The organism is Psychrobacter sp. HII-4, from assembly GCF_904846595.1.
GTDB classification, from domain to species: Bacteria; Pseudomonadota; Gammaproteobacteria; order Pseudomonadales; family Moraxellaceae; genus Psychrobacter; species Psychrobacter celer.
Map to the genome: position 1 here is coordinate 1 of NZ_CAJHBJ010000016.1, position 57671 is coordinate 57671.

Consider the following 57671-nt stretch of genomic DNA (forward strand, 5'->3'; position numbering starts at 1 on the left):
CTCGCCGTATCGTTGAAACAGTCATTGGTCAGCTATCAGAACGATTTAATATACAAAGAGTGCGAGCAAGAGATTTATGGCATTTGTCTCATCGATTGATTCGTAAGATTCTGTCGCATAATCTGTGCTTTGTACTCAATAAAAAACTTGGTAACCCGCCTCTTCAGTTTGATTTGCTTATTTCAAGTTGAGAGTGGGGTAAATACACTATAATTTACAGTAAATAAATGTCGACTTATGGATTTTAAACAAAATATATGTCTACTGTCAAAAAATGTTTCAATTGGTGAATGCTGGGTTTTAACAATAGAGAAAAATTACTAACTGTATTAAAATACGCTCAGACAGTAGGTATTGTTAAGTGAACTATCTATTGCGAACTGACATACAAAAGATAAAAAGCGTAAGGTGTGTTAGTTCTAGGTAACTTATGCTGGTTATTGTGTTTTAGTTACGACATTATCGTGTAATAATGTGTAGCTCGTTAACGAAAAAAGTTGTAAACTGAATTGATAATCGCTAAGCTACTCCTTAATTGGTTTTGCTTTGTAACTTAAAATTCGTAAAAGATGTCTATTTTAGAGCGTCTTGAGAAGCGGTTTTGCTTAACGCATCACTAAAATTATCCTTTGGAGGAAGTCCATGAAATTGAATAAAATTGCTCTAGCTCTGGTTGCTGTAGCAGCTGCGCCTTTAGCAGCAAATGCTGGCGTAACAATCAGCCCGCTATTACTTGGTTATCACATGACTGAAGAGTTCAGCGATACTAGTGATAAGCAACGTGAAGTCCTTCGTACTGGTAAAAACTTGTACGCTGATGCTAATGGTACTGAGTGGTTAAATGAGCCACGCGGTAATAATAACGGTGGCGTAGCGCAAGAAAGCGGTCTTTATACTGGTGCAGCATTAGGTATCGAATTGACACCTTCTACGCAGTTCCAGGTGGAGTATGGTGTTACTAATACCAATGGCGAAGCGTCAGAAGACTCAGCGGTTTCAGGTGTCAACCGTTTTGACGTAGAACAAACCATGCTTTCTGGTAACTTCTTGATCGGTACTGAAGAGTTCACGGGTTACACTGACAGCGCATTCAAACCATATGTATTGGTTGGTGCTGGTCAATCTAAAATTGAAGTAGAAAACCAAGAGCAATATGTAGCAACAGCTGATGCTCAAGGTACTACTGCTGGTGGAAATGTAGAAGCTGGTACTGAAGTAGCAAACTCTAAAGACACTATCGGTAACCTAGGTCTAGGTGCTATGTATCGTATCAACGATGCACTAAGCCTACGTGGTGAAGCTCGTGCGATTCACAACTTTGACAACAACTGGTGGGAAGGCATGGCATTGGCCGGTCTAGAAGTTGTACTTGGTGGCCATTTAGCACCTACAGTAGCAGTACCACCTATGCAAGAGCCAGTAGTTGACAACACGCCAGTCGTGGTTGTTGATGACCTTGATTCTGATGGTGATGGTGTACCTGATAGCATCGACGCTTGCCCAGACACTCCAATGAACGTTGTCGTTGATGAGCGCGGTTGCCCAGTTCCAGTAGATATTACTGATGAGCTAAAAATGGAACTACGCGTATTCTTTGACAACGACAAGTCAACGATCAAAAACCAGTACAAGCCAGAAATCGCTAAAGTTGCTGAGAAGATGCGTGAGTATCCTAACTCTACCGCTCGCGTAGAAGGTCATGCTTCTAAGACTGGTCCTTCAGCACGTTATAACCAACGTCTATCTGAAGCTCGTGCTGTTGCGGTTAAATCTATGCTAACTAACGAATTTGGTATCGAGCCAAACCGTCTAACCACTGTTGGCTATGGTTATAACAACCCAATCGCGCCAAACGACACTGAAGAAGGTCGTGCTATGAACCGTCGTGTTTATGCCATCATCACTGGTGACAAAACAATGACTGTTGAGCAAACTAAAGACATGGTTGTTCAGTAAATAACAACTGATAGACTCAAGTCTTGAGTGAAAAACACTCATATATAGTTACAAAAAAAGCTGCCCATAGGGTGGCTTTTTTTTATTTATGTATTGAGAAAAGCAAGTAATTACATAAATTTATCGGGCAATAATGTTATACTAGCAGCCCAAACATTCTGTAAATTGACAGAGTGTACATTAGCATAGCTATCTGTATGATGAATTTATCAGTGTAGATATTTGATTCTCTTGAAATAATTAGAAAGTCGATACTTATTGGACGACTTTTTAAATCAGTATTAAATACCTGTCTGATTGATGATAAAATTTTATCCAGCGGCGCTTATTGCTACTGCATTTTTTTAAGACGAAACGAGCATTTTATATGGCGAACGATATCAAACACCTGCGTAACATTGCAATTATTGCCCACGTTGACCACGGTAAAACCACTTTGGTTGATAAGTTATTACATCAGTCTGGTACTTTTGGCGACCGTGCAAACATTGCTGAGCGTGCGATGGACTCAGGTGATATTGAGCAAGAACGTGGTATTACTATTTTGGCTAAAAACACAGCCATCCGCTGGACAGATCAGACTGATGGTACCGAATACCGTATCAACATTGTAGACACCCCAGGTCACGCCGATTTTGGCGGTGAAGTCGAGCGTGTTATGTCAATGGTTGATTGCGTCTTGTTGGTAGTGGACGCGGTTGATGGCCCAATGCCACAAACTCGTTTTGTGACGCAAAAAGCATTTGAACAAGGTCTAAAGCCGATCGTGGTTATCAATAAAATCGACCGTCCAGGCGCGCGTCCTGACTGGGTCATGGATCAAATCTTTGATCTATTTGATAATTTGGGCGCAACCGATGAGCAGCTTGATTTCCCAGTAGTATATGCTTCAGCGCTAAACGGTATTGCAGGTTTAGATGCTGATGATTTGGCAGAAGACATGACGCCGCTATTTAAAACCATCGTTGATGTGGTACAGCCACCTCAAGTAGATGCAGATGCGCCATTCCGTATGCAAATCTCAAGCCTTGATTACAACAGCTTTGTTGGTGTTATCGGGGTTGGTCGTATCCAGCGCGGTAAAGTAAAGACCAACACACAGGTCACGATTATTGATAAAAACGGTAAAACACGTAACGGCCGTATTTTAAAAATCATGGGTTACCACGGTCTTGAGCGTATCGATGTAGAAGATGCGCAAGCAGGTGATATTGTTTGTATCACGGGTATCGATGCACTAAATATCTCAGACACCATCTGTGATCCAAACCATGTAGAAGCACTGCCAGCGTTGACGGTTGATGAGCCAACGGTATCTATGAACTTCCAAGTAAACAATTCACCGTTTGCTGGTCGTGATGGTAAGTTTGTGACGTCACGTAATATTCGTGAGCGTCTAGAGCGCGAACTGATTCACAACGTCGCCCTGCGCGTAGAAGATACAGAATCTCCTGATAAATTTAAAGTATCAGGTCGCGGTGAGCTACACCTTTCTGTATTGATCGAAAACATGCGCCGTGAAGGTTTTGAGCTTGGGGTATCAGGTCCTGAAGTTATCGTAAAAGAAGTCGATGGTAAGCTACAAGAACCGTATGAAAACGTGGTTTTTGATATCGAAGAAGAGCATCAAGGCCCTATCATGGAGCAAGTTGGTCTACGTAAAGGCGAGATGACCAATATGGAGCTTGATGGTAAAGGTCGTATGCGTATTGAGGCAACGATGCCTGCGCGCGGTTTGATTGGTTTCCGTTCTGAGTTTTTAACGCTAACCTCAGGCACGGGCATCATGACATCAAGCTTTTCCCATTATGGTCCGCAAAAAATTGGTGATGTCGGTGGCCGCGCTAATGGTGTGTTGGTGTCTATGGCCAATGGCGTATGTCTAGGTTTTGCACTATTTAACCTACAAAAACGCGGTAAGCTATTTGCTGAGCCACAGCTAGAAGTCTACGAAGGCATGATCGTCGGTCTAAACTCACGTAGTGATGATATGACCGTTAACCCAACGACGGCAAAACAGCTAACCAACGTTCGTGCTAGTGGTACTGATGAAGCGTTGACATTGACGCCAGCTGTGAAGTTCACCCTTGAGCAAGCGCTTGAATTTATTCAAGATGATGAGTTGGTAGAGGTGACACCAAAAGCTATCCGTATCCGTAAGCGTTATTTGACGGAAAGTGAGCGTAAGCGTCACAGCCGTAGCAAAAAAGCGTAAGACAAACCAGAGCTTAAACACTCAGTGCTAAAATATAGTACGAAAGTTTATTTAAGCTAAAAGTTCAGTAATAAAAACGGCTAACCCTAGGGTTAGCCGTTTTTTTTGCATATGCGTTAGGACAAAGATAATAAGATTTAGAGCAAAGACTAAGGTAAGGAGTGTAGAGTAAAGCAGCAAAGACTAAGGGGTTACGACCACATAATCATTGGTATTGATTAAGATCTCTGATGGCTGGTCTACGACGATACGTACGACATTATCATTGACGGCTTGCGCTTTATAATAGTTATCCTCGGCGACGGTACAGCCTAAGCAGCGACCCATGGCACTCCACGGCTCAACGAACAGCTTTTGCTGAGCTTGATCTGGGTTACCCCCGATGATAGAAAACGGCAAACTGACGATATAAGCGGCGGTGCCAGCAACTGCATTGACCAGTTGCAAAGGCTTGCCCACAACGGTATCCACGACCATGGTTTCATAAGAGGGGCCAAAGTCGCTTTCATCAATCTCTATCGCTGCCAACGCAGGCTGCATGCTAGCCGCCATCAAACCTAAGCTTGCGACTGCTGTAAAAAGTTTCTGCTTAACGGCGCGTTGGTTGTTGGCTCTAACAGTCATAATGATATCCTAAAACTCATGATTAATATAGTTTGCTGGTGCTTTTAAAGCAACTAGGAAACCGCGTCTCTATAAAGTTATCGCAATAATAGACAGCTTGAATATTACAGATAGATGAATGATTTGCACAACTTATGTAAGTGCTAGCACTATTAAAGCAAGATGTGCGTCAATAAGCAACAAAAATGCGTACAATCGCGCGGCGGAAATATGAACGGCGATGGTATTATCGATAAATAAATAGTAGAGCGTTATGAGTGGTTGTTTAAAGCCAATGAGATAACAGTCAGCCGAGCTGCTAACAGGTGAGCACCACTTAAGGATTTAGAGGCTGACAGTTGGCACAATAGACACTTGCGCGGCCATTAAGTTTGATGTTTTTGAGGAGTGTATCGCAGTGTGGACAAGCTTCCCCTTGTCTGCCATAAACATTGAGTGTTTGCTGAAAATAACCCGTGGTGCCGCTTGCCACCGTAAAGTCGCGTAGGGTCGAGCCGCCCAGCTCTATGGCTTTTAATAAAATATCTTTGATATGAGCGACCAAAACCAATAGCTGCTCATAGGAGAGCTGATGGGCTGGGGTGGCGGGATGAATACCTGATAAATATAGGCTTTCTGTCGCATAGATATTGCCCACACCAACGACGACCTGCTGCTCCATAATCACTGATTTAATTGCGCGGGCGATCGGCTGTTTCTTTGATTTGGTGGTGCTGGCAGCCGCTGTACCATTCTTGTCGTTAGGTGCAGTTGTCCGCTGAATCAGATGGTACAGATAGTCAGCGGTGAACGCCTCTGACAAAGGCTCAGGGCCTAAGTGATCAAGCAGCTTGGTGCGATAGTCTCGATACCAGAGCACCGAGCCAAACCGTCTAGGGTCATAGTAGTGCAGCTGGGTTTTGTTGTTGTCAGTATCGCGAAATGTGATCAGCAGATGATCGTGTTTGCGTTTTTCGGTCGCATGCTCGTGTTGTTGCAGGCTGCCTGACATACCCAAATGCACCAATAGCTTTTTTGGCTCCTTTATATGAGCGTGCTGAGAGCCATCATCAGAAGTAGAGGGTGAGAAGTTTAGGATCAAGTATTTGGCGCGGCGCTCCACACTGACTAAGGTATGATGAATCAAACTTCCCAAATCATCTGGCATAGCCCAGCGCAGTTTTGGCTGAAACACTTGTATGTCAACAACTTGCTGACCATGTAAGGGGCTTAGGCTGGTCTTGGTGGTTTCTACTTCAGGCAATTCCGGCATGATGTTTTATGATAACTCTATGATTAAGGTAAGTTTGTAGGCTCAGGTCAAGGGACAGGCTATAAAAATACGCGCCTTATGCGACGGCACGTCTGGCATGCAAGATACCGTGCTGCTGCTCGAGCTTGGCCAGTAGTTTAGACAAGTGCGCCAGTCCTGATACTTCGATATGGAACTTCAAAAAAGCGATATTGTCGTCATTACTTAACGTCTCAACTTGGCGAATATTGACGTTTTCTTTGTCAATAATCTGTGTCAAATCGCGTAATAACCCTCGTCTGTCATAGGCCTCTATATGTATAGCGACTGGTTGATAGCGGCCAGGTTGGACGCGCCAGCTGGCCTCTACCTCGCGCTCAGGATCACGCTCGATGAGACGCAGATATTCTGGACAGCCACGATTGTGGACACTGACACCGCGTGACAAGGTGATATAGCCGGCGATGGGTTCGCCATGGATAGGGTGACAGCAGCCCGCCAAGCTAATCTCTATATTATCCAGTCCATCGATTCGTATCTTATAGGCATCGAGCTTGCTTGTGTCTTTGGTATCGATGCTGGGTACAAAATCCTCTGGCGGTCGCTCCGGCTCTAGCTGTAGCTGACGCGAGATATGACTGGTGAGCTGGTTTAAGCCGATGTCACCGGTGACCAACCCGACGATGATATCATCGGTATTATTGACATTAAAATGCTGGGTATAGTCATTGAGATCAATGCTGTTGGGATGTACGGACAAGCGCTCAAGCTCTTTGCTGAGCATTTGCCGCCCAATCTCGATGTTTTTGTCACGGTCTTGCTTGTTAAACCATTGGCGTAGTTTTGAGCGTGCACGGTTGGTATGGATATAACCAAGCGAGGCCACCAGCCAATCACGATTAGGCTCACGTGAGGCTTTGGTGATAATCTCTACTTGCTCGCCCGTTTTGAGCTGGTAGGTCAGCGGCACATAGCGCTGATTGACTCGCGCTGCCTGTGCGCGGTTGCCCACCTGCGTATGGACATAATAGGCAAAATCAAGGACGGTCGCGCCTTTTGGCAGCTCGGTGATATCGCCATCACGACTAAAGATATAAATGCGCTCCAGCTCATCGAAATCGACTAACTGTTCTTCTTCATCAAGCTCCAGCTCTTCTATTTCTTCGCCTGCTAAAACTGCCGAGCGCGGCTGATTGCGGGTTTCGTTATTAATGGACAAAAGCTGCCGCAGCGAGCTGATTCTTTGATTGAGGTAATTGTCTTTTTTGTTTTTTAAGCCTTCTTTATAATTGACATGCGCGCACATGCCAAGCTCGGCCTCAAAGTGCATCTCGCGCGTTCGAATCTGTACTTCCAGCGATTTGTTTTCGGCAATGACGGCAGTATGCAGCGAGCGATAGCCATTGGACTTCGGGTTGGTGATATAGTCGTCAAACTGCTCTGGAATATAACGCCATAAGCCATGCACGAGCCCAAGTACGTGATAGCAATCTGAGGGGCTGGTGACCAAAACCCGTAGCGCCCGAATATCATAAAGCTGATCAAACGATAAGCCTTTGAGCTTCATTTTTCGATAAATCGAGTAGATGTGTTTGACGCGTCCCGACACTTCTCCTTCGATACCGGCGTCTGCCAGCGCCTCATTGAGCTTGTCTTGCACGCGCTGGATATAAGACTCGCGCTCACTGCGTTTTTCTGACAGCAGCTTAGCGATTTCTTTGTAGCGCTCAGGTGCCAGATAGCGAAAAGCCAAGTCTTCTAGCTCCCACTTTAATTGGGCGATACCCAATCGGTGCGCTAATGGGGCATAGATGGTCATGACTTCTCGCGCCACGCGATTTTGCCGCTCCTTACTAGAAAAAGTCAGCTCACGCATGGCAAAGGTACGCTCGGCAAGCTTTATCAGTACAACACGGACATCGTTGGTGACCGAGATGAGCATGCTGTAGATGTTAGAGAGCTGGTCGCGCTGGTTGTTGACAAAGTGGTCTTCTAAACGCTTGTTGCTCTCGATGATCTCCGACAGCTTACCCATCGCTAGGGTATCTTTGACCAAGGTGGCGATGTCTGCTCCGAAGTTTTTTTCGATATCTGTCAGGCTAATGATAGACTTGCGCGCGCTACGATAAAGCATCGCTGCCACCAAGGCATCTTCGTCTTGATACAGGTACGTCAAAATATCGGTCATGCCAATACCTGTGACATAAGCACCTGAGCGCTCGGACTCACTGGTATTCATATGGCTGCGAATAAACTCACAAGCCGCGCTGAGATTAGGCACCGCATCTTGGCCGATACGTTTGGCGACATTGTCCAGCCACGTTGGGACGTCGATGTTGACTTGATCTAGATTAATCGCCTCCAGCTCTTTTTTGGTTAAATTGTTGTTTTTGTCCAAAAGCGGATTGTTTGCATAATCATTGGCAAGTTTTGGGTCATGTGTATGCAGCGCATGATCGGCGGAGCGATCAAAGGTGGTGTGCAGCTTATGAGTGGCCAGTTGGTATTTGATATCGAGAGGAATTTGGGCATAGCTATTGGCAGATTGGTGAGAGCGCTGGCTCGCAACCAGTTGCGCCGCTAGTGTGGCACTGTCAGCTTGAGTGGTTTGTCCATCCACCAACGGCAATCCTTCACGAATTTTGACCATAGCCGACTCCTCTTAGCTATCTTGAATTGATTATAACTTCATCTACTCTGCACGCACTTTGGATGAGATCACAAAGTGTCAGCTATAAACCAATACAACTGCTAAAAAATCCTTTTTTAGCAGCTATAAAATGCAAATAAAATATATAAAGCTATGAGTGCACGTCTTCGCCATGTGCTGATAGAGTAGACATAGGAAGATTGTTTATTATTATCTCATTTTGAGGCGACAAATCAAGCGAGGCTATGTAATGTCTGTTGTTGATAGGTTGAACTAGCGGGTTTGCCTCGCGACATTATCTATAGTTTTAATAAAGACAGCGTGTTCTTTTTTGATAAGGACACGCCGGTAATATCAAACCGCAACCTTCTCAAAACGGGCAATGGACTCTACATGACCGGTATGACAAAACATATCCATCACCCCAGCATGCGTCAGGCGATAGCCTTGCTCTAATAAAGCCTTGGTGTCGCGCGCGAGCGTCGCTGGGTTACAAGAGACATAAACGATGCGCTCAGCGTTGAACTTAGGCAGATACTGCATAATTTCCCACGCGCCAGAGCGTGGTGGGTCGATCAAGAGCGCATCAAAGCCTTGGTTGGCCCACGGCTGATCTGAGCAATCATGCGTCAAATCCTGACTATAAAATTCTGTGTTGTTAAGGCCATTACGGCGGGCGTTGTCTGCGGCGCGCGCGGTCATTGCGTCACTGCCTTCTACGCCGACCACCGAGCCTGTCTCTCCGACAAGCCGCGCTAAGGGCAGACTAAAATTGCCCAGTCCACTAAACAAATCCAGTACCCGTTCGCCTGCTTTTAAATCCAACAAGTCGCAAGCAAGCTTGGTCATTTGACGGTTGACGGATAAGTTCACTTGCGTAAAGTCAGTTGGAATAAATTCATACGTCAGGTCAAACTCGGGTAGCTGATAATACAAACGTCCAAACTGCTGACTCATATCATCATCAGCGCTCAAGGCGATACGCTGAATGCTATCAGCACCTTTGGGCTGTAGATACAACTGCCAGCTGCGCGCTGCAAAAAACGCCTTTAGTTTTTCTACATCCGCCTCTGACAACGGCGCTAAATTGCGTACGATCAAAGCAACGGGCTGATTGCCGTCTGGTAGTCCGTCTATTTGTTCACCCATCGCCAGCTCAAGCTGGGCAATCTTGTCACGGCTCTCTAAAGTACTAATCAGCGCTTTTAGGTTTTCAATCTCAAAACCGATACGCGGGTCTAGAATATGACACTCATTTAGCTCCGCCAAAAAGTTACTAGAGCGCTCTCGAAATCCGACCAACGCTGTTTCTTTTTTGGCGACATAGCGTACGCCCAAGCGCGCTTTGGTGCGATAGCCGAGGCGATCACCGACCACAGGCGCCAGCCAAGTATCAGGCTCGGCATTGGCCTGATGGATGAGCATCTCTGCCAGTACAGACTGTTTAAAATTGATTTGCCCATCTGGCTGCCAATGCTGCAAGCTACAGCCGCCGCAGACGCCGAAATGCGGGCAGGGCGGAACCGCGCGCTCAGGATTTGGATTGGCCGTAATACTCACAGCGTCGCCTTCTTCAAAGCTGGCACGACTGTTGGTCAACTTCACTAAAGCGCTCTCACCTGGTAAAGCAAAGCTGACAAAAACTTTTTTGCCGTGCTTGTCTTCGATATGGCCGTCATCTACGCCAAAGCCATTACCATATATCGCCACGCCGCGACCATCATGTGATAGACCATCAATCGAAAAAGGCAGCGGCTCGGCTTCTTTTAACCGTCGACGTGTCTTTGAAGAGGGTTTGGATTTTTTTTTGTTGGGCGGAATGGTGATTGTTTGGCGAGCGCTCTCAGGCGTCGTCGCCTCGGGTGCCGTAGAAGTCTTTGAATCGGTGGGCTGCATAAACCTGCCTTAATAATAAACGAAAAATAAGATAAGGGTGAGTGCTACTGTGTATAGCTTTGCTCATAGCACTGCGGTAATATTGGATGGTCAATCACAGGGTTTAAGCGTCGGGTGCCGACGACCAATCAGCGATAAACTCATGATGACGTGGGCGACCATCTGCTTGGGTATATTGTCTTAAATAAGTCAGGCTCTGCTGCTGCCATATATCAAAATCCTGCAAAGACAGCTGTCCGGTTAGTCGTAACCAGCGCAAATAAATCAGCCACGTATTCATGACATCAGACTCGCAATATATCGACAGTGTCTGCCAATCTGCCTCATTAACCAGATCGCCCACCATGCTACCATCGACACTGGTCTTGCCAGGCAGGCCGTAGAGGCTTGCGACCACATCCATGGCTTCGCGGCGACTGGCACCGTATTGGCTAAATCTATCCATCAAGTCTAAATGGCGAGTATGAAAGCGATTGACATAATTATCAAAACGCATGTTTTTGATGCGCTCGCCTTCTTCAAATAGCCACGGCGCTGCCAAGTCATACTGCATGGCGCGATAAATAAGCACCGGAATATCAAAGCCAGAGCCGTTCCAGCTGATCAGTTGCGGCAGTTTTTCAAGATCATTAAACGCCCGAAAAAACTTAGCAAGAATGTCTTTTTCGCTAAATTTGTCCGCCGTCAAAGAAAACAAAGAAAACTGACCGTCCTTGATATACAGCGCTGATATACAGACGATACGCTGCAGTGGCAGACGCATAAAATCATGACCCGCTTCTTGAGTGCGTATTGCTGTCAGTGCGCTGAGGGCATCGGCATCGTTAAGCTCAGTCAACTGTGGATAGATACGGCGCGCCGCATCGGTATCGGCGACGGTCTCGATATCGAAGACCAGTATCGGGTCGGATGGTAAGGCTTGTGACATAGGTAAACCTAATTAATTGTTAGCTTATTGTGCGGCGTTTTCTGTACCGTTAACAACATTGTTGTCATTAACCTTGTCGTCATCTACATTGTATAAACCAGTCGATAAATAACGATCACCGCGGTCGCAGACGATAAAGGCGATGACGGCGTCTGGATTGGCTTTGGCGACTTGTAGCGCCGCCCATGCAGCGGCACCAGATGATACGCCAGCGAAGATGCCTTCGGTTTTGGCCAGTTTGCGCATATAGACTTCGGCGATACGTTGATCGACATCCATTACCTCATCGACCAAATCAGCATCAAAGATACCCGGCATATACTCAGCAGGCCAGCGGCGGATGCCTGCAATAGAGGCGTCTTCATCAGGCTGTAGACCAATCACCTTAATATCTGGATTTTGCTCTTTTAGATAGCGAGACACCCCAGTGATCGTGCCTGTGGTCCCCATAGAGCTGATAAAGTGAGTGATTTTACCGTCTGTTTGTGTCCAAAGCTCAGGGCCTGTGGTGAGATAATGCGCTTGGCTATTGTCAGGGTTGTTGAACTGGTCCAGCACAATCCCTTTGCCATCGGCTTGCATCTGCAAAGCCAAGTCGCGCGCCGCTTCCATGCCTTCATCGACCTCGATGAGGGTGGCACCATAAGCCGTCATGGCGTCTTTGCGCTCTTGGGTTGAGTTGGTCGGCATGAGTAGCGTCATCGGATAGCCGCGCATGGCGGCAACCATGGCGAGCGCAATACCAGTATTGCCGCTGGTGGCCTCAATCAGCATATCACCTGGCTTGATATCACCGCGCAGCTCTGCTTGATAAATCATGTTAAATGCTGGGCGATCTTTTACCGAACCTGCTGGGTTATTACCTTCTAGCTTGGCCAAGACCGCTGTGCCACCAGCAATCTGCTCTTGCTCAGGCAAGCGCTGCAATTTCACCAAGGGTGTCTGCCCGACGCAATCGGCAAGGGCGGTAACTTGAGAGATGAAGGTGGCGTTTGACGTGGCCGTAGCTGACATAAGATACCCTTATTGTTAATATGAATGTTCAAACCTGATTTATGCACTTGCAAAGCGTGACCGTGTTGACCTTGATTGTCTAAAATCAACGACAGTTTTTTATCGTTGTCGCCGTGCATGCAAGCGCTCGTCTACCGATGCATACGATGAGACTGTCGCCAAACGGGCATGACAGCGCGCAAAAATAGCGGCAAGTAAAAAGCTGCGCCATTATATCATTTTGTTTTTGCCTACGCTGAATGCATGCAGAGATTTTGGTAAATGAATGATGCTTATAAATGGTAGTTCAGACAAATACTGTTAAAATACTTTTATGATTCAGAGGCGTTATGATGCAGCCACCGCACTTATCGCTACGACTGATACCCAACGACTGATAGCTATAGCCAAGTGATAACGATAGCGCTATAGTACAGGACGCGATGGCGCAAAGTCGCTGTGATAAACCTAGCGTATGTCCTCCATTCAATTGATAGTCATCTTATCTTGTTTTTATCATCGTTTTAAAATGAGGACACGCCCTAGCAAAACATTGAGATGAGAGCGAGCTTGCATGGCACACAAAAAACGTTTTGATACCAGTAGCGCCTATGGTCAGCTGATCATATTGGTGTTTTTGCCGATATGTATATTGGCCGCTGTCGGCGGTATTTTGGTGTTTCATGAGACCATGCGTGCCAGCGACTCTGAGCAAGAAGTGTTGGCCGAGGCGGTGCTGATTCGTTATACCCCAGAGATTGCAGATCTGATTCCTGAGCTGTTAGAGCAAGAGCGCCAGCAGGCGGGCAGTGCCTCCAAGGCTGCCGTCTCGACGCTAGAGGGCATTCGTGACAGGCTAGGCCGCATGCAGTCCGAGCAGCACGTGCAGCGCATCGCGATTGTCAATGAAGACAATAAGGTGCTGGCCACGGTCGGTTATGGGCTCAATGAGCCTTGGCCATCGATTGATGCTTCAGCGCAATTTATCTCGCAAAAACCCACGCCGATTGGCACCGCTTATGGCAGTGTGCTTGGTGAATTTGAAGGGCAGCGGCTGTGGTTGCTTGTCGATATGGATAACGAGCCGCTGTATATCGCGCGTTATCGCATCGCCATGGCGCTAGTGATTACGGGGTTGTTTACCATCCTGATTTTGCTGTTGAGTTTAAATATTTACTCAAAACGCTGGATCGCACCGATTTATGAGCTGCGCTTGCAACTGCAGCGCACTCACGTAGACAATTTATATCAGCCGATTCCGGTGGAGTCGGATGGCGAGCTAAATTTATTGCAGCAAGATTTGGTCAATACCTTGCGCCGCTTGCACAGAAGCTTTCAAGAACTCAAAGACCATGCCGAGCAAACTGAGGATGACTTGCGTTTGGCGTTTGATGAGATGGAAATGCAAAACATCTCGATCAGAAACGCGCGTGATGCCGCCATCTCAACCAGCCAAGCCAAATCGGCGTTTTTGGCCAATATCAGTCATGAGCTACGCACCCCGCTCAACAGTATTGATGGTTTTATCAATCTACTAGCGCGTCACGGCGAGCTAAATCCTGAGCAAGACTTGTACGTACAGACCATTCGTAAATCCTCAGCGCATCTGCTGGCGCTGGTCAACGATGTCTTAGATTTTTCTAAAATCGAGGCGGGCAAGCTGGTGCTTGATCGTCATGAGTTCGATCTTTATGACACCATTTATGATGTGGTCGATATGCTCTCGCCAGTCGCCGCCGAAAAAGGCCTGCGCATGGCAGTGCTGTTTTATAATGATGTGCCGATGCGTATCAATGGCGATGCCTTACGCCTCAAGCAAGTACTGACCAATATCGTTGGCAATGCGATTAAGTTTACCGACAGTGGTGATGTGGTGGTGCGGGTCAGCCTTGATGATCACCGTGATAATTATCTGATGATAAGTGTGCAAGACAGCGGTAAGGGCATCTCGCTTGCTGATCAAAAAATGCTGTTTCAAAGCTTTAGTCAAGGCGATCCTTCTATCACGCGTCAGTATGGCGGGACTGGGCTGGGTTTGGTCATATCCAAGCAGCTGACGCGATTGATGGGCGGTGATATTGGATTTTATGACAATGCGCAAGAAAACATTGCCAATCAAGGCGCGACGTTTTGGTTTCGCATGCCAGCGCACGTCGATGTGCTCGAGGCGGCGACAGGGCAGACCATTGAGCTGCCTGTGCTCGCGCCGCTTGCTAGCGAGACTGATGAGTTTAATGTGCTGGTGTGGATCAACCATCCAGCCTCGATACAAGTGCTCAAAGCCAGTCTGCAGTATCTACCAATTCAGCTGACCCAAGCCAACTCATTGCCAGGTGTGCTTGAATCGTTAAAAGAGCGTGGTAACTACTGGGACTGGGTCATCGTCGATGATGATACCCAAGACGATATGATGGCACTATTAAGACAAATTCGTCTGCACTATCAGGGCAAGCTCGCTGTCTTTGGCTATCAAGTGGCCGCCGATCAGGCTCTGCTCAACCGTTATCATGCCAATATCTTATATGAGCCTTTGGATAAAAGGCAGCTGTATGCCATGCTCGATACACAAAATCGCCGCCAGCCAACGAGTCTGCAAGAGCCGCGCTGGAAAGGGGTGACGGTGTTGGCAGTGGATGATCATCTGCCCAATCTCTTGGTACTCGATGCGCTGCTTAGCGAGCTGGGTATTCATGTCGTCACCGCCAGTAGCGGCTTTGATGCGATAGAGATTATCAGTAAGCAGCAAACCAAAAACCTGAAAACTGCCAAAAACCAAAAGCAAAGCCTGTCAAACAAAACCCAGCTCTCTAAAGCCGAAGCGCGAGATGACATGAGCAAAAAGTCAAATTCTGTGCTGTATGCAGAGGAGACAGCCAATGAAGATAAAGGCAGCAACCAAGACAATTATAAAGACACCCACAAAGACAGCATCGACTTGATATTTATGGATATCCAAATGCCGCGTATGTCTGGGCATGAAGCGGCCAAGCAAATCCGCAGTATCGAAAGCGATGACAGTCACATTCCTATCATTGCCTTGACAGCGCATGGGCTAGCTGATGAGCGTGACAAGCTGATAGCCAGTGGTATCAACGACTATGTCGGCAAACCCATTAGTCAGCCGCAGCTGCTGCAAGTGCTGCAAAAATGGCTGGGCCGCACCTCGACCACGCCGCAACTAACGGCGCTGTCTGAGGCCAATCTACATGGACTGGGCTTGCAAGACACGGATGCGGCCTCTAGTCACACCGACGTATCAACAGACACCGACGCGCAAACCTTCTCTGAATGGCCGCTGGGCGCGACGACCAGCACGTATCCTGTCAGTAAAAGCGCGCGCACCACAGATGCCAGCGAGCCGCCAAAAATAACGCGACCATTATCACTCAAAAAAATTCGTGATGACTATTTGCGTGACAGTCAGCCGCGCGAAGACTATAGACGAGAGACACCGCGAGAGACTCAGCCGCGCTACGACAGCTTACGCTTACAAAAGCAAGGACAGGCGCCGTTGCTGAGTCCGCCGTCAGGGTCGATGGATCATGCCAGCGAACCAAATACGGATCTAGCCGCGCGGCCGCAGGAGCAAAAGGATACAGCGATGGACAGCCCGCATTCAGAGATTTTGGACTGGCAAGATGCGCTGACTCGCTCAGCCAACAAGCCTGATCTGGCAGCCAAGCTGATCATCATGATGCTCGACACCATCAATGATGAAAAGCAAGCGTTGACTCAAGCATGGGAGGCGCGTGACCGTAGTATGCTGGCGCAGATTGCCCATCGTATATTGGGCGGTAGCCGTTATACTGGCGTGCCGCAGCTGCGTCAGGCTAGCCAAGATTTAGAAGATAAGTGTTTATTAAATATCCAGCATACCACGCCTGCGCAGTTTGCCATGCTCCAGCCTTATTACGAAGCGCTACTGACCGCATTAAATAATTTGCAAACGCTGGATTTGTCCGCTTATCCGCAGCTCAATTACCATCGTCTCAGCGAAAACGACATGACGTGGAAAATGATTTAGGAGTAGTGGTTTAGGAGCAGTGATGGAGTAATAGTGATTGAGAAACAGTAAAAAGCGCGACTTCATGTTGCCATGCTCGTATGGTCGATCCACCATAAAATAAATACCGTGCGACTGGGGGTGATTTTGCGCAGCATCTGTCTGCATCGCACAGCAAGCAAAGTTGATACCAGTCGCGCGCAAAAAATCACGTACTTCTTTTATGTAGGATTGACAATACAGTCTCGCTATAAAGTATCGTGGCAGTCAGTTATTGCTAAGGTAGGATATGGATAAGCCTGCTAACATTATCGCTATCAGTCTATCTTTTACCCATTCATAAATAAGGATCGTTATGAACGCCATTGCAACTTACCAATACGAAACGCTACAAGTGAGTGTCACTGATAATATACTCACTGTGACGCTAAATCGTCCGCACAAAAAAAACGCCATGAGTTTTCAAGTCATCGATGAGCTGATCGCTGTGGCAGGCCGAGTGAGCAAAGATAAGACGATACGAGCGGTCATCTTAAACGGTGCAGAAGGGACGTTTTGTGCCGGTATCGACTTGGGCGATTTAAACCATCCCAAAAACCAAGCCTTTGCCATTTGGGAGCTGATTAAGCCATGGCAAAGCTCGTTTCAACGTGTCTGCTTAATATGGCGTGATGTGCCAGTACCGGTCATCGCCGTCTTAGAGGGCTACTGTATTGGTGCTGGGTTACAGCTGGCATTGGCCTGTGATGTGCGTATTAGCCATCCAGATTGTCAGCTGTCTATTATGGAAGCCAAATGGGGGCTGGTACCAGATATGGGATTGACGCAATCCGCATTTGGCGTGGTACGAGAAGACGTTCTCAAAGAGCTGGCGATGACGGCGCGTATCATCAATGCTACTGACGGCAAAGAATTAGGATTAATCAGTCATTGTAGTGAGACGCCACTTGAGCAAGCACAGCAGCTGGCGGCTGAATTTGCCGAGCGCTCTCCTGACGCTGTGCTCGCCAGCAAACGCGTAATTAATGCCATGCATCATCAGCCTGCAACCACGCTCTATAAAGAAAAGATCTGGCAGATTAAGATGATGCTGGGCCGCAATCGCAAGCTGGCCCTTAGAAAAGCCAAGCAAGCAAGCACCACCTTTGCCAAGCGACAGTTTCGCTAGTCTTTTATAATGAGTCATAAATCATAAGGGTTTACATCAGAGGTAGAAAAATTTAGACAGAGTCTTATGCTTTATATTGATTGTTTTTAGTTGTTAAGTCGCGTGTTATGGCTATTGAAATACGAGTGGACAGCACGATATAACACTGTCCGCTTGCACAGATTTAGATAAAAATGCATTATTGTCGTTAAAAATATCTATTTCATGCATCTTACAAGCGCTTAAGTAATTATCAATATATAAACGGTCTAACTATGTCTGCCCCAAAATCCTCTCTTTCAAAGAAACCTATCACCGCTGAACGAGTACGTTCTGCTGATCTGCCTGTTGCGTGGATTATGATGCTGGGGTTGATAGTTGCGGTAGGACCGTTATCCATTGATATGTATCTGCCTGCGTTACCGTCAATGGCAGATGATTTTGGCGTATCTACCGCATTTATGGCCAACTCTGTGCCAGCGTATTTTGTGGGTTTGGTATTTGGTCAGTTGTTTTACGGCCCCTTTAGCGATCGCGTTGGTCGAGTCAAGCCGCTGTATATGGGCATGACGCTTTATGTGATTGCCTCTGTTATCTGCGCGACCACGGATAATGAGTATGTGTTGTTTGTCGGCCGTACCATGCAGGCTCTTGGTGCCTGCGTTGGGGCAGTGGTAACTCGAGCTGCGATTCGTGATCGGCTAACGGCTAAACAAACCGCAAAAGCTTTTTCGATTATGATTTTGGTGATGGGTCTGGCACCGATACTCGCGCCGTCTTTGGGCGCACTGTTTTTACAGTTTTTTAATTGGCACTCTATCTTTTGGTTTTTGGCCGCCTTTGGTGCTCTCAATCTATTACTGACGAAGTTTTTCTTTTTCGAGACATTGACCGAAGAAAATCGTAACGTACGCCCTGCCAGAGAAGTGCTGAGCCAGTATTGGGACTTGTTAAAAGATCCCAGCTTTAACTACCCTGCGATCGGTGGCGGACTGTTGATGGGTGCGATGTTTGTCTATATCAGCTCAGCTTCTGAATTAATCATGGACACTTATGGCGTCTCGGCCACGCATTTTGGCTGGTTGTTTGGGATGAATGCGGCAGGGTTTGTGGGTTTGACTCAGCTGAATCAGTGGTTGACCAATCGCTTTCGTATCTTGAGCATATTACGTTTCGGGGCGATGATGCAGGTGCTCTCTGCAGGCACGTTATTTTTTGTCGGTATATTTTTGGGGACCGATGCTTGGTTGCCACTGGTGCTGGCGTGTATTTTCTTTTGTATTGCAGGCTTGGGATTGACCCAGCCAAACGCCTCGGCGATTGCGCTGGCTTTTCAAAAGCAGCGTGCGGGTATGGCAAGCGCGCTGCAAGGCTCGCTGATGTTTTCAGTGGGTATTTTTGGTGGTTTATTATTAAATTTATTCCCTCTTAATCCAGTGTTAAAAATGGGTATTGCACTTTTTGTCCTGATGAGTTTGGGTGCGTTTTTAATCTGGCAGATAGATCGTAATTTAGACCTCGATGACGCAGAGTAGCGGCTGCAAGTTTTTGAGACACCCAATATTGGGTGTTTTTTTTGTCTTAATAAAAGGGTTCTGTTACATGAGCGCTACGCGTGGTTAATGCAGAGCCTGATGCTTTTATAAGACACGCCTTATAATGACTGAGGTGTCATGTTTAATCGTAGTTGATTGAAAATAAATAGTTTGTTGTTACCAAACAAATTTGTCAGAAATATTTCAATTAGAAAAAAATTAGTGTAGATTGTAACTTTATGTTTACAATGTAAGGTTTTTTGAAACTGACAGTTACCATACAGTGATGTTAAGACAACAAGCGTTGCAACTTTAAGGACAAAACATGATGCAGTTATATCGAGTATTACCAGTTATATTAAGCGTCGGTTTATTTGGATGTGGTAATTCTTCTACCACAGAAAATACCAACGCAGCTGGCACACCAGTGACAAAAAATGAAGACAGTTTTGTAAGTAACTTACCAGATACAGCACCAACACTAAAAGTAGCGACAACAGGTACGATGCCCCCTTTTTCATTGCAAGATGATTATGGAAACATGCAGGGTATTGATATTGACTCAATTCGTGCTATCGGTGAAGAGCAAGGGTTTAAAGTCGAGTTTTATAAAGAAACGTGGCAAAACATGTTTGATAGCGTGGAGTCAGGGAGGCGTGATTTGGCAATCTCTGGCATCTCCTATAAAGACGATCGAGCGGCAAGATACGGTTTATCAACGCCATACTTCTTTAATCCATCCTCTATTATGTATACCAAAAGTGATGTAGAAATTAATGACATACAGGATTTGCAGGGGATGCACGTGGCCGCTATGGAAGGCTCAAAGCAAGATGATCAGCTCCGAGCAATGGGTAAGTATAGTCAGATGTCTACTAGAGCAACGGCTTTTTTATTGTATGAAGATCTGATACAAGGCAACGTTGATGTAATTCTGCATGACTTGCCTATTTTGCAGTACACAGCGAAAAATCATCCAGAATACGACGTCACTATCGTTCCCTACGAGAGTGAAGACAACCCATCGGCGCAACAAGTCATACTGATGGCCAAAGGTAATAACGAGCTTATTAAAAATGTCAATGAAGGTATTACTAAGCTAAAAGAAAAAGGGACGTTTAAAGAGATTGAAGAAAAGTGGTTGGGTTCAACGGAGCCAGGCACCAACAGTGAACCGACTGCTACTCAAGCGAATTAAGGATTTTCAAACATGGCAACCACACCAAATATCGACAATAAGCGCTATCAAGGTCTGATCATCTCTATTGCACTGTTTTTATCACTCATCGGTGCCTTGCTAGCCTTTACCTTTTATACCTCCAGCCTGTTAGAAAGAAACACCGCTTTGATCGACCAGACCAACCAAGTCGCCAACAGTGCGCAGTCGGTCATCAAAGATCTTTTTGACTTAGATAACAGTTATGGTGAAGACACGAGCTCGCCGCATATTCAGCGGGTATTGAGCCGGTTAGAAGAAAACACAGCACTGATTACCAACTCTCTTTCTGCTATTGAGCAAGGCGGTAGAATTACTGACAGTACAGGCGAAAGCTATGATCTGCCAAAGGTTGATGATAGCGCCCAAGCCAATGTTGCAGCTGCCAAAGAACAATGGCAGGCGCTAGAGCCCAAGATTCAGACCTATCTAAAAGACGCTGATAATATCATGGTGCCGTCGGCAGATGACTTGACTCGAGCGGTTGAGCAAGCCAAAACCTCCAGTTTGCTGATCAACGACTCGCTAGATAATCTGACACGCGACGTATTTAGTAATGCAGAGCGCCAAGCCACCACCATTCGTCTGATTCAGGTGTTGGGTGTTGCGGCGATTTTTGCTTACTTTTTGATTTTCGTATTCTTCTTTGTGCGCCGCTTACGTGAGACCGATGCCGAAGCTGCTGCTGCGCGCCGCGAAACACAAGAAATCATGGAAACGGTCAATACTGGTCTATTCTTGCTAGATAAAGACTTAAAGATTGGTCAACAGCACTCTCGTGCCCTCAATGGCATCATCGGTGCTGACAATTTGGCAGGTGAGAACTTTACCAGTGTCTTACGTGGTCGTATCTCTGATAAAGACCTAAACACCACCAAGCAGTTTATCGAGCAGTTATACAACCCGCGCGTCAAAGAAAAGCTGGTGGATTCACTAAACCCTTTACATAAGGTCATGCTACACAACGCCGGTGAAAATAAAGGCGCTGATAGCCGCTTCTTGGATTTTAAATTCTCACGCGTTTATGACAAAAAAGACATCGCCCGTATTTTGGTCAACGTCAATGATGTCTCTGATGCCGTCTACCTAGAGCAGCGCTTAGAAAAAGAGCGCTCGCAAAACGACATGCAAATCGAGATGCTCACCACCATCTTAAATGTAAATCCTAAGATCATTAATGAGTTTATCGCCAACACTGATGCGCATATCAATAAGATGAACAACATCTTAAAAAATCCTGGTAGCTCACAATACGAGCTCGAAACCAAACTAAAAGCCATTTATCGCGAAATGCATAGTCTAAAAGGCGAAGCATCAGCGCTAAAACTGCACAGCTTTACCAAGATTGCCTCAGATGCCGAAGACAAGTTGCATGCCTTACAAAACCAAGGTCAGCTATCAGGTAATGACTTCTTGCCATTGGCGGTTCATCTAGATGACTTACTCAGCCTATCGAACACCATTGCTACGCTAGGTGAGCGGATCAATCGCTCGGAGCCTGCCGCTAGTAAACCCGCTACTACCTCTACCACCGCATTAAGTGATGCCGTGGCACAGCAAAGCAGGCCGCTTGCTGAGAGCACTGCACCCAAAAGCCAGCCAACCAGCTTATCGATTGGTAACATCAGTTTGGATGGCGGTCAAGATATCGATTTGAGTGATGATGCAGGTGAAGACCAGCTGTCTTTTTATCGAGATTTTGCCAAAGATATCGCTGCAAGACAGGGCAAGCAAGTACAGCTCAACAGCCATACATTGACCCAAGTCAATATCCCAGAGCATCTGGCCAAGCCCATCAAAGAGATTGGTATCCAGCTGCTACGAAATGCCGTGGTGCACGGTGTCGAGGCACCCAGCGTCCGTCATTCGCTCGGTAAAGAAACAGCAGGCAAGATTGATCTAGAAGTACAAGACAACGGTCAAGAGGTCATGCTCATCGTGCAGGACGACGGTCAAGGCATCGATTACGACAGTATCCGTCATAAATTGGTGGCAGAAAACCACGTCGATAATGAAGCAGCAAGTCAGCTGACGCATAGCGACCTGCTCAAGCAGCTGTTTTCTTCAGGTTTTTCTACCAAAGAAGACACTGATGAAGACGGTGGCCGCGGCGTGGGTTTGGATATCATCAAATCACTGGTCAAGGACTACGACGGCAAGCTGAATGTAAATAGTGAACGGGGCAAAATGACAAGATTTGTCATTACACTACCAAAAGCTTAATAAGAGAGGTTAGGCATATTGTGCACCACAACAATGTGCCTCATTACAGGTAATAGGTTATGCATAAATTAATGATTGTTGATGATTCTAATATCATTAGAAACCGTATTCAGCGTGCTTATGACTCAGGTGAGTTTATGCTGGTCGCTACTGCGACCAGTGGTGTGCAGGCGCTAGAGAAGTTTAATATCCATCGTCCTGATGTGATCACCATGGATCTGACCATGCCGCAAATGGATGGTCTGGAGTGTATCGAAAAAATCATCGCCACTGATCCTGATGTCCGTATTTTAGTCGTATCTGCCTTGTCTGATAAGGCCACGGGGATTGAGGCGCTATCGCTTGGTGCCAGTGGGTTTTTGTGCAAGCCGTTTTCAGAAGAAGAGCTTGTAGAGTCTTTGCACGAGCTGGTGCAAGATTAATACCATTCAACGACTTGAGTAATGTCTATATGAAAGAACAAAAGCTACAGATTTTTTTAAACATCATTAGCAATTATTTTGATCAGTTTGGTGGAGAAGAGCTCGTCGCTGACACGCCGTATTTGCTAGAAAACAAACAGCCCAAAGTACATGACTACACTGGTGTGATTGGTATCTCTGGTGGTCAAAAAGGCGTGGTGTATTTTTCGGCGACTCACAAGTTGTTGTCCTCGCTACTAGATAGCATGGGCGAGACTGATAAAAGTGATGCCAATTATATTGATCTAGCAGGCGAGGTTGCCAATACCATCGCAGGCAACGCCCGTACTGAGTTTGGCTCAGAGTTTCATATCTCGGTACCGTTTGTGTTTAAAGGAGCGCCCAAAAGTATCGTCCTACCAAACGATGAGCGTTCTTTTATTATCCCGATTACTTGGCATTCGCAAGTCGGTGAGATTGTGGTCTGTTTGCAGGACTGATGATCTCGCTATTACGTTTTAATACGGATGTTCGTTATTATGATTAAAGTAGAAAAATTGGGCGTATTTTTAAGTTCGATTAATGCGTTTTTTACGCAGATTGATGGGACAGAAGTAGACATCGATACGCCTTATTTAAATAACAATAAGACAGCGGTAGGCTATGACTACAGCGGCGTTATCAAAATCTCAGGTCCGCTACAAGGCTGCGTCTATGTCAGTGCGCCAAGCGCGATGCTGCGTGCGGTGGTTCAGGCGATGGGCGAGACCGATTCCTCTATTACGATGTTGAAGGACTTGCTCGGAGAGATGGCCAACACCATCTCTGGTAACGCTCGGACGGAGTTTGGGTCAGAGTTTATTATCTCGCCGCCGCATATCGTCGAGAGCGCGCCTGACGTGTCGTATCTACCCAAAGATCGGCAAAGCTATATCACGCCCTTTACCTGGCGTGGTCACAAGGCCGTCATCGGTATCTGCATCACTTAATGACAATTAACTGATCAACGACAATCAACTGATAGCGTCTCGTTTATCACTTTGCCTCAACGAAAAGCGACAAAAAAGCGATACAATGGTATCGCTTTTTTGTTGATACGACGATTTGAGGCGTGAGGCTCACGAGTTGTTAAATTGCGGTTTGTCCTCATAAAGCGCTGGAGGTTGTGAGGCGTTATATGATAGAATACGGCGCAGCTATTTCTATAATTTGCTTTATAGGAGGGGTTTGAGTTTTTTGCTAAAACCCGACATGGCTTCTTTTTTACACCAACCAATGACACACACATCATGGCAAAAAATTGCTGGGTGTTTGGCGACTTGATTAATTTGCAAGTTAGGTCAGTGCCATGATTATAGGCATGACCCACAGGCAGATGCGTGTTGCTAGATAGGCAGTTTTTGTGATGTGGAGGCATAACCCAACCAACAGGATATTTCACATGGCTACAAACAACCCAACCAAAATCGAAATGCGCGACTTACTACAAGCCGGCGCTCACTTTGGTCACCAAACACGTTTTTGGAACCCAAAAATGGGTCCTTATATCTTTGGTGCACGTAACAAAATTCATATCATCAACCTAGAGCACACCGTAAAAGCGTTCAACGAAGCGTTGACTTACGTAAACGGCCTAGCTGCCAAGAAAAACAAAGTATTGTTTGTTGGTACCAAACGTGCCGCTAGCGGTATTATCCGTGAGCAAGCCCAGCGCGCTGGCATGCCATACGTCGACCATCGCTGGTTGGGTGGTATGTTGACCAACTGGAAAACGCTACGTCAGTCAATCAGCCGTCTAAAAGAGCTTGAGAAGCAATCAGAAGACGGTACTTTTGCTAAGTTGACCAAGCGTGAAGCGCTTGAGCGTACTCGCGATATGGAAAAACTTGAGCGTTCACTAGGCGGTATCAAAGACATGGGCGGCCTACCTGACGCTATCTTTGTGGTAGACGTAGATCACGAAGCAATCGCTATCAAAGAAGCCAAAAACCTTGGTATCCCAGTAATCGGTATCGTTGATACCAACTCTAGCCCAGACAACGTTGACTACATCATTCCAGCTAACGATGATGCTATCCGTGCTGTGACTCTATACGTCACGTCTATGGCTGATGCGATCATCGCTGGTAAAGAATACGCACAGACTCAAGCGGGCGGCAAAGCTGAGCAAGCACCTGCCGAAGAAGCCAATGCAGAAGAAGCAGCAACGCCAGCTGAATAATTCGCTGCATTAAAAGTGTTACTTTGTAAGGATGTCTTGATAGCACCGCTAGCAGCGTCCATATAAAGTCATTAATGATAAGCTCGTAGTAGGCATGATGCAGTTTTACTCGTCATGCCTTGTTGTTAAATAATAGCGCTGAAACCATGGCTATTACATAACGTGATGAAATGATGGCTGTCAAACGCCCTCAATCAGTAACTGCTATTACATAAAGTATATTAAATACATGCTGATGACATGATCGTCATCTATCATAAACTGGCCAAACGAGTATTATCGTTTACTCCAGTGGGTAGAGTTGCTGGATGTCATGATTTGTTTTTATTAATAAGCAGATAATACGAGCGTTTTTCTTAAGTCATCAGCAGCCTTGAGAAAAATAGACATTAAGCCCTCCTATACATAACTATACTAAGGTGACTCTTATGACAGAAGTAAAAGTATCTGCCAAAATGGTAAAAGAATTGCGCGACCGTACTGGTCTTGGCATGATGGAATGTAAAAAAGCCCTACAAGAAGCCAATGGTGATGTTGAAGTTGCCATTGATAACTTGCGTAAGTCTGGTCAAGCAAAAGCGGCCAAAAAAGCAGGTAACATCGCAGCTGACGGCGCTATCATCATCGCTCAAGGCGACAATAAAGCGTTTTTATTAGAAGTAAACTGCCAAACTGACTTTGTGGCAAAAGACGCCAACTTTACTGCTTTTGCAGAGAAAGTAGCCAACATCGCGCTAGAAAATAACGTCACAGACGTTGCTGCTATTTCTGAGCTACCATATGGCGATGGCCAAACCGTTGAAGAAGCACGCGTGGCTTTGGTACAAAAAATCGGCGAAAACATTCAGGTGCGCCGTGTAGAAACCCTAGAAGGTGCCAACCTAGCATCATATCGCCACGGTCTACGTATCGGTGTTGTGGTATCGTATGAAGGCGGCAGCGAAGAGACTGGCAAAAACCTAGCGATGCATATCGCAGCGTTCAACCCTGTAGCGGTCGACGACGAAAGCGTTGATGCTGATGTATTGGCTCGCGAAAAAGACATCATCGAAGCCAAAGCCAAAGAGTCTGGCAAGCCTGACAACATCATTGAAAAAATGATCGAAGGTGGCCTACGTAAGTACCTAGACGAAGTCACTCTACTACGTCAGCCATACGTCATGGACAACGACAAAAAAGTTGGCGATGTCCTAAAAGCGGAAGGCGTAAAAGTACTAAGCTTCAAACGTCTAGAAGTGGGTGAAGGTATCGAGAAAAAGCAAGAAGACTTCGCAGCTGAAGTTGCAGCGGCTCAAGCGGCTAGCAAGTAATATCCAAGTAACATCTCTGTGCACTTGCACTGATGAGGACGGTTAAGCCCTTGGTTTTGCCGTCAGACACAAAAAAGCCCGTTACTCGATAACGGGCTTTTTTGTGTCTGAGTTTGACCAACTTTATGGACTTACTAGCGTAAGGCTTCGTAGGCAGATTTGATATAACTTGGGCTGTTGCTATTACTGCTCGTGCCATAGCTAACGTTTTGTAGCCCATTGTTTGTACTGTTCATATTGACTTGGTTGCTGGCATTGATACTGGCGCCAGACAGACCAGCGTCATTTTTGTATAAGCTATGATAACGGCTCATCACTCTTTTGACATAGTTACGCGTCTCTTTAAAAGGCGGGATGCCGCCGTATTTATCGACATTGCCCTCGCCTGCGTTATAGCCTGCCACAGCGTGCTCGACGTTGTTATTAAAACGGCGCATCAGCCAGGCGATGTATTTGGCTGAGCCTTCGATGTTGTCGGCAGGGTTCCAAGGATTGCCCACATTAAATCGCCGTGCGGTAGCAGGCATCAGCTGCATCAGCCCTTGAGCGCCGACTGGTGAGCGAGCATTTGGATTAAAAGCTGACTCAGTATGCATCATGGCTTTCATCAAGGCAGGATCGACGCCATGACGTGCTGCGGATGCGCGAATATAGCTATCATAGGCGTTGCGACTGGCACTACTACTCGCCGGACTGCTGCCATAGCCATTGCTGCTGCCGTCATACATCTTAGAGTCTTTATAGTAAGTGACTTTGACTTTTTTGGTGAACTTATCAAAGTTGCCACTGGGGCTAACGTTGGTCAAGAGCACCTGACCGCCTTGGTCTTTGTAGATATACATATTGCCTGCATAAGCACTCACGCTCAGGCTTGAGATAGCAAGGACACTGGCAATACCAGCGATGGCATTTAATAAAAACGGAGACAAACAGCGAGTCTTGATGGTAGTCGTATTTATCATAGAGATATCACTTTTTATCGAGTAGTCGCAAATGACTGTCGCTGATGAGTCGGCCAGCTTATAAAGGCAAGTGCTTGTTTTATCTGCCGTGTTTTGTCGCCAGCTACCTAGCAACAACCCTGACGTCTTCATGTTTTGTTAAAATCATTTGCAATAGATACAAAAAATAATAGTTGTTTACTATAACATATAATAACTTTTTGACGCATGGGATTGTCAAAATAATAAGAAAAAGTGAGCATTATTTTGTAAATAATACGAAATAAATCAATAAGCTATCATTTGCAGTGTACGCATGTCAGTGCCAGCTCAGCTGCCGCAAGGGCTGATGATGATAGTAAGTGGCTATGATAAGTGAGTAGGACCGGTGGGATAAGAGCAAGAAGATAAGAGCGGCCAATGCTTTGAGCTTGTCTTTAATTGATAAGAGGTCAGGGAGTTGCTATAACGCAACGGCACTAATGAATATCGGTACCCAAATCGCGGTCACCAGCCCATTGACTGCTAGTCCAAAGGCTGCATAGCGTCCGGCGGTATGACTGATCTGCCACGCTTCGACTGTACCAAAAGCGTGAGCGGCCAAGCCAAGTGCTAAGCCTTTGGCACGGTCATCATCGACACGGCCAAATAAAAAGCGCGCCAAACTACCCCCAAAGATACCTGAGACAATGATGATAAGGTTGGCCATCGCCAGCGGCGCTTTGATCAAATCCGCCACACTAAGACCGATAGGGGTGGTCACTGAGCGGGTGGCAAATGCCAGTACCGTCTCGTGACTGAGTGACAGCAGATAGGCGAGCGACATTGGCAGCAAAGCACCGACCACGCTTGCAATCATGACGATAAGGGTAAGTTTTTTGACAGGTAAGCCTTTAAAGTTCATGGCGGCGAGTGGCACTGCCAATAAAACCGTGACGTATCCTAAGAGATGGTCAAACACAGGCTTTGCGACGCTATAGTAGTGATTGTAGTCCCACTGCAGCACAAACAAAAACAGCAAAACCAGCGCTAAGGCCGTGATGACCATCGGTAGCCACGATAGCTTACGCGCTAAGATACGGGCAATGACATGGGCAACCAAGGTCAATAATATCGCCGCAAGGGTTGCTGTCAATACGCTATCAAAAGTCATAAGTCTGCCTTGTTCATTCAGCTGAGCGCTGCTTTTATTACTTGCTAGTGCTGCCGGTGTTGCCAGCTTGCGAGTCACTATCAGTGTCTTGATTGAGCCAGCGGTTAGCCAGCAATGCTAATCCCCAAAGCGGTATCAAGGTGCTGATCAGAATCGTCAGCATCACGCCCCACAGCTCGTCTCCTAAGGCAAATAACAATAAACCTGCACCAGCAGAAACGGGCAAAAAAGCAAAACCGCTATCAACCAATAACGTATTGCTGGCTTGAGTGAGCCAGATAGGTAGGCCTTTTAGCAAACGCCACGCCATCAATACCACAAACATCGCCACCAAACCGACGATATTGGCCGCTTTTTCGATACCCGCCCATTGACAGACCAGCACCGCTGTTTCACGGACAAAAATAACCATCGCTAATGTTAATATCAGCGCCAGCCATAGCGGTAGGTTGGAGGGGTGAGTGGACTTCATAAGCAGTTTTGGCCAAATCGGAGATGGGTAGGCGCAGCGATAACGGTTGGCGCATGGCTATGGCAGCTGCACCCTTATAAGTACATTGTGTCGTTATGGTATTTTGTATATGGCATATCGTATAGGCGATTATATAGAGAATCACGTAACTAATAAAGCCTATCGTCGTGACTAAATAAAAGAGAGGTAAGATAAAGAGATACACTGCATACATTCGCTAGACTGGTACAAACTTTTTTGCGTGCTGTGCTTGCGCCGACAGATGCTACGAAAAATTTACTTCAGTCTCGCTATATCCTTTTTTTATTGACCTGACTATAGGTATAACCGCCCTAGTATCATCGCGCTATTTTGTCTTATGGTATTAGGGAAGGTGGCTTTGAGAGAGACGGCTTTAAGCGAGGCGATAAAAAACAGACGATATCAGCGATACCGTCTGTGTGTAGGGCGTTGTCTGTAGGTATATCAAAGCGGTTTGCAAATAAAAGCTGAGCCGCCCGCCCGCCGTCTGCTCTTATAAGTTAAGAGTCAGGTAGGCTGCTTTTTTGAGGCGAGGACGCTGCTGTGTTTGTCTCAAACTCATCAAAGGCTTTTTCTTCGGCCGCAGTCAAGGTAGGCTCTACGTTCTCATCTGGCTTTTCAAACTCCTCAAGCGTCGGCATCAGTAGCGTCGCTTGCGCCAGCGGTAGGACATCTACAGGATCGAGATTGGCTTGTCCAAGCAGCTGTTTGAGCCGATCGCTTGGCAAGCGAATGGTTAGGCACTCGTGGCCTGTGTCATCGTAGCTTTCTTCTAAGATGACGCCTAGCTCATACAAGGTGTTTTTAAATTGACCTGCACCATAAGGCAATGTCAAATCAAAGGTGGTCAGTGCGCCAGTAAGCAGCTGCTGTACAGCAAGCGACAGCGCTTCTATTCCGAGGTTTTCTTTTGATGAGACGTAGACGCGGTTTGGCTGGCCTTCGCTGGCATAACCAATATGAGCAGGCTCGCCTGTGATATCAATTTTGTTATACACATTGAGCACGGGTACGTCGTTATCAATTTCGGCCAACACATTTTTTACCGCTTCGATTTGCTCGTGCATGTCTGCGCTAGAGGAGTCGATGACGTGTAGTAGTAAGTCCGCCTCTAGCGTCTCTTCTAGTGTCGCGTGAAACGACTCGACTAGCTCGTGCGGCAAATGACGCACAAAACCGACAGTATCGACCAGTACCACACGTCCCACGCCTTGCCAGTCAAGGCGACGTAGCGTCGGGTCGAGGGTAGCAAACAGCTGGTCGGCGGCATAGATGTTTTCGTCGACCAAGCGGTTAAATAAGGTAGATTTACCAGCGTTGGTATAGCCGACTAGCGAGATGGTCGGTACGTCAGATTTTTGTCGACGGGCGCGGCCTTGTGCGCGGGTTTGCCGGACTTTTTCAAGCTTAGATTTGAGCTGGTTGACTCGCGTTTGTAGTAAGCGGCGATCGGTCTCAAGCTGGGTCTCACCCGGCCCGCGCAGACCGATACCGCCTTTTTGCCGCTCCAAATGCGTCCAACCACGTACCAGCCGTGTCGATAAATGGTTGAGCTGCGCCAGCTCCACTTGTAGCTTGCCCTCATAAGTACGGGCGCGCTGAGCAAAAATATCCAAAATCAGTCCGGTGCGATCTAGCACGCGGCATTTGACCACCGACTCGATATTACGCTCCTGCGAGGGCGATAAGCTGTGATTAAAAAGAACGATGTCGGCGTCGTGCTCACGCACTAGCTCTGCAATCTCCTCTGCTTTGCCGCTACCCACAAAAAACTTGGCATCTGGCTTTAAACGTGAGCCTGTCACCAATGCCAAACGATCAGCACCTGCTGAGTCTGCCAATAGCTCAAACTCGCTAAGATCGTCAGGGTCTTGGATTTGACGAATGTCTAAATGTACAATGATGGCACGCTCGCCACCTTCATGTCTTTCAAAATAATCCAAAGAATATCACCTATTTAATAAAGTAAATAAATCGCTACCATTTGTCTGTCAACTATTGAGGCGGCGTTCATATGACCTTTTATATGTGGTCTTATCTGTTGATATTAAAGCGTAACGGCACAATTAGCGATAGATTTATGTTACACAGGTTTTTGTTTCCTAGCGCGGAGGACGGCTGGTAAGTTAGCGCGTTTATAAGCGGCTTTATTGCGCGTTTGTATAAAACTTTGTATAAAACTTTGTATAAAACTTTGTATAAAACTTTGTATAAAACTCGGCACTGACTCAGTGAACAGGCTATCACTGAGGCGCATAACTTTGCTATACTTAGCTCGTTTTTTTGTTGATATAAACAGCAGTTATTTAATCATGAGGGCGAAAATGAGCCAAGCTAAGTCAAAATTTTCACTCAGACAACAGCTAGGACGCGGCAAGCAAATCGCTGGTATGACCACAACGATGGTCGGTGGACTGCGAGCCGCTCAGCGTCTTGGTGCCTTTAAGCAGCCGCCACGCGAAAAGCTACCCCGTTATATTCAGGCGTTTTGTCGTAAGATGGCAGGCTCTTTTGGTGTCAAAGTCATCGAGGTCGAGCCAGTACAGCAGCATCATGGTCTGTGGGTGTCCAATCATGTGTCATGGATGGATATCCCTGTCGTGGGAACGGTAAGCCCCGCTTTTTTCTTATCCAAGGCGGAGATTGGTGAGTGGCCTGTGTTTGGTAAATTAGCGCATGCTGCCGGCACGCTCTTTATTGAGCGCGGCTCCGGTGATGCAGGCTCAGTGGCCACGCAGATTGCTGAGTTTTTGACCAAAGGGTTTTCGGTTATCTTCTTCCCTGAAGCGACTACTACTGATGGCAAAAAGGTCAAGCGTATCCATGGTACCCTGCTACAAGCTGCGATAGACGCAGATGTCCCTATACGACCGATCCTTATCGCTTATGTTGACAAAGACGGAGCGCTCAGTGAGGCATTGCCGTATTATGGCAAGATTACCATGAAAGAGAGCTTAAAAAAGGTGCTAGATAGTAAGGATGTGACGGCCTATGTGCTACCATTAGAGCCGATAGACCCTAAAGGCTATAGCAAAAGCGAACTGACTGACTTGCTGCAAAGAAAAATGCAAGAAGGATTGGCCGATCTGCATGCGCGGGTACTGAGTGTGCCGCCTAGTCAATAATCAGCTGAGCTATACAGTCAAATGAAAAGTCGCTGAATAAAAAAGGCGCCAATCGTAGCAATATTTACCGCGATTGGCGTCTTTTTTCGTGTTTTGTCAGTGACACATTGGGCGCCGCTTATTAAGGTGACGGATTGGGCTGGCGCGTGTGCACTGCTTCAATGGCCTCCAATACATCGTCAGTGAGTGTCAGATCAATGCTATCGATATTGGATTTTAACTGCGTAAGTGTGGTCGCGCCAATGATGTTGCTTGTGACAAAGGGGCGCGAATTGACAAAGGCCAGCGCCATCTGCGCCATATCTAGTCCGGCATCGCTGGCAATCTTAGCGTATTGCTCAGTGGCTGCTAGCGCTTGCTCATTAATATATCTTTGGAATCTATCATACATGGTCAGGCGCGCGCCAGCTGGGCGTTTGCCGTCCAAGTACTTACCTGATAGTACGCCAAACCCAAGCGGCGAGTAAGCAAGCAAGCCGACGTTTTCACGATGGGCAATCTCCGCCATGCCGACTTCATAGAGGCGGTTTAGGAGGCTATACGGGTTTTGCACCGTCAGCGGCGCGATTAGACCGTTTTTGTCCGCCTCCCACAGATAGCGCATCAGTCCCCACGCGGTATCATTCGACAGCCCATAAGCACGAATACGGCCTTTTTTAATCTCATCATTCAGCGCTTGGATGGTCTCCAAAAATGGCGTTAAGTCATCAAGCGATTGCGCTGACATCTCGCTGTCATAGCCGCGCTGCCCAAAGAAGTTGGCTTGTCGCTCGGGCCAATGCAGCTGATAAATATCGATATAATCGGTTTGTAGACGCTCAAGGTTACTATCGATAGCGCTGCTAATTTGCTCAGCATTAAAGCGCGTTTTACCGTCACGCAAAAAGCTCAGGGGTGACATTTTACTGGCCAAAATGACCTTGTCACGCTGCTGGGTCTTGGCAAACCAAGTACCGATATAACGCTCGGTATCGCCTTGCTTGTCTTTATCTGGTGGTGATGGGTACATCTCTGCTGTATCCCAAAAGTTGACGCCTTCGCTCAGTGCCATATCCATCTGGGAGTGTGCCTCAGCCTCGGTGTTTTGCTGCGCCCATGTCATAGTGCCCAGACAGATTTTAGAAACCTGCTCATCGAGTTGCGGCAACGTTGTATATTGCATGTCAGTCTCCTTGTGGACTTTGATTTTAGGGTTGAGCATTGAGTATTGAGCGTGGTCAGGGCATTACATGATTTGGATGCCAGTCACCCCAGGCGGGGTTACTTTAAAGACTTTGACCTTAAACAATACCGATTGGCCGGCCAGCGGATGGTTAAAATCGACCTCAATCTCATCCTCATTAATCGCGCTAATAATACCGGGTAAGGTATTTTTGCCTTTATCCTCAAACTCAACCATCATGCCGACTTCTGGATGATCGGCGATAAGAGCAAACTGCGGGCGGCTAAAGTGCTGAACGTTGTCAGGGTTCCACTCACCAAATGCCTGCTCTGGCTCAAGGTGAGCTGTGCGCGTGTCGCCTGCGCGTAGATTCATAAGTACTTGCTCAAACCCTGGCAACAAGCTTTCATCGCCGACAGTCAGCGTCACTGGTGCCTCACGGCCAAAGGTGGAGTCAATCACCGTGCCGTTTTCTAATGAAACTTCAAAGTGTAGGCTAACAAGGCTACCAAAGGCGATGCGCGTGTCTTCGTTGGGGTTGATAAATTGTGATTCAGTCATAATCAAAAGCCAGTTGTCGTAAATATAATAGAGAAATGATAAGTCATTTTGCTGGGTGTGTAAGCGCAAATAGTGTAACGCAAATGGTGTAATATATCTGCCATATCTTAAATAGGGCAGAATTATGGCAAGTCAAGCACCCAGCAAACAACAGGGACACGTGCATAAATGGCAAGACGACAAAGGTTTTGGTTTTATTGAAACATCAAGCGGGGCGTCGCTGTTTTTTCACATTAGTGAGTTTAGAGCGCAGCGCCGTCCTGAGGTTGGTGAAGCGGTGGTCTTTGATGTCGGACAAGATAGCCAAGGTCGCCTGCAAGCCAGAAAAGTCCAAGAGCTGAGCTTTGTCCAACAAAAAATGGCAGAAAAAAACCGCCAAATCCGTCAGCGTAATCGCAAACGTAATGCCCAAGCAGAATTTGCAGCAGGGCAAAAGAAACGCTTGTTTATTGGTATTGGTTTTTATGGGGTTTTAATTTTATTGACGGCAACTCAAAAGCTCAGTTGGCTGGTGGTGGCTTGGTACGCTGTGCTAGGCATCGTCACTTATATTACTTATGCCAAAGACAAAGCCGCTGCCCAAAATGGCGATTGGCGCACGCCTGAGTCCACACTGCACGTGCTGAGCGCACTTGGCGGCTGGGTAGGGGCGTTATTGGCTCAGACGTATCTGCGTCATAAGTCGCAAAAGGCAGAATTTCGCATGACCTATTATATGACCGTTGTCATTAATATGGCAGGGTTGTTGTTTTTATTGGTGGATGGTGGGTTAGAGACTTTGACTGATTTATTATCAGAGTTGCTATAAATGAGAACTAAGACACACATATGGATAACGTGATTATGAATACGTCAGGCTTCGTTGGTGGCACACTGGTACATACTGAAAAAGGATTAGTACCGATCAAAGATATTAAAGTCGGCGATATGGTTTTATCTAAAGATCAACATAACGTGGAAGGTGAGCTAGTCTATAAGCCCGTACTTCGTACTATAATTACTGAAGATGTACCTGTGTTTTTTGCTACCTTTACACCTGAGTCTGTAGACGACTTACCATTCGAACAACTAACTGATCATAACCTTTATGTGGATTTGTTATGTACCGCAAACCATCCGTTTTGGGTGAGAGATATAGGATGGAAAACTGCTGCAGAGTTGAGTAGAGGTAACATTACTGTTTTAAAAAATAACGAATCTGCATTCTTTGAAGGAGGTAGTGAAGAAGGGGGAATTGAAGTTGTATTCAAAACTGATAAAAATGCGGTTGGTTTTATTCCTAATTTTTATGATCAATCAAACAACGGACGATTTGTTGACTTAGAAACAGGGCGTACTTTATATTTTGGAAGTTATGCCCCAGTATTTGAAAAGCTTTTCGTGGAAGATTCGGGATGGAAACAACGCTTATTAGAGCAAACCCCAGTAGAGTTAAGAGACAATGCCGAGTTTTATAACTTCCGTACAGGCTTTTGGCAGGATGATGCAGGTATCGACTGGGCAGAGGGGGAAGGGCCAGTTACCACTATGGTATATAACATTGAGGTAGCAGATACTCATACTTACTTTGTCGGTGAGCAGGGGTTGTGGGTGAATGGCGATAATCCTGACAAGACATAATTTTGGCGAATGAATAATATGAATAAAGATTTTTCAGGTTTCACTGCTGGCACTTTAGTACATACAGAAACAGGACTAGTACCAATAGAGCAACTAAAAATTGGCGATAAAGTACTTTCAAAAGCAGCTAATGGTTTAGGTGAACTGATATATAAAGCAGTAACGAATACTATGGTTACTGAAAGTGTATTGGTGAAGCTATTAGAATTATCGATTGCAATTGATTCTTCATTACCCATGAAAAAACAAATTGAACTTCAGAGGTTAGTCGATGATCAACCTTCAACTCGATTATTGATAACAGAGAATCATCCATTATGGGTATATGACAAGCAATGGATAAATGCTAAAGAGGTAAAATCTCAAGATATTTTAATTAACAAAGACTTGATTAAATATTCGGCTGAGTCTGGCAATAATTCCTATGACACTACATCATTAAGACAAATTTATAGAACGGATAGATCGAATATTGGTTTCGTACCAAAATTCGATGAAGACATTCCTGCTCAATATGGCAGTCTAATTGATTTAACAACAGGCGAGGAGCTTCAGAATAGCGTCACTTATCAAGCAGTGACAGACAAGTTATATGAGCATGATGAGGAGTGGAAACAACGTCTATTAGAACAAACACCTAAAGATAAACGTGAACATGCTGAGTTCTTTGGTTTTCGTCAAGGTGAATGGAAAGATCCTGATACTATAGATTGGGTAGAGGGCGAAGGTCCTCTTACTATGACGGTATATAACATTGAGGTAGCAGATACTCATACTTATTTTGTCGGTGAGCAGGGGTTGTGGGTGCATGAATAGAGATTGTGCAGATAGGTCAAATTAACATACATATTCAATCGTCAAAAATAGACAAAAAAAGGTGGGTTATGACTGCGTAACCCACCTTTTTAATTTATCAATTAAATTAATATCTCTAACTATAGACGGTTATGACCGTGGCATTTCACGCTTCCTTTCCAAAAACAGCATATCGATGACAATCAGTACAACACCGAGAGAAATCCCAATATCTGCAATATTAAAAATGGGATAATGCCAAACATCAGCATAGTGCACATGGATAAAGTCAATCACATGACCATGTAGTAAGCGGTCGATTAAATTACCAAGCGCACCGCCTAGTACCATGGCAAGTCCAAGCGAGAGTAACGTGGCTTTGCGAGGTGCTTTGAGTAAATAGATGATCAGAAACAGTGACATGAGTAATGCCAGTCCTGAAAAAAACCACTTCTGCCAACCGCCAGCATCTGCCAAAAAGCTAAATGCTGCGCCGTAATTATAAGCAAGTGTCCAGTTGAGAAATGGCTCGATCACTGGCACAGGCTCAAGAAAATTGAGCGTGGTCTCAGCCAGCCATTTGCTCCACTGGTCGATGATGATCACCACCAGCGATAACGCATACCACATAAAGGCGCGACTGCCATTGGCGACCATCTTAGGGGCCTTAGTTAGGCGACCTCTAGGCGTCGATGAGCTGCCAGTGGTTGCATGTGCAGGCTTGGGGGAGCCGTCGGCCTCAACCTGCGGCGACTTGTGAGGTGAGTCTGACGGGTTAGGCGCAGAATTAGGCATAGTGGCGCACCTCGCCTGTACCGCTCACGTTGGTCACGCAGCGCGCGCATAGCTCAGGATGGGCGCTATCGACGCCGATGTCATCACGGATATGCCAGCAGCGTACGCACTTGGTACCTGTGGCTGCACTCACTTTGACCTGCAAGTCGCTTGACTCATCGGCATGGCTCTCTGCTGATACTGAGCCAGTATCCGCGCTCTGAGTAGGGGCTTCACTCATCGGCTGCAGGGTCGCGCTACTGGTAATCAAGACAAAACGTAGCTCTTCGCCAAGCTTGGCCAAGCTCTCTTGCATCGCGCCGCTGGCATACAGATCGACGCCCGCTGATAAGTTGGCATTGATGATTTTTTCGCCGCGCGCTGTTTCGATATGTTTGTTGACGATGTCTTTGGCCTGCATGATGCGTTGCCAGTCGTCGCTTGTGATGGCGCTCAGCTCAAATGCTGGGAAGGTGTACCACGCTTGGGTAAACACATAACCTGCGTCTTGTCCGTTTTTGCCTTCTAGTACTTCCCACGCTTCTTGGGCCGTAAAGGACAAGATAGGCGTGATCCAGCGAATCAGCGCATGAGCGATATGATAAATCGCCGTCTGGGCAGAGCGGCGCGGCTGTCCATCAGTCTGAGTGGTGTACTGGCGATCTTTAATGATATCTAAATAAAAGCTGCCCAAGTCTTGCGAGCAAAACGCGGTGACGTGCTGGGTGACTTGGTGAAAGTCCATCACATCATAAGCGCTGATGATTTGTGCTTGCACGGTTTGCGCGCGCTCAATGATGAATTTATCAAGGCTGACCAGCTCATCCATCGGTACGCTGTTGGTCGCTGGATCAAAGTCATCAGTATTGGCAAGCAAAAAGCGCAAGGTGTTACGGATACGGCGGTACATGTCGATCGCGCCCTTAAACACAGTCTTACCCGCGCTCATCTCATAACGATAATCACTTGAGGCAATCCATAAGCGCAGCATGTCCGCGCCCGTTTTGTTGATCTCGTCTTGCGGGGTGATGATGTTGCCAAGCGACTTACTCATCTTGCGGCCGTTTTCATCTACCACAAAACCATGGGTCAATACTTGCTTAAATGGTGGACGCTCGTACATCGCCTCTGAGGTCAGCAAGGAAGTCTGGAACCAGCCGCGATGCTGATCTGAGCCTTCTAAATACATATCCGCTGGATTGGTCAGCTCATCGCGCTGACCAAGTACAGCAAAATGCGTGGTCCCTGAGTCAAACCACACGTCTAGCGTGTCGGTCGCTTTGTCATAGTCAGCAGCCTCATCACCCAAAAAGTCCTCACAGCTGGCATCAAACCACGCTTCCACGCCGCCATCAGCGATTTTTTGTGCCGCCGCTTCCATCAGCTCCAGCGTGTTTGGATGCAGCTCACCGGTTTCTTTATGCGTAAAGAAAGTGATTGGCACGCCCCAAGTACGCTGGCGTGAGATACACCAGTCAGGACGGTCAGTCATCATCGCCTCGATGCGGTTTTGTCCCCAAGCGGGCGTCCATTTGACCGTTGGAATATCAGCAAGCGCTCGCTCGCGTAAGCCTTTGGCTTCCATATTGATAAACCACTGCGGGGTGGCGCGGAAGATAATCGGCGACTTGTGACGCCAGCAATGCGGGTAACTGTGCTCGATTTTGGTATGGCTGACGAGGTGGCCGTTTTCGTGCAAGGCGGCGATGATTTTTGGGTTGGCTTTATAGATATGCTCTCCGGCAAATACCGCAGCGCTGTCTAAATACACACCCGTACCGCCCACAGGGTTTTCTACAGGTAGGTTGTATTTTAGGCCGACGATATAATCGTCAAGACCATGACCCGGCGCGGTATGGACGAGGCCTGTACCGCTATCGGTGGTGACGTGATCGCCTAGGATAAGCGGCACTTGACGCCCTTCAATCAATGGATGCTGGGCGTGCAGACCTTCAAGCTCCTTACCTGAAACGGTCGCCAAGATACCTTTGTGGTCAAGCTTTAGCTCGGTCAGCGCGGTTTCGATCAAGTCTGTCGCCAATAAAAAATGGCCTTTGTCTGTTGCCACCACGCTATAGTCGTGCTCAGGATGCACGGCAATGGCTTGGTTGGCAGGCAGCGTCCATGGCGTCGTCGTCCAAATGATGGCAGCAATACTGCCGTCGATGCCATTTAGCGCCTCTACCTTGTCGGTATCCACTATATCAAAGCTGACGTAGATGGCGTCAGAGACTTTGTCTTGGTATTCTACTTCGGCTTCGGCGAGGGCAGAGCTACAGTCCAAGCACCAGTTCACAGGCTTCATACCGCGAGTTACGTGACCATTGTCATAGATTTTTGCAAGTGCACGGACGATATTGGCTTCCTGCGCAAAGTTCATGGTGAGATAGGGGTTGTCCCAATCACCAAACACGCCCAGACGTTTAAAGTCGGCTTTTTGTAGCTCGATCTGGGTGCGGGCATACTCGCGGCACAGACCACGAAACTCAGTGGCCGAGACTTTTTGACCGACTTTGCCGACCTTTGCTTCGACTTTTTGTTCGATAGGTAGGCCATGACAATCCCAACCAGGAACATAAGGCGCATCAAACCCCGACAGCGTTTTTGACTTAACGATGATATCTTTTAAAACCTTATTGACCGCATGACCTAAGTGAATCTGACCGTTGGCATAAGGAGGGCCATCATGCAAAATATACTTTGGCGCACCTGTGCGCGCCTGACGAATTTTGCCATAGACATCATCGGCTTCCCACGCCGCTAGCCAGTCAGGCTCGCGTTTGGCGAGGTTTGCACGCATGGCAAACGGGGTGTCGGCGAGGTTTAGTGTATCTTTATAATCGTGGCTTGGGGTGTCGGTGCTTTTGTCAGTCATAAAAGGTATCTTATAAAATGATGGTTAGAAGTGGGAGAAAGAGCCGAGTACATGCTGATCTAAAATAGCGTGCGGATGTTACGTGAACGCTACGCTTACTGTGTCACTATTAATACTGGTATTTGGCTGCGGCGCTAGTTAGTAATATAGCGGCTTCCAACTACAATCACTTTATGTCGTCACAAGCAGATAAAAGCGTCTGCCTACATCATAAATACTAATGAGATGATTGCAATGCCATATACCGATATCAAAATAATAAGAAAGGTGGCGATAATAATGACAGCTATTATATGACAAAACCAGTGGGGTAAAAAGAGCTGGCCGGTATCGTCCTGTTTTTAGCCAAAACCAATAGTTTATACCATCAAACCAAAACTAAAAAAGGACAAGGCTAAAAAAAACAAGAACTAAAAAACCGATGACAGCCATAAGCGTAGTTTTAGTGACCACAATGGCTGGATGCCCGTTAGACCTTGCGCCATTTCACCCTCTTTTAAGATGACATAAGAGGGCGTTACTTGTCCTTGCCAGTCAGCAAATATCTCGCCTTCTTGATCGTTGATGGTGGTAAAGCGGTAGTTGTGTTCGCTCAGGTAGCTATGCAGCGTTTGATCAGAGCCTGACTGGATCGCAATAGTCACCACCGGGTAGTCATTGGCCGCCGCGAGCGTGTCTATGGTCGGCGAGGTCATACGGCAAACAGGGCACCACGTTCCCCAAAAGTACACCAGCGCGGGCTTATCGTTACTGAGCGCCGCCAAGTCAATGCTTTGTCCTTGGTAATCGGTGAGCTGCAATTGCGGGTTGGCAGGCATAACTGGCTGACGCCACCAATTAACCGCGGTATAAACGACGGCAAACATCAAGCCATATATCAGTATCGTCTTGATAAGCGACAGCGCTTTTTGCTGTGGCGTCTTTTTAGGCTTTGCCGCTGTGGTATCAGTATCAGTTGTCATAAGGGCTGCTTTTTATGCTTGTCATGGTATCAAAAAGTGTCTGGTCGCTGTTTATTATCGCGTGTGCTAGGCTATGTCCTCATTTTTATCACCATTTTTAAAATGAGGACATGCCCTAGATAAAAATAAACGGCTGAATGCTCAGCCGTATGATTCCTAAATGCTTTAAAACACCAATTCTTTAGAACACTGTCAAAATATCGTCCATCGCTATTGCTGTACCGATTTTATGTCGGAGTGACGATAAGCGCTTAAGGTTTTTGTGCGCGGTCTTGTAGTGGGTCGCCGGTCAGCACGCTGCCTGTGTTTTCTCGGCGCTCGCTTGTGCTGAGCTTACTGGCTGGTACTTTCGACTTTTTCTTCCATTTTAAGCTAAACAAGTCATCGCGGCGGTCAATCAAGTTATGTACCGAGCCTTCGTGACGAACGTGAGTCAGCTTGTCTAAGTTCACGTCTGAGAAGAATACCATCTCCGTATTGGGCGTGGTCTCTGCCATGATGGCATCATGTGGGAATGCAAAATCTGACGGTGAAAAAATAGACGACTGTGCGTACTGAATATCCAAGCTTTCGACTTGTGGCAAGTTACCTACCGAGCCGCAGATCATGACATAGCATTCGTTTTCAATGGCACGTGCTTGAGCACAATGGCGTACACGCAAATAGCCGTTTTTGGTATCTGTCCAGAAAGGCACGAACAAAATATCCATATCATCGAGTGCCATGAGACGCGCAAGCTCTGGGAACTCAACGTCATAACAGACCAAAATACCAATACGCCCCGCATCGGTGTCAAAGACTTTTACCTCGTCACCGCCTTCGATGACCCACGCGCTACGCTCGTGTGGGGTGATATGAATTTTGCGCTGCTCCTCAACAGTGCCATCACGGCGACATAAGTAACTGACGTTATAGAGGGTATCGTTTTCATCGAGTAGCGGCATAGAGCCGGTAATGACGTTGACGTTATAGCTGACGGCTAAATGCGAGATTTCATTCTTAAACCATTCGGTATAATCTGCCAAAAAGCGAATGGCGATGTTTTGGTCAGTAGACTCGCACAAGCCCATCAGCGGCGCGTTAAAGAACTCAGGTAGACAAGCAAAGTCAGAGTTATAATCGGCCATCACATCGACAAAAAACTCCACTTGCTGTAGTAGCTCTTCAGGCGAGTCAACTTCACGCATTTGCCACTGAATACCGCCGATACGCACCTCTGACTTGCGGGTGCTGGGCTTGTATTCTTGTGGTTCATAATAGATATTGGCCCACTCAAGTAGCGTAGCAAAGCCCTTGGACTGGGCATCATCTGGTAAGTACGCGGTCAAAATACGCTTGACGATAAAGCCATTGGACAGCTGAAATGATAGCGCAGGGTCGTGAATCTCACGAGACTCGACAGCATCGATATACTCGCCAGGGGTCAGGTCTTGGTGGTTGTGATAATTGGGAATACGGCCACCGGCCAAAATCGCGCGAAAGTTAAGCTGACGGCATAGCTCTTTGCGCGCATCATACAGCCGGCGTCCGAGGCGATACCCGCGATAGTCAGGGTCGATCAGCGCGTCCAAACCATAAATTGCATCGCCTTTTGGATTGTCTTTGATGATCTCTTTTTGTCCGATCAAATCGTCATAGGTATGCGGGTTAGAAAACTTGGCATAGTCAACGCGCATCGACAGCACGATGCCGATCAGCTGATCATGGTCAAACAGCGCAATCTGCCCTTCAGGAAAGGCGTCTATGAGCGTATGAATGGTGTTTTTTGACCATGCGCCGCCTAGGTTGGCGTAGACGCGATCCATCAAGGCTTTTAACTGGGGGTAGTCTTTTTTCTTAATTTCGGCAATCGTCAAATGAAAGTCGTCTGTTTTTTCAATCTTGCTCATAAGGTTCCTATCTGCTGTTTTTATAAAAACTTTTCGTGTAACAAAAGCAATAAAAATATTTCCATATAGAGAATATTGTCGTTACAATCGTTTATTGCCATGTTTACAATGGGTTAGAATGATATAGTCCATCTGATATAAAAATGATACAACGCTTCATTGAGCGACTAATATCCATATATCTGATTTATTTGGATGCGATTATACTCTTTCATCTGCCCTGCTGAATTTGTCAGTAGTGTTGTAGATATCGCGGTGCGTTTTTATCGTCATAAAGGCTATATTGCTGGTTATGATAGCAAGTCACATGGGCAATGACAGTCTAACGTGGTAACTATTTGCTACGTTTTTGTGAGCCGGCTTTGATGTCAGTGATGTGCACTCAACTATTCTTATCACTCAAGCAGCGTCTTGTTTGGCTTATTTGCTTCGGCTATCGGCACAAGTGCCCCTTTAGGATTTTTATTATGCCCATCACTCATACCACTGCATTTAGCCAACTAGATAACATAGCAGATGATGCGTTGGTACAGTTGGTGTATGTCAGTAGTCTGACGCTGCGCTCGCGCTTAAGTGCTTCGATATTTGATGAAGTAGAGGGCCATGCGAAAGATTTTAATGAGCAGCATGGTATCACCGGTACGCTTTGTTATGGCAACGGCCATTTTTTGCAATGTATTGAAGGCGAGAAGGCCGAAGTGGCGGCGTTGACGCAGCGTATTTTTGCCGATGAGCGCCACAAACATCTCGAGGTGCTGCTGTTAGGGCAGGTAAGTGGCCGCCGCTTTGCTGACTGGCGCATGCGTTTGCTTTTTTTGGAGCGCTGGCTTTGGTCGCCTGCCACCAAGCAGCAGGCGGCGCAGTTGTCACCGTATCTGCCATTTGCGCCGCATGGCTGGTCGCCTGAGCGTACCGAACAGTTTTTGCAAATTATCAAAACCTTTGACACCCCGCCACATATCAAAGCCGCTGGTATTACTTACCCGAATCTCAACTCTTTTCCTTAACCCATTGATTATAGAAAACTTAAGAATTTATCTTATCAGTTCGAATCTTCCTAATCCTTAATTTTTCGATAAGTTATAGAGAGTTGAGAGTGGGGTATTACTTATAATGCGCTGGGCAATATGGTGCGTCATATCGCCGCTCCGCATCAAGCGTTTTTAGTGGTGCAAGGGTTTTTAAGTGTGCTATTAATCGTTGGTTTGGTGCTGTTATATTTATAAGCGGTGCTATTGTGCGAAAAGATAATAGAAAAATGACGCTAAACCCTGAGGTTTAGCGTCATTTTTTATGGTTATAGATGGGTTGTTTTGATAAAAAACTTCTTACACATCAAAGACCTTGCCACGATTCATAATATTATTGGGATCAAACACCTTCTTAATCTCACGTAAATATGCAATCTCAGTCTCACTGCGGCTATAGTGTAGATACGGTTTTTTCGTCATACCCACCCCATGCTCTGCCGACACCGAGCCGCCATATTTTTGTACCGTTTCAAACACGTATTTATTGACAATTTGACACTCACTAAAGAAATTATCTTTGCTCATGTTTTCAGGCTTTAGAATATTGAGATGCAAATTGCCATCGCCGATATGACCAAACCAGCACACCTCAAAGTCTGGATAGTTGCTGGCGACGATATGATCAATCTCAGCGATAAACTCCGGTACATAGCTGATGAGTACCGACACATCGTTCTTATAAGGGGTAAAGACTGAGATAGTCTCAGAGATATATTCACGTAGCTTCCACAGCTCTGCCGCTTGCGCAAGACTTTGGCTCATTACACCATCGACGACCCAGCCTTCACTCATACAATGCTCAAAGATGGCCATGGCTTTATCCATGATAGGCTCATAGGGCGCTTCAAACTCAAGTAAGGTATAAAACTTGGTACGAGACTCAAACGGCTCTTGTACTTGACCATGGGCCATGAGTTTATCGATAGCGACGTCATCAAAGAATTCAAAGGCGGTCAGATCAATCTGCGCTTGAAAGGCGGATAACACCTTCATGACATCATTAAAGCTGTCCATGCCCAGTACCATGACGTTTAAGTCTTGTGGCTGACGCTCAAGCTTGATTTGGGCATGGGTGACAAAACCTAGGGTGCCTTCACTACCGATAAACAGCTGACGCAAGTCGTAGCCGGTGGCGTTTTTTATCATGCCGCGGTTGAGTTGCAAGATGTCGCCTTTACCGGTGACGACGGTGAGCCCCATGATCCATTGACGGGTCATGCCATAGCGGATGACCTTGATGCCGCCGGCGTTGGTGCCGATGTTGCCCCCGATTTGACTGGAGCCTGCTGAGGCAAAGTCGACAGGGTAGTATAGGTCTTTTGACTCTGCAAACTGTTGCAGCTGTTCGGTGATGACGCCGGCTTCAATCTCGACCATACGATCGGCAGAATAAAAGGTGCCGATTTGGTTCATTTTGTCCATGCTGACGACGATTTCGCCATTGGCGGCAACGGCACCTGCCGACAGACCAGTACGACCACCGCTTGGCGTCAAGACGACGTTATGCTCATTGGCTAATAATACAATCGCTTGCACTTGTTCGGTGGTCTTTGGAAAGACGATAGCAGAGGCGGCTGGGGCGAAGTGTTTGGTCCAGTCTTTGCCCCAATACTCAAGGCTTTCAGGGTCGGTTTTGATTTGGGCTGGGTCAAACTGATGGCTTGCAAGCAAACAGTCTAAAAGGCTTTGGACGGCGGCGGTACTAGGGTTAGACGGGCTTTGGCTAGATAAAGAAGTCATGGTCAACTCTCGGTATAAACGGTAAGTACTATGCATAAAGGGGATTATTATATCGCTAAATGGATATAACGCGGCAGTTATAAGTATGTTTATATAAGGGGAGGTCGCCCTCAAAAAAAACAGTTCAACCCAGTTTGGCAGCGTGTCGCTACCAGCGTTTACTATAGCATAAATAGTTTTCAGGCTAGATAATCAATAATTCATCTAATCTGCTAACATCGAGACGGAATTTTGTGTAAGATATCTGAACTGTTTTCGTTTCACCCATCATAGATTATCGAGCAGATAATCTTATAAGACAATCATAGGACAGTTCTCATATGGCGTTATCATTAGAAAAAGACAAAATTCGTTTTTTATTGCTTGAAGGTCTGCACGACAATGCCCTAAAAGTATTAAAAGACGCGGGCTACCACAACATCGAAAATATCAGTCACGCCTTAGATCAAGATGAGCTGATCGAAAAAATCAAAGATGCGCATTTTATCGGTATTCGCTCGCGTACGCAGCTGACACGTGAAGTGTTGGAGCATGCGCACAAGCTCATCGGTATCGGCTGTTTTTGTATCGGTACCAACCAAGTCGATCTAGACGCGGCTCGCGACCTAGGTATCCCCGTCTTTAACGCGCCATACTCGAACACCCGCTCGGTGGCTGAGCTGGTATTGGCAGAAGCCATCATGCTATATCGCGGCATTCCAGAAAAAAACGCCACCGTTCATCGCGGCGGCTGGGGTAAATCTGCCACCAACTCGCATGAAGTACGCGGCAAAACCATCGGTATCGTCGGTTATGGCTCTATCGGCTCACAGTTGTCTGTACTGGCCGAAAGCTTTGGTATGAAAGTCATCTATCATGATGTCGTGACCAAATTGCCATTGGGCAACGCAGTACAAGTGGGTAGCCTAGAAGAGCTGCTATCGACCGCTGATATCGTCACCTTGCATGTGCCTGACGTCCCAAGCACCCGCTATATGATGAAAGCTGAGCAGTTTGCACACATGAAAGACGGCAGCTACTTTATCAACGCCGCTCGTGGTACTTGCGTAGAGATTGATGACTTGGCGGCTGCGCTTGAGTCTGGTAAGCTTTTGGGCGCTGCGATTGATGTGTTTCCAAAAGAGCCAAAATCAGCGGACGAAGAGTTTGAATCACCACTACGTAAGTTTGACAATGTGATCTTGACACCGCATATCGGTGGCTCAACCCAAGAAGCACAGGCCAATATCGGTCTTGAAGTGGCTGATAAGTTTGTCAGATACTCAGATCAAGGTGATACGGCGACCGCGGTGAACTTCCCAGAGGTTTCTATACCGTTTAAAGAAGGCTCACATCGTCTGCTACATATCCATAAAAACGTGCCAGGCGTACTGTCACAGATCAACCGTCTGTTCGCCGAGGCGCATATTAACATCTTGGCGCAGAGCCTGATGACAGAAGGCGATGTTGGCTATCTCGTGATGGATGTGGATTATAACGATTCAACCGCCGCGCTTGATCAACTAAAAGACGTTGAAGAAACCATTCGCGTGCGTATCTTGTTCTAAAATTAACCGTGATCGTTTAGGGCGTGTTGAACCTTCAACACGCCCTAATGTTACAACTGATACAAAAAAAGAGATGCGCTATGAATAGGGCATCTCTTTTTTATGGCTAATCGTTTAAACGTCTAACATTGAAAGCAGAGTATGGTGTTAACGGATTAAGCTTTGGCTTTATTGGCCGCTTCTGCTTGTTGGCGCGCTTCCATTTTAGCCGCTTTACGCTTTTCGATAATGTCCATCACATCGCTACCAATATGCGCTTCACCACGTTTTTTGGCCAGCTGCATTTGATGCTCGCGCTCACGGAATCGAGCCTTTTGTTCCTCAGTCGCTTTGTCGATACAATGCGGGCACGACTCACCTTTGATATAGGCGGCGCTTTGCATGTCCTCGGCTGTAATCGGCATACGACAAGCAAAGCACTGCTCGTAGTTGCCTTTTTCTAAGTTGTGATTGACTGACACACGGTTGTCAAAGACAAAGCAGTCGCCTTGCCACATAGAGTCACTGGCAGGGATTTCTTCTAGGTATTTTAAGATACCGCCTTCTAAATGATAGACCTCCTCAAAGCCTTGCTCGCGCATATAGGCCGTGGACTTCTCACAGCGAATACCGCCGGTACAAAACATTGCCACTTTTTTGTGTTTGGTTGGGTCGAGCTCTTTTGCCACATATTCTGGAAACTCACGGAAGGTTTCGGTGTGTGGGTTGACGGCGTTTTGAAAGGTGCCAATCTGTACTTCGTAGTCGTTGCGGGTGTCGATTAGGAGCACGTCAGGATCAGAGATCAGCGCATTCCATTCACTCGGCTTGACGTAGCGGCCGACAGATTGCAGTGGATCGATATCTTCTACGCCCATGGTGACGATTTCTTTTTTGAGCTTGACCTTGGTACGATAAAAAGGCTGGACGTCGGTATAAGACTCTTTAAACTCAAAACGACCAATCGCTTCAATGCTACGCAAATAATCAAGGACTGTATCGATACCTTGGCGGCTACCAGAAATCGTACCGTTGATGCCTTCATTGGCCAGCAATAAAGTGCCTTTGACGTCATTGTCCAGCATGGTGTTTAAGATCGGCTCACGGTACTGCGCAAAGTCAGCAAAGCGTGTGAATTTATAAAGTGCGGCGACGACGATATTGTTGGTTTCGCTGTCGTATTCGGTGGCGTGTTGCTGATTATTTGTGCGGTTGTCAGTGGTCATATAAGTCTCCTGCTGGCTGAGTCGTAAACCCAGTGCAATAGTGATAAAAAAAGTGATAAAAAAGGGTAGATAAGCAAATAACACTAGCGCAATTGTGGAATTGGCTGGTGCGCGCGTAGTGTAGCAAATTTTGCTGATGTTTTGAAGATTTTGTAAGAAGGGCTGTGTTGTGATTGATACGATTTTAAGGAGAGTTATCTGTCTCTGAAACGGCTCGATAGTCGCTCTAAAAAGAATAAAAAATCCAGCGCATCGGCTGGATTTTAATCGCTGAGAGAGAGTCGGTATAAAAGCTATTTGCTTTGGAACCAACGATCCGCTTGGCTACGAGCATTGGCGATGTCTGAGCTGGATAGGTTCAACGCCAGCTGACCGATTTTGCCACGGGCTTTGTTGCGTACTTTTTCATCGAGCATACCGTCACGGGCAGCCAAGTCATACCACTTATAAGCATCGACCAGATTTTTTTGTTTTTCGTCCAAGAGGGCAAGGGTATAGCTTGCACGGTTGTCGCCACGCATGGCCGCTTTTTCTAACCAGTGGCGTGCTTGCTGAAGATTGGGCTTCACGCCTTCGCCGCGTAAGTACATGATCGCAAGGTTCAATTGCGCAGGAGCAACGCCTTGCTGCGCGGCTTTGGTATACCACTGAATGGCTTGCTGAGTGTTTTGTGCCACGCCTTCGCCTTTTTGTAGGCGCTTGGCTAAGTAAAACTGCGCATGGTCACTCCCTTGCGCCGCACGGTTGGACAGCTCACTGACAGGCATTAGCTCAAAACGTGAGGTATCAAGCGGTACGTTTGATATTAACTCAGCATTGGCAAGACCTGCGCAAGAAAATAAGGCAGTAAACAACGCAGCTTTTAATAGTTTCATAGCAGCTCCAAAATTAGGCAGTTAATAAGCAAAAAAATTGTACCGCTAAAGTATCTTAGGCGGCGCTAATGGTAAGGGAGCGTCGTATCAATGACGTGTTATCCAAACGTCCCAAACCATCCATTAAGTATAGTGAGCCCTTTACCTGAATATCTTGCTCAGCAGTTGCTGTCAAGTCAAACAGACGAACGGTGCAAATACGGGTGTCAGTGACATTATTTTGCTAGCTTAACACCCACACTTACGAAACTCAAATACTAATTACAAGAAGTCATGGCCGATTATACCTGAGTGTCTTCAATAAAATCATAGAGTTACTTGCGCGTAAGAATAAATCAATTATTTTATAAAAATCAGACAAGGAGGATTAGGGCCGTTTGGTTTTTAAATATTATGCAGGCTTCCGTTTGGTGACGCGATAAATAGCGACATCTGCCAAGAGGTTGGGTGCTTGACGGATTAAAGATGTCATCAGCGGTGAATGGCCTTTTTCTGAGTCGCTAACAGCAAAGCGGTTGATAATATGAATATCATGCTCAGCACACAGCTGCTCAAAGTCTTTAAAGGTACACAAATGAATGTTTGGGGTGTTGTACCACTCATAAGGCAGGGCTTCTGAGACGGGCATCAGGCCTTTTAGTCCAAGGTGAATACGGTTTTGCCAATGGGCAAAGTTGGGAAAGGTGATGACCGCTTCACGGGCCACGCGTAGCATATCGAGCAGCAAAACGTCGGGGGCTTTGACCGCTTGGAGCGCCCGTGCCATGACGACGGTGTCAAAGCTGTCGTCAGCAAAGCGCGCCAGCCCATCGTTGAGATCTTGCTCGACGATAGAGAGACCCTTGCTGATGGCTTCATTGATTTTGTCTTCATCAATCTCTAGGCCATAACCCGTCACGCCCAGTTTTTGCTGCAAGTGCGCGAGCAGCTCACCATTACCACAGCCCAAGTCCAGTACATGCGATTGCGGCGCGATCCAGCGCTCAGCCAACTGATGGTCCATTCTCATGAGCGTTCTCCTGTGCCGGCCATGTTAGTGGTCATAAAAGGGGCGGTCAAAAAGCCTTTGATCGCGCCCATATAACGGGGGATATCAAACAAAAACGAATCATGACCATGTGGGGCGTCGACATTGATATAGCTGACCGGCTTGCCTGTGGCCATCAGGGCATCCACGATTTCTTGTGAGCGCTCAGGGGCAAAGCGCCAATCAGTGGTAAACGACACCACCAGATATTGGCACTTGGTATGGGCAAGGGCGGATTTTAAGGCGCTCAGCTCAAGCTGGCTGTCGTTATCTTCGCTGTGCTCAGCAGTATGGTCGCTACCTGTGTGCTCGTTATTGATGCTGGTAGCCAGACTATCATCGATGGCTGTGTCGTCGGCAGTATTCGCATAATTGGCATAGTCGCGCGTAGGATCAAAGTAATCTAAAGCTTTGGTCATGAGCAAGTAGGTATTGGCATCGAAGTTTTTGCTAAAGCGCTCGCCTTGATAGCGCAGATAGCTCTCTACTTGGAACTCGACATCATAGCCGTACATAAACTTGCCCGATTTTAGATCGCGGCCAAACTTGGCCTTCATCGCGTCATCGGTCAAGTAGGTGATATGGCCGACCATACGTGCCAATATCAGTCCGCGGCGAGGATAAGTGCCGGCTTGTATATAGCGGCCGTCTTTGAAGTCTGGGTCAGAGAGAATAGACTGACGAGCGACTTCGTTAAAGGCGATGTTTTGTGCCGATAGCTTGGGCGTGCTGGCAATAATGACGCAGCGTTTTAGCCTGTCTGGATAGTCGACCGACCATTGCAGCGCTTGCATACCGCCCATAGAGCCGCCGACGATGGCATGCCAGACATCGATGCCTAAGCGGTCTGAGAGCAGCGCTTGGGTTTTGACCCAGTCTTTGATGGTGATCAGCGGAAAGTCAGGGCCATAGACTTGTGGCTCGCTGCCATCAGCTTGATCGAGGGTATCAGGGTTGATGGTGGTGGGTCCTGTCGAGCCAAAGCAGCTGCCGATATTATTGACGCACACCACATAAAACTGATTGGTGTCGATGGCTTTGTTGGGTCCGATCATATTGTCCCACCAGCCCGCTTTTTTGTCATCATGGCTATAATACCCTGCTGCATGATGGCTGCCAGACAAGGCATGGCAAATCAAAATAGCATTTGATTTGTCTTGATTGAGCGTGCCGTAAGTCTCTACCATCAAATCAAAAGACGGCAAGGTGCGATTGCACTCAAGGGTAAGCGGCTCGGCAAAATGGATTTTTGCGGGCGTGACGATTCCGACTGAGCCTGCCTGATTGGCCAAGCCTTGTGGGTCGAGTGTATCTGTTGGGAGTTGGTCACTGGTACTATCAGAGCGTGCGTTCAAAGCTACCTCGCAAGACAACAATCATCTATAAATAAGCGTCAATTAAGCGTCAGTAAAATCACCAGCCACACAAGCAAAATAGCATGCATGTTCTTATACGGTTTTGGTGATGGTTGGCTCTATTGTATGGCGATGGGCGTAGGAGTACAACCTCCGTACGCAGTCTTTATTTGACCTGCGTAGCAAATTGTATAAAGACGGCCTTTACCATGCGTTTTTTGGCGATAAAATGCTACACTAATCAGATGCTCAATGAATAATGCCTTCACAATCCTTTTTATCACTTATGAATCACACACGACTTTTATGAAACCTAAACTGCCGCCACGTATAGCCGTCTTATTGGTCAACCTTGGGACACCTGATGAGCCGACAGCGCCTGCTGTCCGTCGTTATCTCAAACAGTTTTTATCAGACCCTCGGGTGATTGAAATCCCTAAGTTTTTGTGGGCAATCATTCTTAACTTGTTTGTCCTGCCTAGTCGGCCGAAGCGCGTCGCAAAAGCTTATGCCAGTATCTGGGAGGGCGACTCGCCGATCCGCAAGATATTAAACGGCCAAGTGGCATTATTAGAGCCGCGTCTAGCCGACAGCGCAGCGCCGTTTCGTGTGTCGGTACATGCGGCGATGAGCTATGGCAATCCTGGTCTGCCTGAGGTGATGGACAATCTACGCGATGAGGGCGTGGATCACTTTGTCATCTTGCCATTGTTTCCGCAGTATTCCGCCACCTCAGGCGGCGCTGTCTATGATGCGCTGACCAAATGGACGCTGACGCAGCGCAATTTGCCCAACTATACCATTGTAAAGGACTACTTTGCCCATCCACTGTATATTCAGGCACTAGCAGACTCGATTCGTCGCTTTCAGGCAGAGCATGGCAAACCTGACAAGCTGATGTTTAGTTTTCACGGTATCCCGCAGCCGTATGCGGACAAGGGAGATCCGTATCCAAAGCGCTGTAAGTGTACTGCCGCCCAAGTGGCACATGCGCTAGGTCTAAGAGATGATGAATGGATCATCAGCTTTCAGTCGCGTTTTGGCAAACAAGAATGGGTCAAGCCATATACCGATGTGGTACTAGAAGAGTGGGGTCAGTCTGGCGTGCGCTCGGTGCAGGTCATCAGTCCTGCATTTTCTGCCGATTGTCTGGAGACGCTAGAAGAGCTGGCGATTGAAAACCGTGATAATTTCCTCAATGCTGGTGGGCAAGAGTATCATTATATACCTGCACTTAACCTTGATGAGGCGCACATTGATTTGCTCGAAGCGCTTAGCAAACCATTGGTCAAAGGCTGGGCGGGCACGCTTGATGGTTGGGCGTAGTTAAGTTTTTTGATCTTCATGAATGATAAAAACACCGGACATGATGTTCGGTGTTTTTTTTACCAGTGTTTGACGTCATTGATGCTGTGCTGAGCAGATAGGATTAGAAGTTATCGTCGTTACTGCGCCCAGCAGCATCGGTATCAGCGATATCGACGATGTCTGGATAATCCTTGTCATCCAGATTGTCCTCTACCAATACCTCATCGACACGGGCTTCATCGATATTTTGGTGATGCATCGGTGTGAGGCCTTGCGTGGCCTCGCTGCCTGCTTGTGAGTTGTCAAACCCTGCGCTATTGTCAATGACGTCATCGTCATCAATCGTATGCAGCATTGGATTGTCTAAATCGACTCGCTGGTTGTCATCGCCATCGATACGGTCTTGCGCCTCTGGGAGCGGGGTTTTTGTCTTATCCATCTGTCATTCCTTTTATCTTATGATTGGTTTTTATCTGTATGATGAGGATTAGTGTGCCGTGTTAGCTCGAGCTCGACTAGTAGTAAGGTGTCACAGGATGTTCAAAAAATGTAAGACAACCCGCAGTGAGCGTTATTTATAGTCAGTTCAAATTAAAATTGTTATAAATATAAACGCGCTACTGGTATAAATTTTACTTGCGTGCTGTTATCACAGAGGCTGCGCAAAATTCATCTCAGCAGCGCTATGTCATTTTTAGAGTGAATTGACTATATGACCCTTGTTTCTCGCCTAAAATATGTCAACGTACTATCGATTATGGTCGGCCTGATAACCGCTATGAGCTTAAGCGCTTGTGACGATCAGCCAGTCGTCAGTCAAATGGACGTTATAAAAGAGCCGTTGGTCATGGAGGCCAAGCTACCAAGTACCGCGACCGTGATAGAGTGCGCACAGCTGACGCCCAAGCAAACTGTGACGATAAAAGGCCATCAGATCCTGAGCAAAAGCTGCGACTTAACAGGTCAATCGATACGTTTTGAGCTCAGTGACTCTCATAGCTCGCTTGACTGTCAAGGGGCGCAGCTTAGCCCCAGTGCTGATGATTCATCAAAGGCCAGCGCTATTATGATTCAACCAAAGACGGATGCTGCTATTGAGAATATCACTGTTGCTAATTGTCATATAACAGGCTACGGCCATGCGCTGCACATTCGCCAACACAGCCATCCCAATCAGCGTTATACGCGCGGCGTTATCGACCCTACTGCCAATCGCGCGCTGGCACCGAGAGATATCCGCGTCATCAATGTCAGCAGTCAGAATAGTATTAATAGCGGCATGTTTGTTGGCGATCACGTACACGGCGTGAGCTTTGAGCGCGTGCGTATTCAAAACGCTGGCACGGTTGGGTTATATTTAGAGTTTGGTAGTCGCGACAATGTCATCAAAGACTCTGTGTTTGTCGGTAATGGTTTTCGCACGTTTAAGCCCAATCGTGAAGCCATCGCGGTGGACTCATCAAGCAACAATCGTATTGAGAATAATCAGTTTATACACAATGGCGCAGGCAGTATCTTTCTCTATCGCAACTGCTTTGAGCATGCTGATGACCCGTCGCGCAGCAATCATTTCAAACGCACTGAGTCGAGTCGCGACAACATTATTCGCGGTAATGTTTTTCAAAATGAGCCAGTGGGCGTGTGGGTAGCGTCAAGGCAATCGCGCAACCTAAAAGGGTTTGAATGCGGCGCGTATTTGGTCAAGCAAACGCTGTTTGCCAGCTATCACTTAGACAGTGCTAAAGACAATCAAATCATCAATAACCAGTTTACCCAAGTCGAGCAGGGCGTTATTGTGGAAGATGATGGCACGCTGATAAGGGATAACACGTTCGCCGCCGACGTTCGTTTGCCCATTCAGGTTGGTTCAAAAGCTCGCGAAGACACTGCCGCAGGGCCAGTCAAACATACATTGATTAACAACAATACGTTCGCTGATAAAACCATAAAGCAAGCAATTGACATTCGAGCCGCCAGCAAAACGGCCACCCAGATTGAGTAGCCGTCAGGACAATACGATAAGCTGTGGGTAAATGGGCTGCGCTTTATTTGGCACCCACTTTGGTATTTACCCAGCGGATCACAGGATCAGGCGTGACTTGTGAGAGGGTCTGAAAGACTTTGGCTGGCATGCCGACCGAGTAATGCGTACTTTTGAGTTTGCGATTGGGGCGGGTGGTCAGTTTGCACAGAGTCTTTGCCACATCATTGACAGTCAAATTGATACCCAAGCGCTCAATACTGGTGACACTAAGATCCTCTGTCATGTCTGATTTTACCCACAGCGGCATGACATCAATGACCTTGATACCAAGGCGATCATACTCGATATTTAGCCCTTCGGTAAGTCCACGGACAAAAAACTTGCTGGCAGAGTACGCTGCAACCTCGGGCTGGCCGTAAATGGCCGAGGCCGAGGAGACATTGACGATTTTACCATTGGTGCTATCCGCCAAATAAGGCGCAAGCTTATGACAGCCGATAAGCACGCCTTTACAATTAACATCGACTAAGGCCAGCTGCTCTTGCAAATCAGTCGTCGGCAAAGTGCCACTGACCAACACGCCTGCGTTATTGATTAGCGCATCGATACTGCCAAAATGATCAATCATTTGTGTGATGGCGTCGTCCCATAGCTCAGGCTGGGTGACATCTAGTTTGCCGATAATGACACGGTTTTTTTTCAGCGCTTTTTTAAAGGCTTTGTCGCCGATGGCATCCTCAAGCGTGGCAGTATTGGTCGCAAACAGGCCGACGTTGTGGCCTTTTTCTGCCAGTTTTTTTGCGGTGGCCAGACCGATACCACGTGAGGCGCCAGTGATTAAGATATTCATAATAAGTGACTCGGTGATTTGGGTGTGTCCCCATTTTTATTACCCTTGTCAAAATGAGGACACGCCCTAGCTGTAATGGATAAGTCGAGAGCAAGTGGATATCAGAGATATGTGCGCTCGGGCGTTGATCCAGTATAGCAAATCTGACGGCAAGTATTGATAGGCAGCGCGGCACAGCGGCTTTGGCCGAGGTTAGATCAGATATCTATGCTGAATGTGACACCGCGTGAGAGTGCGATAGGTCTGCGCGCGCTGAGGGACAGTCATAGTCGCTTAACGTAAAGCGCCATAGGTATATCAAGGCAATGGCATAGATGGCGGTTTCTGATAGCTCCTCGATCACCACGCCAAGGGTTTTAGGTATGCCAATCATGTTTTCGCCCATGTATTCTAGTAGTGCCAGCACCGCTACCGTCAAATATAACGATACGGGCACACGCTTTAATACTGCCAAAAGATAGTGCCATGAGTAAGCCAGTAGCCCAACAATCATCAGGTAGACGACGGTTAGTACACAATCTTCCCACCAGTCATAGGGCTGGCTTAGCAATAAAAAATCAGCTGGGATAAAAAGATCGGGTAAGTAGTTTAGCTCGCGGCGTATGACCGCAAAAAACACCAGCACTGCTGCCAACCAAAACGCTTCAGTTTTTTTGCTATGACTGCGCCGAAAATACTGTAGACAGCGTATCCAGCAAGCGAACAATATAATAATGCCAGGGACTTCGATAAGACCATCTGTAATCAAAATAAGGACTCCAGATTTTGCAATAAAAAAAGTGAGCGCTAAGGCTCACTTCCAATCACAAGTAATATAAAAACAAAGATATAAAATAGAGATACAGCGTTATTATACGCTTGATTATCCATAAATGGCATTATGAAACATAACTAATTGGTCATAAGGGATTGTTAATATTTAAAAAATAATCAACACCGTTTCACAGCTAGCAGCATGTTATTTGTCTTGTGCCGGCTGCCAAGCGAGACAGCAATGAGTTATCGCGAGCTAAAACAGTGCCTCCATGCGTAATAGTGCTGATGGGTAGTGGTCTTTGTTTTCTGTTTTGTCATTATAATAGTTTAGCTCTGTCTGCACGTAGAGCCACTCCCGCCAAATCGGCTGACGGTAGGTGATGGCTGGGCCATAGCTATTGAGCAGTGATTTGTTTTTATCAAAATAACCACTGGTCGAAATACCATAGGCCAGCTGCTTTTCTTCACCGAGCTGATGGACTTGTCTTAGATCATGGCTCCAGTCAGTGTCCTCCCTGCTATCCTGATTGCGGTAGCGCACGGTAGTACGGTTGTTAAGAAAGCGTACTGGATCAGCGCCATACCGTAAGGTGAGTCCGCCTTTGGCGTAGTGTTCGCTATCGAGGCCATAACGATAAAAGCTATCGGTGGTTACTTTTAGCTTCTCGTTTTGGTACCAGTCTCGATCGACACTGACTTTGACATACAGATCATCAAGTGAGCGTACACCGACATCGACATCTGTTTTGACGCCCAGTTGCTCTTCGATCTCATCGTTGAAGCGTGACCAGCGCAGCGCAATAGAGGCGTTATCTTCACGAGTCTTTTTACTATTAATTAATCTATCAGAGCTTTCGGTACCATCTTGATAAGCCGCTCCTGTCGCGCTTTGTCGCAAAAAATCATCATCATCCAAGTCTTCATCACCGATAATCAAGCTTAGGCGGCGCTCTAAGACTGGTAAGCGTAGACGTCCACGAACCCGAGGCTCGACGCTCACATCACTGCCTGATAGTGGGTCATTGGCCCAGCGCGTGTCTAGCACCAGTCGTAGGCTCGCGGTAGCAGGCGCTTTTGGGTCAGGCTCACCAAAC

Annotated in this window: 45 protein-coding genes and 1 pseudogene (1 of these 46 running past the window's edge); 21 read left to right on the forward strand and 25 right to left on the reverse strand. The window is 46.8% G+C overall.

From position 1 onward, the window contains the following. The 3 genes and pseudogenes from JMX98_RS08675 to typA all read left to right on the forward strand — a co-directional run. Window positions 1-191, forward strand: a pseudogene (locus JMX98_RS08675) (IS982 family transposase); the annotation flags it as partial. 451 nt (window positions 192-642) lie between these two features. Further along, the gene (locus tag JMX98_RS08680; protein WP_201585944.1) at window positions 643-1956 is read left to right on the forward strand and encodes an OmpA family protein; all 1314 of its coding nucleotides are present in this window, start codon (window positions 643-645) and stop codon (window positions 1954-1956) included. Window positions 1957-2323: 367 nt separating this feature from the next. Continuing rightward, a complete protein-coding gene (gene typA, locus JMX98_RS08685) occupies window positions 2324-4171 on the forward strand; it encodes a translational GTPase TypA (RefSeq protein ID WP_105244817.1) in 1848 nt (615 codons plus the stop codon). A 183-nt stretch (window positions 4172-4354) separates the two neighbouring features. Here the strand turns inward: typA and JMX98_RS08690 are convergent, their stop codons facing one another. The 6 genes from JMX98_RS08690 to cysM all read right to left on the reverse strand — a co-directional run bounded on the left by JMX98_RS08690 (window position 4355) and on the right by cysM (window position 12514). After that, window positions 4355-4795, reverse strand: a complete 441-nt coding sequence (locus JMX98_RS08690; protein WP_201585945.1) for a hypothetical protein — start codon at window positions 4793-4795, stop codon at window positions 4355-4357. Between the two features lie 316 nt (window positions 4796-5111). Beyond that, window positions 5112-6047: a bifunctional DNA-formamidopyrimidine glycosylase/DNA-(apurinic or apyrimidinic site) lyase gene (mutM, locus tag JMX98_RS08695; protein WP_201585947.1), complete on the reverse strand. Its 936-nt coding sequence runs from the start codon at window positions 6045-6047 to the stop codon at window positions 5112-5114. A 76-nt stretch (window positions 6048-6123) separates the two neighbouring features. After that, window positions 6124-8676: a RelA/SpoT family protein gene (locus JMX98_RS08700; protein ID WP_201585950.1), complete on the reverse strand. Its 2553-nt coding sequence runs from the start codon at window positions 8674-8676 to the stop codon at window positions 6124-6126. 354 nt (window positions 8677-9030) lie between these two features. Further along, the gene (rlmD, locus tag JMX98_RS08705) at window positions 9031-10572 is read right to left on the reverse strand and encodes a 23S rRNA (uracil(1939)-C(5))-methyltransferase RlmD (protein WP_105244821.1); all 1542 of its coding nucleotides are present in this window, start codon (window positions 10570-10572) and stop codon (window positions 9031-9033) included. Window positions 10573-10675: 103 nt separating this feature from the next. Continuing rightward, a complete protein-coding gene (locus JMX98_RS08710) occupies window positions 10676-11500 on the reverse strand; it encodes a 3'-5' exonuclease (protein ID WP_201585952.1) in 825 nt (274 codons plus the stop codon). Between the two features lie 24 nt (window positions 11501-11524). Then, entirely contained in the window at window positions 11525-12514 is a 990-nt protein-coding gene (cysM, locus tag JMX98_RS08715; RefSeq protein WP_227680099.1) for a cysteine synthase CysM, read from the reverse strand. Between the two features lie 553 nt (window positions 12515-13067). Between cysM and JMX98_RS08720 the strand changes: the two genes are divergently transcribed. The 10 genes from JMX98_RS08720 (at window position 13068) to tsf (ending at window position 26549) form a co-directional block, all read left to right on the forward strand. Continuing rightward, a complete protein-coding gene (locus tag JMX98_RS08720) occupies window positions 13068-16517 on the forward strand; it encodes an ATP-binding protein (RefSeq protein WP_201585955.1) in 3450 nt (1149 codons plus the stop codon). A gap of 334 nt (window positions 16518-16851) precedes the next feature. Further along, window positions 16852-17664 carry a crotonase/enoyl-CoA hydratase family protein gene (locus JMX98_RS08725; protein WP_201585957.1) on the forward strand — a complete coding sequence of 271 codons (813 nt, stop codon included), beginning with the start codon at window positions 16852-16854 and terminating at the stop codon, window positions 17662-17664. 254 nt (window positions 17665-17918) lie between these two features. After that, entirely contained in the window at window positions 17919-19178 is a 1260-nt protein-coding gene (locus tag JMX98_RS08730) for a multidrug effflux MFS transporter (RefSeq protein WP_105244826.1), read from the forward strand. 325 nt (window positions 19179-19503) lie between these two features. Then, on the forward strand, window positions 19504-20376 hold the full coding sequence (locus tag JMX98_RS08735; protein WP_201585959.1) for a substrate-binding periplasmic protein: 873 nt from the start codon (window positions 19504-19506) through the stop codon (window positions 20374-20376). Between the two features lie 12 nt (window positions 20377-20388). Then, a complete protein-coding gene (locus tag JMX98_RS08740) occupies window positions 20389-22617 on the forward strand; it encodes an ATP-binding protein (RefSeq protein ID WP_201585961.1) in 2229 nt (742 codons plus the stop codon). Window positions 22618-22676: 59 nt separating this feature from the next. Next, window positions 22677-23039, forward strand: coding sequence for a response regulator (locus tag JMX98_RS08745; protein WP_075102026.1), 363 nt, complete (start codon window positions 22677-22679; stop codon window positions 23037-23039). 29 nt (window positions 23040-23068) lie between these two features. Then, on the forward strand, window positions 23069-23518 hold the full coding sequence (locus tag JMX98_RS08750; protein ID WP_201585963.1) for a chemotaxis protein CheX: 450 nt from the start codon (window positions 23069-23071) through the stop codon (window positions 23516-23518). Window positions 23519-23557: 39 nt separating this feature from the next. Next, entirely contained in the window at window positions 23558-24007 is a 450-nt protein-coding gene (locus JMX98_RS08755) for a chemotaxis protein CheX (RefSeq protein WP_201585964.1), read from the forward strand. A gap of 452 nt (window positions 24008-24459) precedes the next feature. After that, on the forward strand, window positions 24460-25239 hold the full coding sequence (gene rpsB / locus JMX98_RS08760; protein WP_100748923.1) for a 30S ribosomal protein S2: 780 nt from the start codon (window positions 24460-24462) through the stop codon (window positions 25237-25239). 428 nt (window positions 25240-25667) lie between these two features. After that, window positions 25668-26549 (forward strand): translation elongation factor Ts, encoded by an 882-nt coding sequence (tsf, locus tag JMX98_RS08765; RefSeq protein ID WP_105244828.1) that lies wholly within the window; start codon window positions 25668-25670, stop codon window positions 26547-26549. Window positions 26550-26683: 134 nt separating this feature from the next. Here tsf and JMX98_RS08770 read toward each other — a convergent pair whose 3' ends face one another. The 4 genes from JMX98_RS08770 to hflX all read right to left on the reverse strand — a co-directional run bounded on the left by JMX98_RS08770 (window position 26684) and on the right by hflX (window position 31079). Beyond that, window positions 26684-27511: a lytic transglycosylase domain-containing protein gene (locus JMX98_RS08770; protein ID WP_201585965.1), complete on the reverse strand. Its 828-nt coding sequence runs from the start codon at window positions 27509-27511 to the stop codon at window positions 26684-26686. A gap of 442 nt (window positions 27512-27953) precedes the next feature. Next, a complete protein-coding gene (locus JMX98_RS08775; RefSeq protein WP_201585966.1) occupies window positions 27954-28643 on the reverse strand; it encodes an LrgB family protein in 690 nt (229 codons plus the stop codon). Window positions 28644-28680: 37 nt separating this feature from the next. Further along, window positions 28681-29115 carry a CidA/LrgA family protein gene (locus tag JMX98_RS08780; protein ID WP_201585967.1) on the reverse strand — a complete coding sequence of 145 codons (435 nt, stop codon included), beginning with the start codon at window positions 29113-29115 and terminating at the stop codon, window positions 28681-28683. A gap of 521 nt (window positions 29116-29636) precedes the next feature. Continuing rightward, entirely contained in the window at window positions 29637-31079 is a 1443-nt protein-coding gene (hflX, locus tag JMX98_RS08785) for a ribosome rescue GTPase HflX (RefSeq protein WP_201585974.1), read from the reverse strand. Between the two features lie 381 nt (window positions 31080-31460). Here hflX and JMX98_RS08790 point away from each other — a divergent pair, with 381 nt between their 5' ends. Beyond that, window positions 31461-32261: a lysophospholipid acyltransferase family protein gene (locus tag JMX98_RS08790; protein ID WP_105244832.1), complete on the forward strand. Its 801-nt coding sequence runs from the start codon at window positions 31461-31463 to the stop codon at window positions 32259-32261. A gap of 121 nt (window positions 32262-32382) precedes the next feature. Here the strand turns inward: JMX98_RS08790 and JMX98_RS08795 are convergent, their stop codons facing one another. Then, a complete protein-coding gene (locus JMX98_RS08795) occupies window positions 32383-33423 on the reverse strand; it encodes an aldo/keto reductase (RefSeq protein ID WP_201585977.1) in 1041 nt (346 codons plus the stop codon). Between the two features lie 63 nt (window positions 33424-33486). After that, window positions 33487-33984 carry an FKBP-type peptidyl-prolyl cis-trans isomerase gene (gene fkpB, locus JMX98_RS08800; RefSeq protein WP_201585979.1) on the reverse strand — a complete coding sequence of 166 codons (498 nt, stop codon included), beginning with the start codon at window positions 33982-33984 and terminating at the stop codon, window positions 33487-33489. 124 nt (window positions 33985-34108) lie between these two features. On the opposite strand from fkpB, the gene JMX98_RS08805 reads away from it, so the two are divergent. Genes JMX98_RS08805 through JMX98_RS08815 form a run of 3 tightly spaced genes read left to right on the forward strand, consistent with a single transcriptional unit; the run spans window position 34109 to window position 36420 of the window. After that, on the forward strand, window positions 34109-34792 hold the full coding sequence (locus JMX98_RS08805; protein WP_201585981.1) for a DUF1294 domain-containing protein: 684 nt from the start codon (window positions 34109-34111) through the stop codon (window positions 34790-34792). A 20-nt stretch (window positions 34793-34812) separates the two neighbouring features. Then, the gene (locus JMX98_RS08810) at window positions 34813-35604 is read left to right on the forward strand and encodes a hypothetical protein (RefSeq protein ID WP_201585983.1); all 792 of its coding nucleotides are present in this window, start codon (window positions 34813-34815) and stop codon (window positions 35602-35604) included. 18 nt (window positions 35605-35622) lie between these two features. Beyond that, a complete protein-coding gene (locus tag JMX98_RS08815; protein ID WP_201585984.1) occupies window positions 35623-36420 on the forward strand; it encodes a Hint domain-containing protein in 798 nt (265 codons plus the stop codon). A 129-nt stretch (window positions 36421-36549) separates the two neighbouring features. Here the strand turns inward: JMX98_RS08815 and lspA are convergent, their stop codons facing one another. The 4 genes from lspA to JMX98_RS08835 all read right to left on the reverse strand — a co-directional run bounded on the left by lspA (window position 36550) and on the right by JMX98_RS08835 (window position 42899). After that, window positions 36550-37194, reverse strand: coding sequence for a signal peptidase II (gene lspA, locus JMX98_RS08820; RefSeq protein WP_201585985.1), 645 nt, complete (start codon window positions 37192-37194; stop codon window positions 36550-36552). Next, on the reverse strand, window positions 37187-40048 hold the full coding sequence (gene ileS, locus JMX98_RS08825) for an isoleucine--tRNA ligase (protein ID WP_201585986.1): 2862 nt from the start codon (window positions 40046-40048) through the stop codon (window positions 37187-37189). The genes lspA and ileS overlap by 8 nt, the downstream gene beginning before the upstream one ends. A 410-nt stretch (window positions 40049-40458) precedes the next feature. Next, window positions 40459-41010 carry a protein disulfide oxidoreductase gene (locus JMX98_RS08830; protein ID WP_201585987.1) on the reverse strand — a complete coding sequence of 184 codons (552 nt, stop codon included), beginning with the start codon at window positions 41008-41010 and terminating at the stop codon, window positions 40459-40461. Window positions 41011-41261: 251 nt separating this feature from the next. Beyond that, window positions 41262-42899: a carbon-nitrogen hydrolase family protein gene (locus JMX98_RS08835; RefSeq protein ID WP_201585988.1), complete on the reverse strand. Its 1638-nt coding sequence runs from the start codon at window positions 42897-42899 to the stop codon at window positions 41262-41264. Window positions 42900-43366: 467 nt separating this feature from the next. Here JMX98_RS08835 and JMX98_RS08840 point away from each other — a divergent pair, with 467 nt between their 5' ends. Beyond that, window positions 43367-43906, forward strand: a complete 540-nt coding sequence (locus JMX98_RS08840; RefSeq protein ID WP_227680100.1) for a BLUF domain-containing protein — start codon at window positions 43367-43369, stop codon at window positions 43904-43906. 321 nt (window positions 43907-44227) lie between these two features. Here JMX98_RS08840 and JMX98_RS08845 read toward each other — a convergent pair whose 3' ends face one another. Next, the gene (locus tag JMX98_RS08845; RefSeq protein ID WP_201585989.1) at window positions 44228-45670 is read right to left on the reverse strand and encodes an FAD-binding oxidoreductase; all 1443 of its coding nucleotides are present in this window, start codon (window positions 45668-45670) and stop codon (window positions 44228-44230) included. A gap of 320 nt (window positions 45671-45990) precedes the next feature. Here JMX98_RS08845 and serA point away from each other — a divergent pair, with 320 nt between their 5' ends. Further along, window positions 45991-47217, forward strand: coding sequence for a phosphoglycerate dehydrogenase (serA, locus tag JMX98_RS08850; RefSeq protein WP_105244840.1), 1227 nt, complete (start codon window positions 45991-45993; stop codon window positions 47215-47217). A gap of 155 nt (window positions 47218-47372) precedes the next feature. Here the strand turns inward: serA and JMX98_RS08855 are convergent, their stop codons facing one another. The 4 genes from JMX98_RS08855 to metX all read right to left on the reverse strand — a co-directional run bounded on the left by JMX98_RS08855 (window position 47373) and on the right by metX (window position 51616). Then, window positions 47373-48422, reverse strand: coding sequence for a rhodanese-related sulfurtransferase (locus JMX98_RS08855; RefSeq protein WP_201585991.1), 1050 nt, complete (start codon window positions 48420-48422; stop codon window positions 47373-47375). A 293-nt stretch (window positions 48423-48715) separates the two neighbouring features. Further along, entirely contained in the window at window positions 48716-49297 is a 582-nt protein-coding gene (locus tag JMX98_RS08860) for a tetratricopeptide repeat protein (RefSeq protein WP_201585993.1), read from the reverse strand. 391 nt (window positions 49298-49688) lie between these two features. Further along, window positions 49689-50306 (reverse strand): methionine biosynthesis protein MetW, encoded by a 618-nt coding sequence (gene metW, locus JMX98_RS08865; protein WP_100748936.1) that lies wholly within the window; start codon window positions 50304-50306, stop codon window positions 49689-49691. Further along, window positions 50303-51616, reverse strand: a complete 1314-nt coding sequence (metX, locus tag JMX98_RS08870; protein ID WP_201586011.1) for a homoserine O-acetyltransferase MetX — start codon at window positions 51614-51616, stop codon at window positions 50303-50305. The genes metW and metX overlap by 4 nt, the downstream gene beginning before the upstream one ends. A 369-nt stretch (window positions 51617-51985) precedes the next feature. Here metX and hemH point away from each other — a divergent pair, with 369 nt between their 5' ends. Then, on the forward strand, window positions 51986-53005 hold the full coding sequence (hemH, locus tag JMX98_RS08875) for a ferrochelatase (protein ID WP_201585995.1): 1020 nt from the start codon (window positions 51986-51988) through the stop codon (window positions 53003-53005). A 103-nt stretch (window positions 53006-53108) separates the two neighbouring features. Here the strand turns inward: hemH and JMX98_RS08880 are convergent, their stop codons facing one another. After that, complete coding sequence (locus tag JMX98_RS08880) at window positions 53109-53426, reverse strand: hypothetical protein (RefSeq protein WP_201585997.1); 318 nt, start codon at window positions 53424-53426, stop codon at window positions 53109-53111. A 273-nt stretch (window positions 53427-53699) separates the two neighbouring features. Here JMX98_RS08880 and JMX98_RS08885 point away from each other — a divergent pair, with 273 nt between their 5' ends. Next, window positions 53700-54989, forward strand: a complete 1290-nt coding sequence (locus JMX98_RS08885) for a right-handed parallel beta-helix repeat-containing protein (RefSeq protein ID WP_201585999.1) — start codon at window positions 53700-53702, stop codon at window positions 54987-54989. A gap of 43 nt (window positions 54990-55032) precedes the next feature. Here JMX98_RS08885 and JMX98_RS08890 read toward each other — a convergent pair whose 3' ends face one another. The 3 genes from JMX98_RS08890 to JMX98_RS08900 all read right to left on the reverse strand — a co-directional run. Continuing rightward, a complete protein-coding gene (locus tag JMX98_RS08890) occupies window positions 55033-55821 on the reverse strand; it encodes an SDR family NAD(P)-dependent oxidoreductase (RefSeq protein ID WP_201586001.1) in 789 nt (262 codons plus the stop codon). Window positions 55822-56026: 205 nt separating this feature from the next. Next, a complete protein-coding gene (locus tag JMX98_RS08895) occupies window positions 56027-56569 on the reverse strand; it encodes a hypothetical protein (RefSeq protein WP_201586003.1) in 543 nt (180 codons plus the stop codon). 261 nt (window positions 56570-56830) lie between these two features. After that, window positions 56831-57671, reverse strand: the 3' portion of a protein-coding gene (locus JMX98_RS08900) for a hypothetical protein (RefSeq protein WP_201586005.1). The gene runs 326 nt beyond the window's last position; the window shows 841 of its 1167 coding nt (coding positions 327-1167); its start codon lies off the right edge, out of view — the gene reads right to left on this strand; its stop codon occupies window positions 56831-56833.

Bases quoted from the DNA above. Each gene is read 5' to 3' on its own strand.
- JMX98_RS08680 (WP_201585944.1), top strand. From the start codon at position 643: ATGAAATTGAATAAAATTGCTCTAGCTCTGGTTGCTGTAGCAGCTGCG.
- typA (WP_105244817.1), top strand. From the start codon at position 2,324: ATGGCGAACGATATCAAACACCTGCGTAACATTGCAATTATTGCCCAC.
- JMX98_RS08690 (WP_201585945.1), bottom strand. From the start codon at position 4,795: ATGACTGTTAGAGCCAACAACCAACGCGCCGTTAAGCAGAAACTTTTT.
- mutM (WP_201585947.1), bottom strand. From the start codon at position 6,047: ATGCCGGAATTGCCTGAAGTAGAAACCACCAAGACCAGCCTAAGCCCC.
- JMX98_RS08700 (WP_201585950.1), bottom strand. From the start codon at position 8,676: ATGGTCAAAATTCGTGAAGGATTGCCGTTGGTGGATGGACAAACCACT.
- rlmD (WP_105244821.1), bottom strand. From the start codon at position 10,572: ATGCAGCCCACCGATTCAAAGACTTCTACGGCACCCGAGGCGACGACG.
- JMX98_RS08710 (WP_201585952.1), bottom strand. From the start codon at position 11,500: ATGTCACAAGCCTTACCATCCGACCCGATACTGGTCTTCGATATCGAG.
- cysM (WP_227680099.1), bottom strand. From the start codon at position 12,514: ATGTCAGCTACGGCCACGTCAAACGCCACCTTCATCTCTCAAGTTACC.
- JMX98_RS08720 (WP_201585955.1), top strand. From the start codon at position 13,068: ATGGCACACAAAAAACGTTTTGATACCAGTAGCGCCTATGGTCAGCTG.
- JMX98_RS08725 (WP_201585957.1), top strand. From the start codon at position 16,852: ATGAACGCCATTGCAACTTACCAATACGAAACGCTACAAGTGAGTGTC.
- JMX98_RS08730 (WP_105244826.1), top strand. From the start codon at position 17,919: ATGTCTGCCCCAAAATCCTCTCTTTCAAAGAAACCTATCACCGCTGAA.
- JMX98_RS08735 (WP_201585959.1), top strand. From the start codon at position 19,504: ATGATGCAGTTATATCGAGTATTACCAGTTATATTAAGCGTCGGTTTA.
- JMX98_RS08740 (WP_201585961.1), top strand. From the start codon at position 20,389: ATGGCAACCACACCAAATATCGACAATAAGCGCTATCAAGGTCTGATC.
- JMX98_RS08745 (WP_075102026.1), top strand. From the start codon at position 22,677: ATGCATAAATTAATGATTGTTGATGATTCTAATATCATTAGAAACCGT.
- JMX98_RS08750 (WP_201585963.1), top strand. From the start codon at position 23,069: ATGAAAGAACAAAAGCTACAGATTTTTTTAAACATCATTAGCAATTAT.
- JMX98_RS08755 (WP_201585964.1), top strand. From the start codon at position 23,558: ATGATTAAAGTAGAAAAATTGGGCGTATTTTTAAGTTCGATTAATGCG.
- rpsB (WP_100748923.1), top strand. From the start codon at position 24,460: ATGGCTACAAACAACCCAACCAAAATCGAAATGCGCGACTTACTACAA.
- tsf (WP_105244828.1), top strand. From the start codon at position 25,668: ATGACAGAAGTAAAAGTATCTGCCAAAATGGTAAAAGAATTGCGCGAC.
- JMX98_RS08770 (WP_201585965.1), bottom strand. From the start codon at position 27,511: ATGATAAATACGACTACCATCAAGACTCGCTGTTTGTCTCCGTTTTTA.
- JMX98_RS08775 (WP_201585966.1), bottom strand. From the start codon at position 28,643: ATGACTTTTGATAGCGTATTGACAGCAACCCTTGCGGCGATATTATTG.
- JMX98_RS08780 (WP_201585967.1), bottom strand. From the start codon at position 29,115: ATGAAGTCCACTCACCCCTCCAACCTACCGCTATGGCTGGCGCTGATA.
- JMX98_RS08790 (WP_105244832.1), top strand. From the start codon at position 31,461: ATGAGCCAAGCTAAGTCAAAATTTTCACTCAGACAACAGCTAGGACGC.
- JMX98_RS08795 (WP_201585977.1), bottom strand. From the start codon at position 33,423: ATGCAATATACAACGTTGCCGCAACTCGATGAGCAGGTTTCTAAAATC.
- fkpB (WP_201585979.1), bottom strand. From the start codon at position 33,984: ATGACTGAATCACAATTTATCAACCCCAACGAAGACACGCGCATCGCC.
- JMX98_RS08805 (WP_201585981.1), top strand. From the start codon at position 34,109: ATGGCAAGTCAAGCACCCAGCAAACAACAGGGACACGTGCATAAATGG.
- JMX98_RS08810 (WP_201585983.1), top strand. From the start codon at position 34,813: ATGGATAACGTGATTATGAATACGTCAGGCTTCGTTGGTGGCACACTG.
- JMX98_RS08815 (WP_201585984.1), top strand. From the start codon at position 35,623: ATGAATAAAGATTTTTCAGGTTTCACTGCTGGCACTTTAGTACATACA.
- lspA (WP_201585985.1), bottom strand. From the start codon at position 37,194: ATGCCTAATTCTGCGCCTAACCCGTCAGACTCACCTCACAAGTCGCCG.
- ileS (WP_201585986.1), bottom strand. From the start codon at position 40,048: ATGACTGACAAAAGCACCGACACCCCAAGCCACGATTATAAAGATACA.
- JMX98_RS08830 (WP_201585987.1), bottom strand. From the start codon at position 41,010: ATGACAACTGATACTGATACCACAGCGGCAAAGCCTAAAAAGACGCCA.
- JMX98_RS08835 (WP_201585988.1), bottom strand. From the start codon at position 42,899: ATGAGCAAGATTGAAAAAACAGACGACTTTCATTTGACGATTGCCGAA.
- JMX98_RS08840 (WP_227680100.1), top strand. From the start codon at position 43,367: ATGCCCATCACTCATACCACTGCATTTAGCCAACTAGATAACATAGCA.
- JMX98_RS08845 (WP_201585989.1), bottom strand. From the start codon at position 45,670: ATGACTTCTTTATCTAGCCAAAGCCCGTCTAACCCTAGTACCGCCGCC.
- serA (WP_105244840.1), top strand. From the start codon at position 45,991: ATGGCGTTATCATTAGAAAAAGACAAAATTCGTTTTTTATTGCTTGAA.
- JMX98_RS08855 (WP_201585991.1), bottom strand. From the start codon at position 48,422: ATGACCACTGACAACCGCACAAATAATCAGCAACACGCCACCGAATAC.
- JMX98_RS08860 (WP_201585993.1), bottom strand. From the start codon at position 49,297: ATGAAACTATTAAAAGCTGCGTTGTTTACTGCCTTATTTTCTTGCGCA.
- metW (WP_100748936.1), bottom strand. From the start codon at position 50,306: ATGAGAATGGACCATCAGTTGGCTGAGCGCTGGATCGCGCCGCAATCG.
- hemH (WP_201585995.1), top strand. From the start codon at position 51,986: ATGAAACCTAAACTGCCGCCACGTATAGCCGTCTTATTGGTCAACCTT.
- JMX98_RS08880 (WP_201585997.1), bottom strand. From the start codon at position 53,426: ATGGATAAGACAAAAACCCCGCTCCCAGAGGCGCAAGACCGTATCGAT.
- JMX98_RS08885 (WP_201585999.1), top strand. From the start codon at position 53,700: ATGACCCTTGTTTCTCGCCTAAAATATGTCAACGTACTATCGATTATG.
- JMX98_RS08890 (WP_201586001.1), bottom strand. From the start codon at position 55,821: ATGAATATCTTAATCACTGGCGCCTCACGTGGTATCGGTCTGGCCACC.